The 57,671-nt window shown below is 39.8% G+C and carries 47 protein-coding genes and 1 pseudogene (2 of these 48 cut by a window edge); 15 read left to right on the top strand and 33 right to left on the bottom strand.

The features are described from left to right. The 4 genes from JWR61_RS00500 to JWR61_RS00485 form a co-directional block, all read right to left on the bottom strand. A protein-coding gene (locus tag JWR61_RS00500; protein WP_301925932.1) for a thioredoxin domain-containing protein crosses the window boundary here: on the bottom strand, window positions 1–75 show its 5' end (the start). Its footprint begins 1,995 nt before the window's first position; 75 of the gene's 2,070 nt are visible here — the first part of the coding sequence; its start codon is at window positions 73–75; its stop codon lies off the left edge, out of view. 187 nt (window positions 76–262) lie between these two features. After that, window positions 263–1,054, bottom strand: a complete 792-nt coding sequence (locus JWR61_RS00495; protein WP_290339998.1) for a uroporphyrinogen-III synthase — start codon at window positions 1,052–1,054, stop codon at window positions 263–265. A 32-nt stretch (window positions 1,055–1,086) separates the two neighbouring features. Further along, window positions 1,087–2,022, bottom strand: coding sequence for a DUF4271 domain-containing protein (locus JWR61_RS00490; protein WP_301925931.1), 936 nt, complete (start codon window positions 2,020–2,022; stop codon window positions 1,087–1,089). A 36-nt stretch (window positions 2,023–2,058) separates the two neighbouring features. Continuing rightward, window positions 2,059–3,867, bottom strand: a complete 1,809-nt coding sequence (locus JWR61_RS00485) for a BamA/TamA family outer membrane protein (RefSeq protein WP_301925930.1) — start codon at window positions 3,865–3,867, stop codon at window positions 2,059–2,061. 60 nt (window positions 3,868–3,927) lie between these two features. Between JWR61_RS00485 and hemW the strand changes: the two genes are divergently transcribed. Beyond that, window positions 3,928–5,079, top strand: coding sequence for a radical SAM family heme chaperone HemW (gene hemW, locus JWR61_RS00480; protein WP_301925929.1), 1,152 nt, complete (start codon window positions 3,928–3,930; stop codon window positions 5,077–5,079). 18 nt (window positions 5,080–5,097) lie between these two features. Here hemW and JWR61_RS00475 read toward each other — a convergent pair whose 3' ends face one another. The 4 genes from JWR61_RS00475 to JWR61_RS00460 form a co-directional block, all read right to left on the bottom strand. After that, on the bottom strand, window positions 5,098–6,114 hold the full coding sequence (locus JWR61_RS00475; protein WP_301925928.1) for an NAD(P)H-dependent glycerol-3-phosphate dehydrogenase: 1,017 nt from the start codon (window positions 6,112–6,114) through the stop codon (window positions 5,098–5,100). 236 nt (window positions 6,115–6,350) lie between these two features. After that, window positions 6,351–7,061, bottom strand: coding sequence for a ribonuclease III (gene rnc, locus JWR61_RS00470; RefSeq protein ID WP_290339993.1), 711 nt, complete (start codon window positions 7,059–7,061; stop codon window positions 6,351–6,353). 264 nt (window positions 7,062–7,325) lie between these two features. Continuing rightward, window positions 7,326–8,579 (bottom strand): beta-ketoacyl-ACP synthase II, encoded by a 1,254-nt coding sequence (gene fabF, locus JWR61_RS00465; protein ID WP_301925927.1) that lies wholly within the window; start codon window positions 8,577–8,579, stop codon window positions 7,326–7,328. Window positions 8,580–8,615: 36 nt separating this feature from the next. Continuing rightward, window positions 8,616–8,852, bottom strand: a complete 237-nt coding sequence (locus JWR61_RS00460; RefSeq protein WP_290339991.1) for an acyl carrier protein — start codon at window positions 8,850–8,852, stop codon at window positions 8,616–8,618. Window positions 8,853–9,150: 298 nt separating this feature from the next. Between JWR61_RS00460 and JWR61_RS00455 the strand changes: the two genes are divergently transcribed. Next, complete coding sequence (locus tag JWR61_RS00455; protein WP_290339990.1) at window positions 9,151–9,582, top strand: GNAT family N-acetyltransferase; 432 nt, start codon at window positions 9,151–9,153, stop codon at window positions 9,580–9,582. Window position 9,583: 1 nt separating this feature from the next. On the opposite strand, the gene JWR61_RS00450 is transcribed toward JWR61_RS00455, so the two are convergent. Continuing rightward, complete coding sequence (locus JWR61_RS00450) at window positions 9,584–10,060, bottom strand: YcxB family protein (RefSeq protein WP_301925926.1); 477 nt, start codon at window positions 10,058–10,060, stop codon at window positions 9,584–9,586. 385 nt (window positions 10,061–10,445) lie between these two features. On the opposite strand from JWR61_RS00450, the gene JWR61_RS00445 reads away from it, so the two are divergent. The 3 genes from JWR61_RS00445 (at window position 10,446) to lpxD (ending at window position 13,453) form a co-directional block, all read left to right on the top strand. Next, window positions 10,446–11,318 carry a lysophospholipid acyltransferase family protein gene (locus tag JWR61_RS00445; protein ID WP_301925925.1) on the top strand — a complete coding sequence of 291 codons (873 nt, stop codon included), beginning with the start codon at window positions 10,446–10,448 and terminating at the stop codon, window positions 11,316–11,318. 38 nt (window positions 11,319–11,356) lie between these two features. Next, window positions 11,357–12,346, top strand: a complete 990-nt coding sequence (locus JWR61_RS00440; protein ID WP_301925924.1) for a fatty acid desaturase — start codon at window positions 11,357–11,359, stop codon at window positions 12,344–12,346. Between the two features lie 69 nt (window positions 12,347–12,415). Next, complete coding sequence (gene lpxD, locus JWR61_RS00435; RefSeq protein ID WP_301925923.1) at window positions 12,416–13,453, top strand: UDP-3-O-(3-hydroxymyristoyl)glucosamine N-acyltransferase; 1,038 nt, start codon at window positions 12,416–12,418, stop codon at window positions 13,451–13,453. A gap of 427 nt (window positions 13,454–13,880) precedes the next feature. Here the strand turns inward: lpxD and JWR61_RS00430 are convergent, their stop codons facing one another. Continuing rightward, on the bottom strand, window positions 13,881–17,264 hold the full coding sequence (locus tag JWR61_RS00430) for a vitamin B12-dependent ribonucleotide reductase (RefSeq protein ID WP_301925922.1): 3,384 nt from the start codon (window positions 17,262–17,264) through the stop codon (window positions 13,881–13,883). 368 nt (window positions 17,265–17,632) lie between these two features. Between JWR61_RS00430 and dtd the strand changes: the two genes are divergently transcribed. From dtd to JWR61_RS00410, 4 genes and pseudogenes are all read left to right on the top strand, one after another. Continuing rightward, complete coding sequence (dtd, locus tag JWR61_RS00425; protein ID WP_301925921.1) at window positions 17,633–18,085, top strand: D-aminoacyl-tRNA deacylase; 453 nt, start codon at window positions 17,633–17,635, stop codon at window positions 18,083–18,085. 59 nt (window positions 18,086–18,144) lie between these two features. Beyond that, window positions 18,145–18,518 (top strand): annotated as a pseudogene (locus JWR61_RS00420) (GxxExxY protein). Between the two features lie 65 nt (window positions 18,519–18,583). Continuing rightward, complete coding sequence (locus tag JWR61_RS00415) at window positions 18,584–18,910, top strand: nucleotide pyrophosphohydrolase (protein WP_301925920.1); 327 nt, start codon at window positions 18,584–18,586, stop codon at window positions 18,908–18,910. Window positions 18,911–19,158: 248 nt separating this feature from the next. Beyond that, window positions 19,159–20,619 carry a glycine--tRNA ligase gene (locus tag JWR61_RS00410; RefSeq protein ID WP_301925919.1) on the top strand — a complete coding sequence of 487 codons (1,461 nt, stop codon included), beginning with the start codon at window positions 19,159–19,161 and terminating at the stop codon, window positions 20,617–20,619. 49 nt (window positions 20,620–20,668) lie between these two features. On the opposite strand, the gene JWR61_RS00405 is transcribed toward JWR61_RS00410, so the two are convergent. The 14 genes from JWR61_RS00405 to JWR61_RS00340 form a co-directional block, all read right to left on the bottom strand. Beyond that, window positions 20,669–21,061 carry a hypothetical protein gene (locus tag JWR61_RS00405; protein WP_301925918.1) on the bottom strand — a complete coding sequence of 131 codons (393 nt, stop codon included), beginning with the start codon at window positions 21,059–21,061 and terminating at the stop codon, window positions 20,669–20,671. 10 nt (window positions 21,062–21,071) lie between these two features. After that, window positions 21,072–22,475 carry an NADH-quinone oxidoreductase subunit N gene (locus JWR61_RS00400; RefSeq protein WP_301925917.1) on the bottom strand — a complete coding sequence of 468 codons (1,404 nt, stop codon included), beginning with the start codon at window positions 22,473–22,475 and terminating at the stop codon, window positions 21,072–21,074. Between the two features lie 69 nt (window positions 22,476–22,544). After that, a complete protein-coding gene (locus JWR61_RS00395) occupies window positions 22,545–24,035 on the bottom strand; it encodes a NuoM family protein (RefSeq protein WP_301925916.1) in 1,491 nt (496 codons plus the stop codon). A gap of 86 nt (window positions 24,036–24,121) precedes the next feature. After that, the gene (gene nuoL / locus JWR61_RS00390) at window positions 24,122–26,125 is read right to left on the bottom strand and encodes an NADH-quinone oxidoreductase subunit L (RefSeq protein WP_301925915.1); all 2,004 of its coding nucleotides are present in this window, start codon (window positions 26,123–26,125) and stop codon (window positions 24,122–24,124) included. A gap of 39 nt (window positions 26,126–26,164) precedes the next feature. Then, the gene (gene nuoK, locus JWR61_RS00385; RefSeq protein WP_367881783.1) at window positions 26,165–26,476 is read right to left on the bottom strand and encodes an NADH-quinone oxidoreductase subunit NuoK; all 312 of its coding nucleotides are present in this window, start codon (window positions 26,474–26,476) and stop codon (window positions 26,165–26,167) included. Beyond that, window positions 26,476–26,994: an NADH-quinone oxidoreductase subunit J gene (locus JWR61_RS00380; RefSeq protein ID WP_301925913.1), complete on the bottom strand. Its 519-nt coding sequence runs from the start codon at window positions 26,992–26,994 to the stop codon at window positions 26,476–26,478. The genes nuoK and JWR61_RS00380 overlap by 1 nt, the downstream gene beginning before the upstream one ends. Window positions 26,995–27,239: 245 nt before the next feature. After that, window positions 27,240–27,767: a 4Fe-4S binding protein gene (locus JWR61_RS00375; RefSeq protein WP_301925912.1), complete on the bottom strand. Its 528-nt coding sequence runs from the start codon at window positions 27,765–27,767 to the stop codon at window positions 27,240–27,242. 114 nt (window positions 27,768–27,881) lie between these two features. Beyond that, window positions 27,882–28,931 carry an NADH-quinone oxidoreductase subunit NuoH gene (gene nuoH, locus JWR61_RS00370; protein ID WP_301925911.1) on the bottom strand — a complete coding sequence of 350 codons (1,050 nt, stop codon included), beginning with the start codon at window positions 28,929–28,931 and terminating at the stop codon, window positions 27,882–27,884. A gap of 211 nt (window positions 28,932–29,142) precedes the next feature. Next, the gene (locus tag JWR61_RS00365) at window positions 29,143–30,258 is read right to left on the bottom strand and encodes an NADH-quinone oxidoreductase subunit D (protein ID WP_301925910.1); all 1,116 of its coding nucleotides are present in this window, start codon (window positions 30,256–30,258) and stop codon (window positions 29,143–29,145) included. Between the two features lie 114 nt (window positions 30,259–30,372). Then, window positions 30,373–30,831 carry an NADH-quinone oxidoreductase subunit C gene (locus JWR61_RS00360; protein WP_301925909.1) on the bottom strand — a complete coding sequence of 153 codons (459 nt, stop codon included), beginning with the start codon at window positions 30,829–30,831 and terminating at the stop codon, window positions 30,373–30,375. Window positions 30,832–30,888: 57 nt separating this feature from the next. After that, a complete protein-coding gene (locus JWR61_RS00355; RefSeq protein ID WP_367881781.1) occupies window positions 30,889–31,455 on the bottom strand; it encodes an NADH-quinone oxidoreductase subunit B in 567 nt (188 codons plus the stop codon). A gap of 102 nt (window positions 31,456–31,557) precedes the next feature. Further along, window positions 31,558–31,908, bottom strand: a complete 351-nt coding sequence (locus JWR61_RS00350; RefSeq protein ID WP_290339968.1) for an NADH-quinone oxidoreductase subunit A — start codon at window positions 31,906–31,908, stop codon at window positions 31,558–31,560. Between the two features lie 140 nt (window positions 31,909–32,048). Further along, window positions 32,049–32,768, bottom strand: coding sequence for a ferredoxin--NADP reductase (locus JWR61_RS00345; protein WP_301925908.1), 720 nt, complete (start codon window positions 32,766–32,768; stop codon window positions 32,049–32,051). A gap of 123 nt (window positions 32,769–32,891) precedes the next feature. Continuing rightward, the gene (locus JWR61_RS00340) at window positions 32,892–38,195 is read right to left on the bottom strand and encodes a S8 family serine peptidase (RefSeq protein WP_301925907.1); all 5,304 of its coding nucleotides are present in this window, start codon (window positions 38,193–38,195) and stop codon (window positions 32,892–32,894) included. Between the two features lie 230 nt (window positions 38,196–38,425). Between JWR61_RS00340 and mfd the strand changes: the two genes are divergently transcribed. Beyond that, on the top strand, window positions 38,426–41,863 hold the full coding sequence (gene mfd, locus JWR61_RS00335; RefSeq protein WP_367881782.1) for a transcription-repair coupling factor: 3,438 nt from the start codon (window positions 38,426–38,428) through the stop codon (window positions 41,861–41,863). Window positions 41,864–41,962: 99 nt separating this feature from the next. On the opposite strand, the gene JWR61_RS00330 is transcribed toward mfd, so the two are convergent. Both JWR61_RS00330 and gyrB read right to left on the bottom strand, forming a co-directional pair. After that, window positions 41,963–42,163 (bottom strand): hypothetical protein, encoded by a 201-nt coding sequence (locus tag JWR61_RS00330; RefSeq protein WP_290339963.1) that lies wholly within the window; start codon window positions 42,161–42,163, stop codon window positions 41,963–41,965. Between the two features lie 107 nt (window positions 42,164–42,270). Next, the gene (gyrB, locus tag JWR61_RS00325) at window positions 42,271–44,262 is read right to left on the bottom strand and encodes a DNA topoisomerase (ATP-hydrolyzing) subunit B (protein ID WP_290339962.1); all 1,992 of its coding nucleotides are present in this window, start codon (window positions 44,260–44,262) and stop codon (window positions 42,271–42,273) included. A gap of 268 nt (window positions 44,263–44,530) precedes the next feature. Between gyrB and JWR61_RS00320 the strand changes: the two genes are divergently transcribed. From JWR61_RS00320 to JWR61_RS00310, 3 genes are all read left to right on the top strand, one after another. Beyond that, a complete protein-coding gene (locus tag JWR61_RS00320) occupies window positions 44,531–45,466 on the top strand; it encodes an AraC family transcriptional regulator (RefSeq protein ID WP_290339961.1) in 936 nt (311 codons plus the stop codon). 472 nt (window positions 45,467–45,938) lie between these two features. Further along, window positions 45,939–49,352, top strand: a complete 3,414-nt coding sequence (gene ileS / locus JWR61_RS00315) for an isoleucine--tRNA ligase (RefSeq protein WP_301925905.1) — start codon at window positions 45,939–45,941, stop codon at window positions 49,350–49,352. A gap of 1 nt (window position 49,353) precedes the next feature. Then, entirely contained in the window at window positions 49,354–50,355 is a 1,002-nt protein-coding gene (locus JWR61_RS00310; protein WP_301925904.1) for a TraR/DksA C4-type zinc finger protein, read from the top strand. Between the two features lie 61 nt (window positions 50,356–50,416). Here JWR61_RS00310 and JWR61_RS00305 read toward each other — a convergent pair whose 3' ends face one another. The 5 genes from JWR61_RS00305 to mscL form a co-directional block, all read right to left on the bottom strand. After that, window positions 50,417–51,127, bottom strand: coding sequence for a pirin family protein (locus tag JWR61_RS00305; protein ID WP_301925903.1), 711 nt, complete (start codon window positions 51,125–51,127; stop codon window positions 50,417–50,419). 106 nt (window positions 51,128–51,233) lie between these two features. Then, a complete protein-coding gene (locus JWR61_RS00300; protein ID WP_290339956.1) occupies window positions 51,234–52,034 on the bottom strand; it encodes a ScpA family protein in 801 nt (266 codons plus the stop codon). Window positions 52,035–52,106: 72 nt separating this feature from the next. Continuing rightward, window positions 52,107–53,102, bottom strand: coding sequence for a DUF3078 domain-containing protein (locus JWR61_RS00295; RefSeq protein WP_301925902.1), 996 nt, complete (start codon window positions 53,100–53,102; stop codon window positions 52,107–52,109). 91 nt (window positions 53,103–53,193) lie between these two features. Beyond that, window positions 53,194–54,114: a DUF3078 domain-containing protein gene (locus tag JWR61_RS00290; RefSeq protein ID WP_301925901.1), complete on the bottom strand. Its 921-nt coding sequence runs from the start codon at window positions 54,112–54,114 to the stop codon at window positions 53,194–53,196. Between the two features lie 121 nt (window positions 54,115–54,235). After that, a complete protein-coding gene (mscL, locus tag JWR61_RS00285; protein ID WP_301925900.1) occupies window positions 54,236–54,613 on the bottom strand; it encodes a large conductance mechanosensitive channel protein MscL in 378 nt (125 codons plus the stop codon). Window positions 54,614–54,772: 159 nt separating this feature from the next. Here mscL and JWR61_RS00280 point away from each other — a divergent pair, with 159 nt between their 5' ends. Then, a complete protein-coding gene (locus JWR61_RS00280; RefSeq protein ID WP_301925899.1) occupies window positions 54,773–55,642 on the top strand; it encodes a DMT family transporter in 870 nt (289 codons plus the stop codon). Window positions 55,643–55,690: 48 nt separating this feature from the next. Here the strand turns inward: JWR61_RS00280 and JWR61_RS00275 are convergent, their stop codons facing one another. Next, the gene (locus JWR61_RS00275; protein ID WP_301925898.1) at window positions 55,691–56,203 is read right to left on the bottom strand and encodes a DUF1573 domain-containing protein; all 513 of its coding nucleotides are present in this window, start codon (window positions 56,201–56,203) and stop codon (window positions 55,691–55,693) included. 30 nt (window positions 56,204–56,233) lie between these two features. Further along, the gene (locus JWR61_RS00270) at window positions 56,234–56,722 is read right to left on the bottom strand and encodes a DUF1573 domain-containing protein (protein WP_301925897.1); all 489 of its coding nucleotides are present in this window, start codon (window positions 56,720–56,722) and stop codon (window positions 56,234–56,236) included. A gap of 120 nt (window positions 56,723–56,842) precedes the next feature. Here JWR61_RS00270 and JWR61_RS00265 point away from each other — a divergent pair, with 120 nt between their 5' ends. Then, on the top strand, window positions 56,843–57,671 hold the 5' end (the start) of the coding sequence (locus tag JWR61_RS00265; protein WP_301925896.1) for a thiamine pyrophosphate-dependent enzyme. Its footprint extends 1,568 nt past the window's final position; only the first 829 of its 2,397 coding nucleotides appear in the window; the start codon lies at window positions 56,843–56,845; the stop codon falls past the right edge of the window.

The following is a 57,671-nucleotide window of genomic DNA, read 5'->3' as shown; positions in this document are numbered from 1 at the left end:
AACGGGGTTATGGGCATGTTGCAAAAGATATGGACTTGTTTCCTTAATTAAACTGTTGGTAAAAGCATGTGACATATAACTGATAATTGAATAAAATAAAATATGGCAGACAATCAGGTTAAAAAGTTATGCCACGATGAGTAGTTCAGGCCTTCAATAGCCGGCTAACCATTTAAAGGAAACAGATAACCGAGGCGTTTGTTTTGACAAATAAAAAAGGTAACCTTGTTAAGTTACCTTTAATATCTTCTAGTGGAAAAACTTATTTCTTTTTAAGGGAGGTTAAATACAGCTCCAGCGCACTCACCATACTGGGCACCTGAGGTTGTGGCGCTTTAATATCGAGTGTTAAACCAGCTTCTTCTGCTGCTTTAAAAGTGTTGGCGCCAAAGGCACCAATCCTGGTTCCATTTTGCTTAAAATGCGGAAAATTCTCCAATAGGCTCTTAACGCCACCGGGTGTAAAAAAACATATCACATCGTAGTTTCTGGAAATAATTTCTTTTACATCATTGCTGATAATTTTATACATTACCGGGGTGGCATATTCGCAATTATTATTTTTTAGCCAATTGGTAATCTCATTATCAAACGATTGGGAACACGGATAAAGAAACTTTTCATTGTCCTTATGCTTATTTATTACATCGAACAAACTCTTATTGGTACCGTCGGCACCATAAAAAACTTTGCGCTTGCGGTAAAGGATAAATTTTTGGAGATAAAGTGCTACCGATTCTGTAATGCAAAAGTATTTTGTATCCTGTGAAATATTAATCTTCATTTCATCGCAGGCCCTGAAAAAATGGTCAATTGCATTCCGGCTTGTAAAAATAACTGCTGTATAATTGGGGATTTCTATTTTTTGTTTTCTGAATTCTTTGGCGGGAATGCCATCAATAATTATAAATGGATGGAAATGTAACTCGATATTGTGCTTTTTTGCCAAATCAAAATAGGGTGACTTTTCGCCTTCCGGTTTTGGCTGGGTAATCAATACTTTTTTAACCACCTGGCTTTTTTGATCTGTTTTTGTTTCCCCGTTCTTAACCATAGAAAAATGAGAATATTAATGGTTTTACAAAGTTAGATATTTTTACTTGATAAAAACAACAAGGCCTTATAAATCAACAAAAGCGGCATTAATTCAACGCCTGCAATGTAAAGCATAAAATGGGCGGCACTTATTTTTACCTGGTTTTGCAGCAAACTATATGACCTGAAAAATCTCAACAAAAACATAAGCGCAGTTAATAAAATTGCAATCATTACTGATACTTTTATCAACACAGGAATAGAAAAGGCCATTACAATAATAAGTGGTAATAAAAGAATACCCAGTATTTTATTAATAAGAAAAATTATAAAAATATAGGTGTTGGTTATATTGGAATAGCCGGACAACCATCCGGTAAATTTTAAGGAGACATATTTCAAAAAATAGATAGCCATTACAAAAAAGCTGCTCAATAGCATCACGTCCAACGGTTTTCGCTCATTCACCCAGCCAAAATACTTTAACAAAAAATAAAAAAAGATACCCCCGGAAAAAGCAGCCGTTAAATTAAAAAGCATAGAGGGTAACCTGGCCTGCAGTAATTGATCAGTTAGCTGACTTTGCCGTAAGGAAGTATTAAAAAATACCTGGAACAGGTTATTGAAATAGCGGACATAAAAGAATCGTAAAAAAGATAAAGCAGCAACCAAAATCAGCAGTGCGTAAAATACACTGTCGTCAGGTTGCTGTTTCCGGATATAAATTTTCTTTGCTACAGGGGTGCTGCTGATATCCAGAAATTTGTTCTCCTTCAGGATTTCTCGCAGTAGGATACGATAAGGTGGTTGCAGTTTTTTTAACGAGTCCAATTTAATGGCAACACTGTCTTTCGCTTTAATCCCGGCGCTATCCCGCATTGTAGTTGAAGCCGTATCGAATATTTTTGTATTGATACTATCGGGATGCTGTGCAGCAGTTAAAACAGGCAGAGCGATCAGCAGAAATAAATATAAAACCTGTTTCAATCAAAAAATTTATGCAGTAAAATTAAATTGAATTTTCTAAAAGTAATTGATATACCCAAAATGTATTTTGGATGACTGGCTTAAGTTAAAATTAACATCGTTGCGTTTGCCAACCGCAAAACTCATATTTAGCAAACCGAGTTTCGTTTCAAATAAAATTCCTATGCCAGTACTGATGAAATTACTTGTGACATCTACAGTCTGGTATTTATTTTTTACCCAGCCCGCATCCACAAATCCAAACAAATAAGAGTTTAGACCTACAAGGTACCGGTATTCAACAGTTGAAACCAGGTAGCGGGTAGCATAAATACTTTCTTCATCAAATCCACGTAACAATTTGTACCCGCCAATTTGAAACAATTCGTTCCGGAAAACATTTGGACTGTTGAAAACGCCTGTATTAAGTACAACTTTTAAAGTGCTACGTTTACCGGTTGTAAAATAATGCGCCGCCATCGCTTTTATCCTTAACTGGTACCCCTTCAATTTAAGCGAATCATACAGGGAAGCGTAATTGAAGGCGGGGTCTGTCAGGCTTATGATATCATTGTTCCTGCTGATGGTTTTTATACCTATGGTAGAATACAACTGTAACTCATTGCCTGATTTTGGATTGAAGCGGTAATTCGTATTATTAAAATTGTAATCAATTCCAATATTAACGGCACTAACATCAATATTTGCAGGAAGCTGCTTGGTTGCCTTAATCTGATTGGTGTCTATGCCGGCTGCCAGCAAAAAGGAATTTTGTTTTTGAATAAACAATTTACCGGATTGATTGGCTGATAAGAGATATTGCACTCCCAGCTGTGCATTTAATTGTACAAAGCTTGAGTCTTTTTTAAACATTTCAAACAGGAAATCAATACCAAAAGGAGAATTAAAAATATAGGGTTGTTGAAAACCTAAATTTAAACGCGGTGATTTTAATTGCAACTGCTGCCAGTTAAGCAAAATGGTCTCTCCTTTTCCGAGCGAATTTTTTAAATTTAAATTTACGTCTCCTGTCAACTGCAGTTTACCGGTAGCATTACTGGCGGGCAAAAATCCTATCAAAAAATTAACCTGGCTGCTGCGCTTGGGCTGAAGGTATACATTCAATATAGAGCCGGTACCCAACATCATCAATTCAGAAGGTTGCTGCTCCTGCACGTAAGGTAATTCCAGCATACGTTTACTTACCAGTTCCAGTTTCTCTTTATTGTAAACACTTCCTTTAGGAATGCCCAGGTAATGCTGCAAAAAGTTATTGGAAATTTTTGCTTTGCCGTTGATGCGGATGCTATCGATGTGATACAATGGTCCAGGGGTAGCGCTTAATATGGCCGTGACATTATTTTCTTTAAGCTGGATGCTATCTAAAAATACAGCCGCGAAAGGATAACCATTCTTTTCATAATAATTCAGCAGCCGTTCTTTTATAAAGGTTAGTTGTGTGAAGTTGATGGGCCTGTTGGTAAAATTTTTACTCATGTAACCACTTTCATCCAACGCCCTTTTTTCAATACCGACAGTTTTTAACTGAACCCAGTTTTGCTGAGTTCCCAGGTATAATGCTATTTCCGCAAAGCTGCTGTCGTACTTTACTGTATCAATAGACGAAGCCGCATATCCTTTGGAATTTAACAATGCAGTCAGCTTATTAATATAGTCTTCACAGGCTAACTGATTGGTGAAGCTGGTTTGCAGTTTTAATGCCTGCGGCTGAAAGAGAGTATCTTTGCTGAGATATTGTATACGAAGCTGGTATTGGGCAGAAACCTGTGCAACAAAAAAACAACTAACTATCACCACCACGAATAGCCGGAGATTGAAAATTGTTTTACTTGTTTTCCTTTGCATGCTTCTATAAACTATTATCAAGATTAAATATTATATCGCAAAACTAAATTATTAAGCAGCTTGGCAGGTATTTATGTTCATATTCCATTTTGTAAACAGGCTTGCAACTACTGCAATTTTCATTTTTCTACTTCGCTGAAATTAAAAGATGAGATGATTGCAGCGTTGATAAAAGAGATTTCACTTACCACAACATGTACAGAAGACAGTGACCTAATTGTGACTGATAAAAAAGAACCTATTGAAACGCTGTATTTTGGCGGAGGAACGCCAAGTATCATTGATATAAAAGATCTCGAATTACTATTGGCAGCGCTACATGAAAAATTTATTTTTAGTGAGAAAATTGAAATTACCCTGGAAGCCAACCCCGATGACATTACACCCGCAAAATTAGAGTTGTGGAAAAAAATTGGAATCAACAGGCTTAGCGTAGGCATCCAGTCGTTTATAGAAGAAGAATTGGTTTGGATGAACAGGGCTCACACGGCGACTGAATCCCTTCAATGTATCGAGGATATAAAAAATGCCGGATTTACTAATTTTTCAGTTGACCTGATTTACGGCTCCCCCTTATTAACGAATGATAAGTGGAAAAAAAATACTGACACCATCTTTGAAAAAAACATACCGCATATCTCATGCTATGCGCTCACGGTAGAACCAAAGACGGCGCTGAATAAAATGATTAATCAACATAAAAAAGAGCCCATTGATGCAGGCAAACAGGCAGAGCAATTTATATTACTGATGGACTGGATGGAACTGGCCGGGTATGATCATTATGAAATAAGCAACTTTGCCAAACCGGGGATGAAAAGTAAACATAACAGCAGTTACTGGCAGGGAAAAAGATACTACGGTTTTGGACCTTCGGCTCATGCCTTTGACGGTAAAAGCCGGCAATGGAATATTGCCAACAACGCCTTGTATATTCAGTCTTTAAAAAATAATGTTATTCCTTTCGAGAAAGAAAATTTAACACCAATACAGCAATTAAATGAATACATCATGACTTCGCTTAGAACTATGGAAGGGCTGAGTCTTGGTGTTGTTGAAGAAAGGTTTGGAAATAAAATAACCCGTCAGCTGCAATCTGCAAGTGAAAAATGGAGACTGGGCGGCAAGGTTTTTGCCGATGATAAAAGAATCATATTAACAAAAGAAGGGAAATTATTTGCTGATGGTATTGCCGCCGATTTATTTTTTTAAATCAAAAAACGGTTACTACTAAACAAGATAAGGCTCAATCTTACCGAAGGCTTCTTTCACATCCACGCCTTCCCACAAAACCTCATATACCATATCCGCAATCGGCATATCTGCCTTTACAGTTTGATTAATAATATGCATTGATTTACTGGCATTGTATCCTTCTGCTACCATACTCATTTCTATCTGTGCGGATTTTACAGAATACCCTTTGCCAATCATATTTCCAAAGGTCCTGTTACGGCTGAAAAGCGAATAGCATGTTACCAGCAAATCGCCCAAATAAACTGAGGATGCATAATTGTGATTGCGGTTATGAATATGGCCTACTTCTACATTTTTTATACCGGCCATTTTTAAAAAGCCCGCCATCTCGTCCGCGGAATTGGCAATCAAAACGCTTAGAAAATTATCTCCATAATCCAGCCCGTGTGCCATGCCGGCTCCTACCGCATAAATGTTTTTTAAAACAGCTGCATATTGAACTCCAAAAATATCATTGTTCTCAATAGTGTTTAAATAATCGGTTTTAAAATATTGGGCGATATGATGCGTAGTCATTTCATCTATGCCAGAAAAAGTAAGATAAGATAATTTTTCAGCGGCCACTTCTTCAGCATGACAGGGGCCGAGAACTGTAAAGTAATCCTGTAGCGCAACACCGAATTTATTTTTTAAATAATCATTCAACAATAACGTTTGCGATGGTAAAATCCCTTTTACCGCACTGACAATTTTTTTCCCTTCAAAAGCATTCTTATCAAGCGGTTCCAATGTGGCTTCAACATAAGCAGATGGTATGGCTATCACAATACAATCAGATTGTGCAATAACTTCTGCCGCATCCGTTGTCAACTTCAACTGGTGCACATCGAAATAAGCAGCAGTCAAATAGTGGGCACTGTGTTTCCGAAGCATCAAATGATCAATAGCCTTCCGGTTTCTGTTGAACCAATAAATTGTCTGGCCATTGTCTGTTAAAACTTTTGCCAGTGCTGTTCCCCAGCTTCCACTACCTAATATTCCAAAATTCATATTTCTTTATTCTAACGGTGACAGCATTTCAGTGAGTGTACTGACATACTCAAATTGGGATGACCGATGTTTACTTCTACTTCTTCATGCGCACAGTAAGGTTCATTTTACCCAAAATTTTATCATCTGCATCAAATGCAATTACCTAAAATCAATGCAATAAAGTTAGCACCTTCGTACTTAAATTTGAGCTATAAATTTTGTGTGAAATTCTTGTATGCAGATTTGCAAATGGCTTACAATCCGAGTTTGTCAACAGCGAGCTGTGCGGCAATTTGGCTGGCATCTTTTTTATTAAACCCCTTGCCCTGTGCAACCAGTTCTCCGTCTACTGTAGCTCCAATCGTAAACAAGCGGCGGCCGTTTTCAAATTTTTCTTCCAGTGTAGCAAACTCGAGCGCTTTGCCATTTTTGTTTGCCCAACCGTATAATTTGTTTTTGATGTTAATTTCAATACCTTCCAAATCATCTATAAACATATGGGTGGAGATAATGTATTTTTCAACCCATGACTGAGTTTTATCGTAGCCTTTGTCAAGATAAACTGCCCCTATTAGTGCCTCGAGTGTATTGCCGAAAATCTGGGATATTTTTAGTGAGCTGTCAAACTTATTATAGATGGTAATTTTTTTAAGGCCCATTTTTATACCGATGTCATTCAGCTGCTGCCTGTTCACCATCTTGCTTCTCATCTCGGTTAAAAAACCTTCTCCCTTATACGGATACTTCATAAAAAGATAATGGGCAACAATTGAACTTAATACCGCATCTCCTAAAAATTCAAGCCGTTCATTATTCTCATCGGCTCCTTCTCTTACCGAGCGGTGACTTAAAGCTGTTCTGTATAAACTAAGATTACCGGGTGTAAAGCCAAGCACGTTGTTGAGTTGCTTTTTAAACTCTTTCTTTTTAATATTTACGGTAAAAAAATCTTTAAATAAATTCAACTTGGATAGAATAAGTGAATTCGAAATTAATATTATTTACTGCAATCAAAAAATATAATAACTAACAAACAAGCAGTCCGAAATTACAACTGTAATACTATTTTTTTGTTGAGGATAAATCAATTTTCGTACAAGAAATCAAATGTGATTTGAGAGAAATATTTTTTGTCGCTTGTAACTAAGAGTACGAGCTGTTAGATTGCCTGTACAAAGTCTTGTGCTGACTAAAATAATCGAATGCTGATTGCAAATAACATGGGATAGTTAAGCAACGTATTTTTTTACAATAACAGAAGCGTTGTGACCGCCAAAACCAAACGTGTTGCTCAGTGCAGCGTTTACAGTTCGGTGTTGTGCTTTATTAAAGGTAAAATTCAGTTTAGGATCCAGTTCCGGGTCGTCTGTAAAGTGATTAATGGTGGGCGGAACGATGTCTCTTGTAACAGCAAGTATACATGCCAATGCCTCCAAAGCACCTGCTGCGCCAAGGCAATGTCCGGTCATGCTTTTTGTAGAGCTGATATTTAAATCGTAAGCATGTTCCCCGAATACATTTAAGATCGCTTTGGTTTCTGCAATATCACCGAGTGGTGTAGAGGTACCATGCACATTAATGTAATCTATATCTTCTGCCTTCATACCGGCATCTTTTAATGCCGCACGCATTACGTTTTGCGCACCCAGTCCTTCCGGATGGGGAGCGGTAATATGATAGGCATCGGCACTGGCTCCACCGCCGCCTATTTCACAATAAATTTTTGCACCCCTTGCCAAAGCATGTTCCAGGCTTTCAATGATTAGTATTCCGGCACCTTCACCCATCACAAAGCCGTCACGGTCTTTATCGAATGGCCTGCAGGCTGTTTTATAATCATCGTTTCTTTCGCTCAGGGCTTTCATGGCGTTAAAACCACCAACGCCTGCAGCGCTTACAACCGCCTCACTTCCTCCTGTAATTATCATGTCTGCCTTATTAAGACGAATGGTATCATACGCATCAATAATGGCATTGGTGGCAGATGCACATGCACTTACCACCGCATAATTGGGACCTCTGAAACCATGACGGATAGAGATATGGCCTGCGGCAATATCCAATATCATTTTTGGAATAAAGAAGGGATTGAAACGTGGGGTACCATCGCCGGATGCAAAGTTGATTACTTCTTCCTGGAAGGTAATTAAGCCACCGATGCCACTGCCAATGATTACACCTACCCTGTCAACATCAACATTCTCTTTGCTGATGCCGGCATCCTTGACAGCCTCGTCGCTGGCGATTAATGCAAACTGGGAAAAGCGATCTATTTTGCGGGCTTCCTTTCGGTCGAGGTAATTGGTGGGATCGAAATCTTTAACCTCGCAGGCAAACCTGGTTTTGAATTTAGCTGCATCGAATTGTTTGATTAAATCACAACCATTTACTCCATCAGATAAACCTTGCCAATATTCAGCAACGGATTTACCGAGGGGAGTGATGGCGCCCAATCCGGTTACAACTACTCTCTTAAAGTCCATAAAATTTGCCTGCGATAATTAAAAAAGAGATGAAGATTACTTGGCGTGTTCTTCCAGGTAAGTTACAGCCTGACCAACAGTGGTGATGGTTTCAGCTTGTTCATCAGGAATTGAAATGTTGAATTCTTTTTCAAATTCCATGATCAATTCAACGGTGTCCAAACTATCGGCACCTAAATCATTTGTGAAAGAAGCTTCCGGAGTAACCTCAGCTTCATCAACACCTAATTTGTCAACAATTATTTTCTTTACTCTTGTTGCAATGTCTGACATGGTAGTAATTATTTAGTTAATCAGGTGCAAAAATATACTTTTTGCAATAAATACAAAGAAATATAAATAAAGCCAAACTAGCCCCTTTTATGCCACCTGAACAGTTTTGTAATAGGCAAAATTGCTGTTGATAGTTGAAACCAACAAATATATTTTCGGTCTCTTCTTTTTCATGATTAAGCGGATTGATTTATTGCTTCTGCCAAATGTTGAGTGACCCTCCGGTAAATAAAAAAGTTTGTATATTGTACTCCCTGCTACCCGATATGAAACGTCAGAAACCAAAAAAACGATTGTTATGGCCTTAAAACAAATTGATCACGGTAGCAAAGCATACCAGCAAATGGTGAAGCTGCGGTTGGAAGTATTACGCAAACCGCTTGGGTTATCATTCACTAAAGAGGAACTTGACGCCGAAAAAAACGACATACTAATTGCAGCATTTGATGAAGAAGAAATATTGGGTTGCTGTATTTTAACCCGGTTAGATGAACGGCGTATAAGACTAAGACAAATGGCAGTGCAAAAAAACTTGCAGGGAAAGGGTATTGGTGAATCGATGATGAGTTTTGCTGAAAATATCGCCCGCGATAAAGGTTACAAAATATTAACTATGCACGCGCGTGACACAGCAATCGGTTTTTACGAAAAATTTGGCTACACTGTTAAAGGGGAACAATTTGAAGAAGTAAAAACCAAACATCATGTAATGGAAAAAATACTGATGTAAATTAATGGCGGATTTTTGTTGACAATATTCTTCTTGCTTCGTGTAAATCTTCAGCTTTAAAAGCATCTTTCGGAATTATAAAAAAAGAGCGGGTATCAAAATACAAATGAAAGAAATGCGGGCTTTCCATACTGGTCGTAAAGGCGGTCCATGGCCACTTGCGGCTTCCTCTTTCATTTTCAATAGTAAAGTTCTCAGCTCCCAGCGTAGCCTTAAACTTATCCTTAAAAGTATCAGACTTTTTGTAAATGATTAGTGGCAGTAGAAACCAAAACGAGATCATCAATGCAAACCATAAAAAAGAGCTTAATAAAAACGATACTGCTGATACCTCTTTCATGAAGAACAAAGCCGCCGCTACAATGGCAAATACATTCACGAGGATCATCATGATTTTTATTTCCTTACGGGTAATAAAATGATACCGCAAAGCCTGAATAACTTTACCCTTATTATATGTAAAAAATGTTGAAGTCATGTAGTAAAGATATTGTATAAATCATAACAGATTTTTAGCCGCAAACTGTTTTTACAACAATTAAAAAATATAAACGTCATCTTTATAACCAATGAATACCTATTTTAAAAACCCACAGTTAAGCATCACGCCCAGGCAGCGGGCATGATACCATTGTGGAAAAATTTAGTTGAAAATCAGGTTACGGGATACCAAATCTATCAAACGCAGATAGCATGTTACCGGGCTTATACCTTCAGGGAAAACAGGCTTGCAAAGATTACGGCAATTGACGATATGGTAGTTGTTTTTACCCTGCGTTTAATGAAGCTGTTACCTGAAAGATTTTGTTAACAGCAGGAATTAATCACCGGATAATTTTAATTTCGCTCAAATTATTTACTCCTTGTCTGCACTCATCTATTACTTAACACTGCCTTTTATTTATCTTTTATCCGTGCTGCCATTCCGGCTGCTCTATGTTATTTCCGATGGCTTGTACCTTTTTTTATATTATGTAGTTGGCTACCGTAAAGCAGTAGTGCGTACAAACCTTACCAATTCATTTCCACAAAAAACACCAGCCGAAATATTGGTGCTGGAAAAAAAATTCTTTCGCTATTTCTGCGATCTGGTGCTGGAAACTTTTAAAACCCTTTCCATAAGTCCGGAAAAAATGTTGAAGCATTGTAGCCTGGATCCTGCAGCAGCACTCTTGTTTAATGGCCTGGCTGAGGAAAATAAAAGCATCATTATAGTAATGGGGCATAATGGTAACTGGGAGTGGGCGGGTAACACATTTAGTCTTTGTTGTAAACATCAGTTGTACGTAATTTACCACCCGCTGGCGAACAAATACTTTAATGGTCTTATTTGCAGGATGCGGGAAAGGTTTGGCACAAGACTGATACCTATGAAAGAAACCTTCAGGGATATTGTAAAAAACCGAAGCCAGCTTACTGCCACTGCTTTTATTGCAGATCAGTCGCCCAACCCAACCACCGCACACTGGATGAATTTTTTACAGCAGGATACTCCCGTATTTATGGGTACCGAAAAGATAGCGAAAAAGGTAAAATACCCGATCGTTTTCGTTTCTGTGAAAAGATTAACAAGAGGTTATTATACCTTAACGGCGGAGCTATTACAATCGCCGCCATATGCTGATGCTGAAGGTAATATCACAGAATTGCATACAAAAAAACTGGAAGCAGACATCCGCTCGCAGCCCGAAACATGGCTATGGGCGCATAAAAGATGGAAGCACAAACGTATTTGAAATTGAAATAAGTTATCTTTACTTTCTAAATGTCCACAATGCTCCTGGGGAAAAACCTGATATTAGCGACTAAGCCATTTGCGAAAGAAATAAGATCCAGAAGCTGGTTCCATACTATTTCCACGCTTTCTTTATTAATACTCTCACTGGCGGGCACTTTAGTTGCCCCGGTAATAATTTTTAAATTACTATGCAGTGTATTAGCCGGTTTATTGCTGATACGGATGTTTATCATCTATCACGATCACCAACATCACACCATCCTTACGCATTCTAAAATAGCTGATGCTATCATGACTGTTTTTGGTATGTATATGCTGTCGCCCACAAGTATCTGGAAAAGATCGCATGATCATCATCATAATCACAATTCAAAATTGTTCAGCGCAAGCATTGGCTCGTATCCCATTGTTACACGAAAAAAATACCTTGAGATGTCTGCGGCTCAAAAATTTATTTACCTGGCAGTCCGCCACCCCATTACCATTGCGCTGGGCTATTTTTCCATGTTTATTATTGGGATGTGTTTGCGTTCATTCATCAGCAACCCACGAAAACACTACGATAGCCTGATTGCATTAGTACTACATTTTACTGTAGCTGTTTGCTTATTTGTATTTATTGGCTGGCAGGCCTGGTTTTTTATGTTTTTTCTTCCTTTTATTATTGCCTTTGGTATGGGCGCCTATTTATTTTATGCGCAACATAATTTTCCGGGAGTAGAGTTTTACGAAAATAAAAACTGGGTATACGAAAAAGCAGCTCTGGAATCATCCAGCTTTATGAAGATGAGCCCGGTGATGGAATGGTTTACGGGCAATATAGGTTATCACCATATACACCACCTGAATTCAAAAATACCTTTTTACCGTTTACCCGAAGTGATGAAACATTTTGAAGAATTACAAAATTGCAAAATAACCAGGCTCACACCAAAAGACATGAATGCGTGTTTCAAATTAAAGGTCTGGGACCAGGAAAGCAACCAGATGATTGGTGTAAAAGGTCTCCAGAAAATGCACGCTTAACAATGCCTTTTTATTGCTGAATTGTTTATAAGCTGCTACCTTTAATCAATACCTAAAATAATTATTGCCATGCAATTTACTGCCACACAAATAGCCGGTCTGTTAAACGGACAAATTGAAGGAAACGCTGATGTTAGCGTAAGCAAATTATCAAAAATAGAAGATGGTATTCCTGGTTCCATTTCATTTCTCAGCAATCCGTTGTACACGCAATATTTGTATGGCACACAAGCTTCCATCGTTATCATTAATAAAGATTTTGTTTTAACGGCTCCGGTAACGGCCACTTTAATAAGAGTAGAAAAAGCAGAAGATGCCTTTTCCAAATTACTGGAGATGTACAATGAAGTAAAGCTGAATAAAAAAGGCATTTCCAAATTATCTTTTATTTCAGAGAGTGCTACCGTTGGTTCGGATATATACGCAGGTGAATTTGCCTTTGTAGGCGAAAATGCCATCATCGGTAACAATGTAAAAATTTACCCGCAGGTATACATCGGCGACAACGCCGTAATTGGTGATAACACCACGCTGTTTGCCGGCGTGAAAATTTATTCTGAAACTCAGATTGGTAAAAACTGTATTATCCATTCGGGCACCGTCATCGGTAGCGATGGCTTCAGGTTCAATCCAGAAAGTGATAATAAAAAAGTACCGCAAATAGGCAACGTTGTAATTGAAGATGATGTAGAAATTGGTGCCAACTGCGCTATCGACAGAGCCACTTTGGGTTCTACCATTTTACGTAAAGGAGTAAAATTTGATAACCTCATTCACATTGCCCACAATGTGGAGATTGGAGAGAATACTTACTTTGCTGCGCACGGTGTAGTAGCCGGCTCAACTAAAATTGGAAAGAATTGTATGTTCAGCGGGCAGGTTGGTATTGTTGGGCATCTGACTGTTGCAGACAATACCATTATCACTGCACAATCCGGCATTTCAAAAAGCATCACCAAAAAAGGTGAAGTCTTTATGGGTTCTCCGGCATTTGATGCCAACAAATACCGCAAATCATATATCCACTTCCGTAACCTGGATGCATTGGTACAACGGGTTGATAAACTTGAGAAGACACAAAAGGAAACTGAGATAAAGCAAGGATAATATTGGCCCTTTGCTTTTACTTCATAGCTTTTAAAAAGTATCGCTTATTTTCTAAATTGTTCCCGATCAATTTGCCGCTTTTACAGGCCGGGTGTTATCTGTCAATATACACAGCTGAATAAAACAAACCGGCAAGGTAAAACCTATGGATATCAAATTGAAAAGAAGGTGATCGGTAAAAGAATATTGAAGCTCTTATTAAAAAGCAATTTGCCTCATATATCAAGACATATTATTTAGTCTACAAAGCTGACAATAATAACCAGGAAGTCAAAGCTCAATAAAAACAACTTTACAAAAGCCGATAGCTCCTATCGGCGCTGCGACGCCAATACAGTACGATAAAGCGGCATATCCCGGACAGTAAAATACAAACGCCACTCAATTGAGTGGCGCTGTAATATCTACTTCCCCAAAAAGTAACTTATTAACTGCATCCCATACTGTTACCGCAGTTTAGACATTTGTAACAGGTACCGCTGCGGATGGTGATGTGGCCGCAGGTGTTGCAGGAGGGCGCATCGCTCTGCATACTCTTCATATAATTTTGTGTACCGTCATTGCCTGCAGCATACTGCGCTTTAACAGCAGCGGAATTAATGTTGCCTGCGGGCGAAGAAGAGGCGGCGGCGCCCATTACCCTTACCTCACTCAGTTCTGGCTTTCTTTCGCCAATGGTTGGCGTTGTTTCATCCCAGCTGCTATTGCCCAGGTTTTCGACTTCCGGTTTATCCAGCACATGCACCAGGTCTGTGCGGCCAAGGTATTCAAACGCCAGCGAGCGGAAGATGAAATCCATGATGGAGGTAGTGCTCTTGATGTTCGGGTGATCTACCATACCGGCAGGTTCAAAACGCGTAAATACAAATTTTTCTACAAACTCATCCAGCGGCACACCATATTGCAAACCGATAGAAATAGCAATAGCAAAACAGTTGAGCATACTACGTACTGTAGCGCCTTCTTTTGCCATATCGATAAATATTTCTCCTACGGTTCCGTCACCATATTCGCCTGTGCGCAGGAACAATGCCTGCCCGTTTATTTTTGCCTTTTGCGTAAAGCCCCTGCGCTTGGCCGGTAGTTTTTTACGCTCAACAATTTTTGCCAGCTTACTCTTCAACACTGTATCCGGACTGTTCTGCATGCGTTTGCTTACTTCATCCAGCAACTCGTCAACAGTTAGTTTACTCATGTCAACAATCTGGCTGTGATGGCTTGCGGTTGATTCAATATTGTTTTCCTCTCCAGTTAATGGTGTTTCAGTTTCGCCGGAAGTTTTTTTCTTTTTATCCGATTTGTTGCTGAGTGGTTGTGATAATTTAGAACCATCCCTGTAGAGCGCATTGGCTTTTAAACCAAGCTCCCAGCTCATGCGATAGCAGTCTGCAATTTCTTCTACCGTTGCTTCGTTGGGCAGGTTAATGGTTTTGCTGATAGCCCCGCTCAGAAAAGGTTGTGCCGCGGCCATCATCCGGATGTGGCCATGCGCATGTATAAAACGTTCGCCTTTTTGTCCGCATTTATTAGCACAATCAAACACCGCCAGGTGCTCTTCTTTTAAATAAGGTGCACCTTCAACAGTCATGGTGCCGCATACAAAAATATTGGCGGCTTCAATTTGTTCGTCCGTATATCCCAATGCCTCCAGCAGGCTCCATTCAAAATCAAAATACTGGTCAGCCGTAAAGCCCAACCGTTGTAAGGTGGCTTCTCCAAAAGTGTATACGTTAAACACAAAGCCAATTTCAAAAGCGCTGCCTAAAGACGCTTCTACTTTTGACAACTCTTCTTTTGTCAAACCTTTTGCCAGTAATGTTTGAGTATTGATGAAAGGCGCTCCTTCCAGGGTAGCGTGCCCTTTTGCATAATTTACTATTTCTTCCAGTTGCTTCTCAGTATACTTTAAATTACGCAGAGCAGCCGGTACGCTTTGATTGATGATCTTAAAATAACCGCCACCGCTTAATTTTTTAAATTTCACCAAAGCAAAATCTGGCTCTACGCCAGTGGTATCGCAATCCATCACCAAACCAATAGTTCCTGTTGGTGCAATTACGGTTGTTTGGGCATTGCGGTAACCATTTTTTTCTCCCAGCTGTACTGCTTCATCCCAGGCTTTAATGGCGGCAGTTAATAAATAATCAGGACAATATTTTGCGTTAATACCCTGTGGTTTTATTTCAATGCCTTCGTAGGCTTCCTGTGCGTCATACGCTGCGGCACGGTGGTTACGCATTACACGCAACATGTGTTTTCTATTTTCCTCATACCGGGCAAAGGCGCCTAAAAAGCCCGCCATCTCTGCGGATGTTGTATATGCAACGCCGGTCATGATCGCTGTGATAGCGCCTGCAATGCCCCTGGCTTCTTCACTGTCATAAGGAATACCGCTCACCATCAGCATACTGCCGAGGTTGGCATAGCCCAATCCCAATGTTCTGTAATCGTAACTTAGTTGCGCCACTTCCTTTGATGGAAACTGCGCCATTAAAACAGATATTTCCAGTACCACTGTCCACAACCTGCAAGTGTATTCAAAACCGGCCACATCAAAACTATTATCGCTTTCTTCAAAAAAACGACGCAAGTTTACGGAGGCTAAATTGCAAGCTGTGTTATCCAAAAACATATATTCACTGCATGGATTACTTGCTCTTATCGGGCCGCCTTCAGGGCAGGTGTGCCATTCGTTAATGGTTGTATCGTATTGTGTTCCAGGGTCAGCACATTTCCAGGCAGCATGGGTAATCTGACTCCACAAATCTGCCGCTTTTACTCTCTTCATTGTCCTGCCATCACTTCTTCCTTTCAATTCCCATTCCCCATTTTTATCCAGTGTTTTAAAAAAGGAATTGGGTATGCGAACAGAGTTATTACTGTTTTGCCCACTTACTGTTTTGTATGCCTCGCCTTCATAATCGCTTGGATATCCAGCGGCGATTAATGCAGCCACTTTATCTTCCTCTCCTACTTTCCAGTTTACAAAATTTTCAATTTCTGGATGGTCTAAATCCAAACAAACCATCTTGGCCGCACGACGGGTGGTGCCTCCGCTTTTGATGGCGCCTGCAGCACGGTCTCCAATTTTTAAAAAACTCATCAACCCGCTGGATGTGCCGCCACCACTCAATTTTTCACCTTCACCGCGAATGCTGCTGTAATTGGTTCCAACTCCGCTGCCGTATTTAAATATCCTTGCTTCTCTTACCCACAAATCCATGATGCCGCCTTCATTCACCAGGTCATCATCCACGCTTAAAATAAAGCAGGCATGTGGTTGCGGACGTTCGTAAGCAGAGGTTGATTTTTTCAATTTATCATCAACAGGGTCTACATAATAATGGCCCTGTGGTTTACCGGTAATGCCGTACACTTCATGCAGGCCGGTATTAAACCATTGCGGGCTGTTGGGCACGCAGGCCTGGTTCAATATGGAATAAACGAGTTCATCATAAAATATTTGTGCCGCATCATCTGTAGCAAAATAATTGTAGCGTTCGCCCCAAACACGCCAGCAATGCGCCATGCGGTGTGCCACCTGTTTAACAGTAGTTTCCCGGCCTACACTTCCATCTGCCTGTGGCACACCTGCTTTTCTGAAATATTTTTGTGCCAGGATATCTGTAGCAATCTGGCTCCACTGTTTTGGTACTTCCACATTATCCATCTGAAAGACAATTTCGCCTGAAGGATTTTTAATTACCGAAGTGCGGTAATCGTATTCAAACATATCGTATGGTGAAACTCCTTCTTTTGTAAACTGGCGACTGAAAGTGAGGCCGGGATTGCTTATATACTGTGCAGGCATGATAAAGAAACTTGTTGATGGGTTATTGAAATGTTAACGACGGATAACGAAAATATTTGTTGTAGCTGAACAAACAAAAGGGTAAATATCAACACCTGTGCACAAATAGGGTGGATAAATTTTTCTATTACAAGCGCACAGGATATTACAGGTCGTCGATATGATTTTCATCATATCGCTCCGGATATTTTTTTTACAATTCTGTTTAAAATACTATATCAGCTGCATCATATCAACTTGTATTTTATGATCTGGCAATTTTACATTAAGTAACAGAACCAATAAGTTTTCTTAACTGTTTTTTACAGTCAAAAACTTTTGCATAACTAACGCTGCCACAAAAATAAAACTGTCGTTATCTTTATTGCATGAGAGCATTAATACAAAGAGTAACTACAGCGGGAGTAACAATTGATGAAGAGCTGAAATCCAGTATTGGCAATGGTTTGCTGGTATTGCTGGGTATTGAAGATGCCGACACAGCAGATGACATCGTTTGGCTAAGCAATAAAATTGTAAACCTGCGCATTTTTGATGATGCAGATAAAGTGCCCAATTTATCGTTGAAAGAAACTGGTGGCGACATTTTGTTGGTGAGCCAGTTTACCTTACACGCCAATACCAAGAAAGGAAACCGTCCTTCGTATATCCGTGCCAGTAAGTCTGTTGTTGCAATACCTGTGTACGAAAAGATGATTCAACAATTGCAAAATGACCTGGAGAAGAAAATATTTACCGGCGTATTTGGTGCAGATATGAAAGTAGCACTTGTGAATGATGGACCGGTTACCATTTGGATTGATTCGAAGCAGAAGGAATAAACACCAATTCTATAAGCACGAATTTTGAGCACGAATTACACGAATTGAAATATAATTTTATGTCAGAGATTATTTTAAAAGAAGAATCTTACCAGCTAATTGGAACTTGTATGGAAGTGCATCCGGAACTTGGAATGGGTTTTAAAGAGATTGTTTATAAAGATGCGTTGGAATATGAATTTAAAACAAAAAACATTCCCTATTTCCGTGAAAAGCAATTTAAATCAGCTACAAAGAAATTATACTCCCACATCAATATAACGCTGATTTTGTAGTGTATGGTTCGATAATACTTGAAGTAAAAGCTTGTTCCTTAATAGTAAATGGATTTGTAAAACAAACAATCAATTATCTAAAAGCTTCGGGCTTACAATTAGGCATTATAGTCAATTTTGGTGAGCTCATTTGTATCAAAAAGAAAGTGGTATTTTAAAATGGCACTTTAATTCGTGTAATTAGTGCTTTGAAATTCGTGTTACTAAAAATAAAATTCGTGTTATGGAAATTAAAGAGGCGCAAACTAAAGTGGACCAATGGATAAAAACTGTTGGTGTTCGTTATTTTACTGAATTAACCAATCTGGGTATTTTAATGGAAGAAGTTGGTGAATTATCAAGATTAATGGTTCGGAAATATGGCGAACAGTCTTTTAAAGAATCTGATAAAGGGAAAGATTTGGGTGATGAAATGGCGGATGTATTGTGGGTGTTGATTTGCCTGGCCAATCAAACCGGTGTTGACCTAACTGATGCTTTAGAGAAAAATTTTGAAAAGAAAAATTTGAGGGATGGAGAACGACATAAGGAAAATGAAAAGCTGAAATAATTATCCGGTCGGCACCGAAGATCAGACCGGATAACTGTTACGGCAAAACGCGGTCTGACCTTCGGTACCGACCACTGCTATCTGGTTATCACATCCTCCTGGTGAAAGACTGCGGCAATTTATTGAAGACAATGATGCTATGTATAAAGCCCTGCTTCAAGTAAAAGAACTGGTGAAAAAACAATCCGTATCCAAATAATATTTTCAACGCATTTTTTGAGGGGTTTATTTTTTACTTTTGCAGGATTATGGCAAACGAATCGAACAATTTTGCGGAGCTGATTGCTCACTGTAAAGAATATGGATATATTTTTCAATCTTCAGAAATTTATGATGGTCTTGCGGCGGTGTACGACTATGGACAAAACGGTGCCCAGTTAAAAAAGAATATCCGCGATTACTGGTGGAAGAGTATGACGCAACTGCACGATAATATCGTAGGCATTGACGCCGCTATTTTTATGCATCCCACAACATGGAAGGCAAGCGGTCACGTGGACAATTTCAGCGACCCGATGATTGACAATAAAGACAGCAATAAAAGATACCGGGTTGATCATTTAATTGAAGCCCATGCAGAAGCGCTGGCACTGGAAGGAAAAAAGGAAGAAGAATTTGCGCTGTTGAAGAACATGGATGCATTAATAGCGGCCAGCGATTATGCCGGCCTTAAGCAACTGATTGTTGATAATAACATAAAATGCGCTATCAGCAAAACTTGTAACTGGACAGACGTTCGTGAATTCAACCTCATGTTCAGTACCCAAATAGGCAGTGTGGCAGAAGAAAGTGACACCATCTATTTGCGCCCCGAAACAGCACAAGGCATTTTTGTGAATTTTTTAAACGTGCAAAAAACCGGCCGCATGAAAATACCTTTTGGTATTGCGCAAACCGGTAAGGCGTTTAGAAATGAAATAGTAGCAAGGCAGTTTATTTTCCGCATGCGGGAATTTGAGCAAATGGAAATGCAGTTCTTCGTTCGCCCCGGCACGCAGATGGAATGGTATAATTTCTGGAAAGAAGAAAGAAAAAAATGGCATGAAAGCCTTGGTATACCAGCAGAAAAATTACGCTACCACGATCATATAAAACTGGCGCACTATGCAGATGCCGCCCTGGATATTGAATTTGAGTTTCCTTTTGGCTGGAAAGAACTGGAAGGTATCCATTCAAGGACCGATTTTGATTTAACGCAGCATCAAACGTTCAGCAAAAAGAAAATCCAGTACTTCGATAATGAGTTAAAAGAAGACGGAAAGCCTTATGGCAACTACATTCCATACGTAGTAGAAACTTCCGTTGGATTAGATCGCCTCTTCCTGACCGTGATGAGCCTGGCTTATGCAAATGAAAAATGGACGAAGGAAGACGGTACAGAAGACAGTCGGGTTGTGTTGCGCATTCCGGCTAAAATCGCCCCTACCAAACTGGCGATTTTGCCGTTGTTAAAAAAAGATGGTCTGCCTGAAATTGCCAAACAATTGATGGATGATTGTAAAGGCAGCTTTATGTGTTTTTATGAAGAGAAAGATGCCATCGGTAAACGATACCGCCGCATGGATGCAATTGGTACGCCATTCTGTGTAACAATTGATCATCAAACCAAGGATGATAATACTGTTACGATCCGTTACAGGAATACCATGGCGCAGGAAAGAATTGCATTGGCAGATGTGAAGCACCTGATATTGGGCAAAATAAACTAATTGAAAAGATAAATAAACGAGGGACTGCAAGCAGTTCCTTTTCTTTTAATTAAACACCTCTTTCATAGTACGGCACTTCATCATGGCTTACCGTTTCCTTCTGTTGCCAGTAAGCCTGCGTTACTACATGCCCGTCTGGTGTATGTAACAACCTGCCGAATATAGCATTGACAGGATTAAAAGTATAATCAGTTACACCCACTGTAAATGTCTCCGGTGCAGGAGGTGGTGGCAGCGGTGCAGGTTCGGCTCCTTCTGCGACTTTTACAACGGGTGCCGGCGCAGCTTTTGGTGGTGGTGATGGAACTGCCACTACAGTAAAATGATTGTATTCCAGTAATTTTTTTAAAAACTGAACTCTTTCAGGTGAAACGTTTTTTTCCACGATGCCGCATTTTACACCGTCCAGTTCCTCAAACTCATGATTTTTATTAATCGCCATAATTTGTTTATTACATTGTTAGTGATGTAATGTAATCGTATACCCAGCTTAATAATCCAGTAAGTATAATACCTGCCCCGCAAATAAGCATACCCAGTTTGACAGAAGGCAGTAAAATAATTTTTTCAATTGGCTGATCATTTTTATCCATAAACACTGCCCTGATGATCCGTAAATAATAATACAATGAAACAATCAGGTTTAACGCGGCCACGGTTATAAAGAAATAATTGCCTTTGGATGCGCCGGCTGTGATCAAAAATAATTTACCAAAAAATCCGGCCGTTGGCGGAATACCCGCCAGGGAGAATAATGCCAGTGCCAGTACCCAGCTTATGAAGGGGTTGGTTTGATACAGGCCTTTTAAATCATCAATGCGCTCTTTACCCGTTTGCTGTGAAATAGCACCTGCTACACCAAACGCAGCCAGGTTAGAGAAAATATAAATCAGGATAAAGTATACAACCGAAGCGGTTCCCTGCGATGAATTGCTGCTAAGGCCAACCAATATAAAACCTACCTGGGCAATAGATGAAAATGCAAGAAAGCGTTTGATGTTTTGTTGCCGCAATGCAAACAGGTTGCCGAAAATCATTGTAATAACCGATAACAGCATCACCATGTTGTACCAAATTTCCTGCATGGGTGCAAACACTTTATACAATGTGGTAAGCAATATAAATGCAATAGAACCTTTGGATATCACGGATAAAAAAGAGGTGACTGCAACAGGCGAACCTTCGTATACGTCGGCCGTCCATAAATGAAAGGGCACGATAGATAATTTAAATGCAAAGGCCGTGAATAAAAATACAAAGGCTAATATTTGCAATGGACTTCCATCCAGTAAAGCAGGTATTTCAGCAAAATTAATTGTACCGGTAGCGCCATAAATTAAAGAAATACCAAACAGTAAAATGCCCGAAGAAAAAGCGGATGATAAAATCATTTTCATGGCGGCTTCAGAAGATAATTTTTTCTCCAGGTCGAAGTTGGCCATGGCTGCAACCGGAATGGTAGAGAGCTCCAGTGCTAAAAAAAACATGAGTAAACTTCCGCTGGAAATCATAAAGAACATGCCTAAAACCGCCGATAACATCAGCATAAAAAATTCAGGCATGTGTTCGCTTTTCTTAAGCCAGTCTGCAAACAATAAAGAAATAAGATAGATGCCGATACTCAAGATACTTTTCTGGAAAGCCATTAATAGATTCGTCGTAAACAGGCCGCCAAATAATGTCCCCTCCTGGTTGAAAATAAAACTGGCTACCACATTTACCAGCAATAAAACCTGCACCAGGGGCAACATTCGTTCGTTTGTCATATCTGTTCCCACCTTAATAAATAACAGCAGGAAAATGATGCAGCAAAGCACCAGTTCAGATTTCATCAATATCAAAAATTCGTTTAACATACAGTTTAAATGTGTGCTCCCATTTTCAGTTAAAATAATAAGAGCATTAATTAAGATGACTCAGTCGTTCTACATACCGGCAGTAACAGCAGCGAGTTTTTTCATTATTATTTCTGTTGCCGGACTAACCAGGTCGTTGAGCCAAAACGGCGCAATACCAATTGCAACAATGCCTGCGATTAAAATGATTGCAGCGGCTTTTTCATTCCAGGTTGCATCCGTTAAATTTTCATAACCCGCTTTTAGAGGCCCCATAGCTGTTTGCCCAACGGCCCTTAAAATATAAACCGCCGTTACAACAATACTCATACAGGCGGCAATGGTAGCAATACGGTGAAATGCATCTGTATTTTGCCAGGAACCCATAAAAATGGTCATCTCTGCAACAAATCCACTTAGCCCCGGCAAACCCAGCGAACACAATCCAACTATGAATAAGACAGTCGTAATAAAAGGCATTACTTTCAACAAGCCGCCCATTTCATTTACCTGTCTTGTATGTGTGCGTTCGTAAATCATGCCTATAACAGCAAAGAAGAGGGCTGTCATTAAACCATGCGATACCATTTGCATTACCGCACCAGTCATAGCTGTTTTAGTTAACATACCGATACCGAGTAAAACAAAACCGCAGTGACTTACTGAAGAATAAGCGTTGATATATTTCAAGTCTTTCTGCATCATCGTAGCGAAGGCTCCATACAAAATAGCGATGGCAGACAACACAATAATTATGTTGGCATATTCCTTCGCACCGTCAGGCATAATGTAGGTAGCTACCCGCAAACAGCCGTAGCCACCGAGTTTCATGGATATACCCGCCAGGAACATAGACCCTGCGGTGGGCGCCGATGAGTGACCATCCGGTACCCAGGTATGGAATGGAAACAATGCTGTAAACACACCAAAGCCAACAAATAACAACGGGAAACAAATGTGCTGAACTGACGCTGGAATATTCAATTGAGACAAAGTCATCAGGTCGAATGTTTTTGTGGGGCTGCCGAAATACGTGCCCAGCAAACCCACCAACACCAATGCTGAACCGCCCATTAACATCAGCGCCAGTTTATTGGCTGCATATTCTTTTTTACCGCTGCCCCAGATACCGATGAGTAAATATTTTGGTATCACCGCTATTTCAAGAAAGAAGAAAAGTATGAAGAGATCGAGCGACATAAAAAATCCATATGCACCAAGGCTCAACAAGATGAGTAAAAAGTAAAATTCCTTTGTCATCTTTTCCACGTTCCACGAAACCAGCACACCGGCAATTACAACAAAGGATGTAAGCAAAATCATTGCAACGGAAATGCCATCTACTCCCAAATGAAAACTAATATGCCATGCCGGAAACCAATTGTACTGCAACTCAAATAACATCTGGGCTTCATTGCCTGCAGCCCTTTCGCTGCGAAAGGCAAACAACAATGCAAACGCCAAAACAAATTGTGCAGCAGCACCTGCCAATGCCGCCCATTTAACCTGTGTTGCATTGCGCATCAGCAGTATTACAACTGCGGTGAGCAAAGGCAATAATATTAGTACTGGTAAATTCATGTATTCGTTTTCGAATTATCTTATTAAGTCTGGCCCTTTATCTTATTTAAGAAGCTTTATTCAGTTTCAAAGCAATATAAAATTTATCATTTCCAGATATAAATAAACAGCACTGCCAAACCTATTACACCTGCTAAAAAGTAAATGGCGTATTGCTGTACTTTACCCGACTGAAATCCTTTTATTTTATCAGAAATAGTTAGCGTCGTATTGCCCGTCATATTTACCAACCCATTCACCACATTTTTATCAAACCAGGCCGCAGGTCTGCCCACTAAATTGAACAGTACTTTTTTTGTTATAAAGAGGTATACTTCATCAATATAAAATTTATGATAAGCAGCTTTATATAATCCCCCCCATGAGCTGGCAATGGCAGCAGGTTTATTATTTTCGCTTTTATATAACCACATGGCTGTAAAAATGCCTGTTAAGCCAACTGCTACCGGGGCTATTGAAAACTGCCAGTGAAATTCAATTTCCAATGGTTTGCCATCAGCAGTTATAAAATTCCCAAAAGGTATAAAGCCCGCCGTTGCAGCGCCAACTGCAAGCAGTACCAGTGGCAGCATCATCACAAAGCCACCTTCCCCATGGTGTTCACCATGCACAATCGCTCCCTTGTTCCAGAAAATATTGAAGTATAACCGGAACATGTAAAATGCAGTAAGACCTGATGTAAACAACGCGACGTAATAAACCATTTTGTTATGTTGCCAGGCTGCCAGCAGTATCTCTTCCTTACTGAAAAACCCTGCGAACGGAGGAACCCCTGAAATTGCCAGGCATGCAACCAAAAAAGCAATATGCGTAATGGGTAAATATTTTCTAAGTCCGCCCATATCCTTCATATCGTTGCTGTGAATAAAATGTATAACGGAACCAGCACCCAGAAATAATAAAGCTTTAAATATGGCGTGCGTAAAAAGATGAAACATGGAAGCTGTATAACCTGCACCAAGATTTGTGTAATCCAGACTGCCTTCTACCAAATTACTTCCTGATACACCCAATGCAAACATCATAAAACCTATCTGCGACATCGTAGAATAGGCAAGTACCCTTTTGATATCTGTTTGTGTGCAGGCGATTATTGCGGCAAACAGTGCGGAGAAAATGCCCACTAAAGTAACCAGGTGCATGGCACCGGCAGACATACTGAAAACAGGAAACATTCTTGCTACCAAATAAACACCTGCAACTACCATGGTGGCAGCATGTATCAATGCAGATACCGGCGTAGGACCTTCCATAGCATCGGGCAACCAGATATGTAATGGAAACATGGCACTCTTGCCAGCGCCGCCAATAAAAATCAATATCGCACCCCAGGTTAGCGCAGATGCACCCAAAAACATGGAAGAGTAAGCAGTATGCAACTCATGATTGCCATCTATTGTGAGTCTTTCAATCAGCGTATTAAAATCCAGCGTTTCGGCATGAAAGGATAAAATTAATATGCCAATTAAAAACCCAAGATCGGCAAACCGTGTAACGATAAAAGCTTTTTTACATGCGGCAACTGCTGAAGGTTTATTGTAATAATATCCAATCAGTAAAAATGATGAAACGCCTACCAGCTCCCAGAAAATATACATCTGGAAAAGATTGGAAGCCATTATCAAACCAAGCATAGAAAAAGTAAACAAGCCAAGAAATGCATAATAAGTTGCAAACCTTTCTTCACCTTTCATGTAACCTAAGCTATAGATGTGCACCATCAGTGAAATAAACGTAACCACTACCAGCATCATCACTGAAATTGGATCCAGCAAGATGCCTAAATCTATTGAAAGGCCAGGTGAAAACTGGAGCCAGGTATATTGAACTGCAATAAATTTTTGGTAAACACCATTCACTTTTCCATAATCGAAAAAATATCCATATGCAGTGTAGAGAGATAGGGCTGCAGACACAAGCAATAAGGTTGTAGCGATAATGCCCGATGCGCTTTTGATATGTTTTCTGCCAAAAATTCCGAGCAATAAAAAACCAGCAAATGGCAGTAACGGAATCAGTAACAGGGCCAGTGCTGAACCTTTTCCTGCAGGCAGTATCTGCAGCAATGGCATTTGTAAAAAATCATTCATAATATAGTAGTCGTTCGTTGGTTTTAAAATAACGAATCTTTAAAATTTCATTTCTTCAGCATTCTCTACATCAATGGAGTGATGGCTTCTGTATAAATTGATAATGATGGCTATCGCCACCGCCGCCTCTGCCGCAGCAATGGCAATTACAAAAATGGCAAAGAATAAACCGTCCATTTTGTTGGGCCATACATATTTATTGAAAGCAATAAAGTTCAGGTTTACACTGTTCAGCACCAGTTCAATGCTCATCAGCATAGTAACCAGGTTTCTTCTTGTAAAAAATCCAAACACACCAATAAAAAACAAGGCTGCGCTAATAACTAAAATATGGTTTAATCCGGGTTCCATCATGATGTTGCAGGTTTAGAACGTAAAGCAATTACAATACAACCAATCAATGCCGCCAGCAGTAACATACTCACAACTTCAAAAGGCAAGGCAAATCCATCCTCTGCAACGCCCAGCATACGATCGCCTATGTTAGCTACTATTGGCAGAACCGGCTGCCCGGTAGTAGGTTTAAATGAATGCTGAAATAATTGCAGCATGGTTAGTGCAAAGCCGCAAAACACGGCCAGTGCTGAAAAAATTTGTCTTCCTATTTTTTGTTTGGGTAATAACTCCCCGGCTTGCTGTGTCAAAAAAATGGAGAAGATGATCAGCACCGTTATGCCACCCACATATACCACTATCTGAACGGCTGCAATAAAATCATACTGCATCCAGAAATATAAACCTGCGATACCTATTAAAGAAAAAAGTAAAAAAATGGCTGCTCTGAAAATCTGCCGTGTGGTAACCGCCAGCACACCACTCACTAAAGTAAGTGCCGCCAGCATGTAAAATATAATTGTTGATCCGCTCATTTAAGGATTATTATGTCAAGTTTTTAATACCAGGTTTTTATACCTGGTAATATTATGGATGCCATTTTTTTGCCGGCATTGCTTCTCAATTTTGCATTGTTGTGTCACTCACTCGTACAACATACCATTTCTGATCCGTTCCCACATTATTATTCAAAACTCCTGTTATTCCGCTACGACTAACCCTGCGCAAATTCCAGGAACGTTGAATTTTTATAATGCCCGGAGGTAGCCAGTAAGGGCTATCACTCAACACCTTCCCTTATTTTCGATCCCGGCTTATTTAAAATCTTTGTCAGGTCTGCCCGGTTATATACACTGTGTTCAAATGTTTGCGCCATTTTTATTGCATCTGTTGGGCAGGCTACAATACATAAATTACACATGGTACATAGCTCAAGATGATATACAAATTTGTCAATGGCCTTTTTCTTTTTGCCTTCGGGACTTACATCAAATTTGGTAATGATTTTAATAGTAGCGTTCGGACAAGCCAGTTCACAAGCGGTGCAACCAGTACAGGCGTGCTCATTATTTTCATCATGCGTCATTACTACTTCCCCCTTGAACCTTTCAGGAAAAACAAGCGTAGCTCTGTTATCAGGATATTGCTCTGTAATGATTTCTTTATGATGCGTAAAATAATACATGGTTCGCCTAAGCCCTACCAGCAACGACTTTACGCCGTTGAAGACATCTTTGATATATTGAACAAGCCCTCCGCCAGAAGAAGGCGACGAAGAATTATTTTTACTATTTGAATTCTTATCCATTATTTAACATGTCTTTTTTTAAAAAATTAGCAGGGACGTTCAGCCCTTCCACTTTTAAAACTGCTGCATTTCTATTCTCCCCGTCGCGGCGGAGAGGTATAAGGGCCGGGGCTGCTAAAAATACCACCCCAAAATAGCCATTACGGTTACCAGTAAAATATTAAACATACTGATCGGCAATAAATATTTCCACTCAAGATTCAGCAACTGGTCAATCCGCAATCTTGGAAAAGTCCACCTGAACCACATAATTAAAAATATCAGGAAAAATGTTTTTCCGAAGAACCATAAACTGGATGGAATATAATCCATCACATGATTAAATCCTTCCCAGTGCCCGATATGAAACGGCATCCATCCGCCAAGGAATAGCGTTGCGCCAATAGCACAAACAATAAATACATTGATATATTCTGCTAAGAAAAACAAAGCGAATTTCATCCCTGAATATTCTGTATGGAAACCAGCAGTCAATTCAGACTCGGCTTCGGCAAGATCAAAGGGCGCCCTGTTTGTTTCTGCCGTTACGGCAATGATAAAAATCACGAAGGATATAATCACCGGGATATGTCCTTTAAAAATCCACCAGCCATCAGACTGCGATAAAATAATTTCGTTCAGATTCAAACTACCCGATAATATCACTACTGTAAGAATGGAGAGCCCTGCTGATAGTTCATAACTTACAATCTGTGCACCGCTGCGCATAGCGCCCATCAACGAATATTTATTGTTGCTAGCCCAGCCTGCCATTAAAATGCTGATGACCATTAAGGACGAAACCGCAGAAATATATAATACACCAATGTTAAGATCCCATAGTTGAAAGTCTTTTGCAAAAGCGATTGGCGCCATCAAAAGCATTGCCACCATCATTGCGATAAAAGGCGCCAGGTTAAACAAAAATTTATCTGCACCATCTGGCGTCATACCTTCTTTAACCAGCAGCTTCAACGTGTCTGCCAGTGATTGTAACATACCCCCGGGGCCAACCCTGTTGGGTCCAAGGCGAATCTGTATCCATGCAGCTACCCTTCTTTCCATCAGTACCAAAACCAGTCCCAATGCGGCAAACAGGCCGATAACACACACACCGGCAATTACCATCTCAATTACCATGGTCCAGGTAGCATTAAAGGTAGCCCTTAACCAGCTATCAATCAATTGCGATATTTTTGAAAAGCTCAGCATAAACGCCTCCCAAAGCCTCCCCAACCCCTAAGGGGGGATTCAAGAAGCGAATTTTGATTTGATATTTTATTCATACTTAGAGATTCTTTTATTATTCTATTCGACATTGGATCCTATTCAGCAACTATAGTCGCCATTCTCCGCATTTTGTTCTGCCCCATGGGGGAGTCAGAGGCGGTCGCTTCTATCTGTCAATGTCTGGTATCACTAAATCCAGCGTTCCCATCATGGCTACCAAATCTCCTAACTTACTACCCCTGGCCATGTGATCCAGCGCAGAGAGATTGGAAAATCCCGGCGAGCGAAATTTAATACGGTAAGGCGTTGTGCCACCTTCACTCACTATGTACACACCAAACTGTCCTCTGGCTGTTTCTACTTTTTGCAAAAATTCTCCTTTCGGTAACTTCAATACAGCTTTTGTTTTGGCCTGAAAATCCCCTTCAGGAATGTTATCAATTAATTGCTCAATAATTTTTATTGACTGATTCATTTCTCTTATCCGCACCATATACCTTGCGAATGAGTCACCCCCGGTTTCCAATATTTCATCAAACTGCAACTGGTTGTATATTTCGTAGGGGTATGTTTTCCTGGTATCGCAACTAACACCGCTGCCTCTTGCCGGAGGTCCGCTTACACCAAATGAAACAGCATCTTCCGGCGACAGGTAGCCTACACCTTTCATCCTGTTTTGAAAAATAATATTACCAGTTACCAACTCATCATATTCGCTGATTTTTGATTTGTATAATTTAATAAAATCTTTTACTCTTTGTTGAAAATTGGGATGAATATCCTGCATCACACCACCAGGCACCATGTAATTCATTGTAAGCCTTGCACCACAGGTTTCTTCCATAATATCATTGATGGTTTCTCTTTCGCGAAAAGCATGAAAAAACGGTGTAAATGCTCCAAGATCCATCGCCATGGCACCCCACCACAATTCGTGGGATGCAATTCTTGTAAGTTCATCCATCAGCACGCGTATTACCTGCGCACGTGCGGGCACTTCTACCTGTAACCCATTTTCTACACAAAGTGCGCAGGCGTGGTTGTTGATGTGAGAAGATAAATAATCCATGCGGCTGGTAACGTATATGAATTGCCGGTAAGTAAGGCTTTCGCACATTTTCTCGATAGACCGATGGATATAGCCAAGGTGTGGTTCTACCTTTATAATGGTTTCACCATTGATGGTAATCACCAGGTGCAGCACGCCATGTGTAGCGGGGTGTTGTGGTCCCACGTTGATGATGATATTACCGTCTGCTGTTCTGCCAATTTCTTCAACCATACCCCTATCCCCTAAAGGGGAACTATTGTTTTTATTATTAAAAAATAGATTTTAATATTTTAATATCCTGATATTTTAAAACTTTTGCCTTCCTCCCTGTTAAGGGCATGGGGGTTACAATTTTATCATATTGACCGGGTCTTCAAAATTCTTTAACAATGGCCTTTTGTTCTCCCATCCATCCGGTAAAATCAACAACCTTAAATCAGGATGATTGATGAAATTTACACCGAACATTTCATACACTTCCCGTTCATGAAAATTAGCTGTTTGCCATATATCACTCACAGTTGCTATTGACGGATCAGCAGCATCCAGTTTTGATTTTATTACAATGTTGTGGCGAAATTGTACAGATTCGAGATGGTACACCATGGTAAGATGTGTCTTCCAGTCAATACAGGTGAGGCAGAAAAGAAAATTAAAAAACAAGGCTTTGTCATTTCTTAATTGTGCGGCAAGTGAGTGCCATGCAGCGGGCTTCACGATGATGGTAAGCCATTGGCCTCCTTCCTCAAAACTAACTGCAGGCGACAGTTGTAAAATTTTCTCTTTTAATGCTTCGTTGGTCATAATTATCTTTCGGACAATGGACGTGTCATATAATTCAAAGCAGGTTCAATTAATTCATCAGCCTGCTTTTATTTGTTCTCGTGTTAAACCACTTTTTATTTTTTCCTGTAAGCTAATCAGCGCATGCAACAATGCTTCCGGCCTCGGCGGGCAACCGGCAACATATACATCCACCGGGATAATATGGTCTGCACCCTTTACTACTGAATACGTATTGTAAAAGAAAGGCCCTCCGCTGATTGCACAAGCGCCCATCGCAATTACATACTTAGGATCCCCCATCTGATCGTATAGTCTTTTCAAAACAGGCGCCATTTTATTTACAATAGTACCGGCGATGATAATTACATCGGCTTGTCTTGGCGAGGCCCTGGCCACTTCGAAACCAAATCTTGAAAAATCATATTTTGCTGCTGCAACGGACATCATCTCTATACCGCAGCAACTGGTGGCAAAAGTAAGCGGCCACAAAGAGTTAGACCTGGCCCAGTTAATCACATCATCCAGCTTACTCAACACAATACCGCCTCCAGGCGTTTCGTGTATTTGGCCTGGAAAAGTGCCCCCCCCAACTCCCAGGGTGGAATTTGAAGAAGATCCTGAATTATTTGAAGTTTCACTCATTTACCAAGTGTTCATTTTTCGTTATCAAAATTTGAAATGCGGTTCAAATTATTATACTGTGCATTTCATTCCTCCACCTTGGGAGAGTCTGCGGGGGTTGCCCTACATCCATTTCAGCGCACCCTTTTTATGGGCATATAAAAAACCCATAAACAAAATAAAAAAGAAGACAATGATTTCTACAAGTGCCATCCAGCCTACCTTTTTTGCTACTACAGCCCATGGAAACAAGAATACCAGTTCTACATCAAATATCAAAAAGATCAGGGCAAATAAATAGTATCCTACATTCAATTGTGTCCATGTTTTTCCCTGTGTTGGAATACCGCATTCGTATGGCTGGCCCTTTTGTTTATTAGTGGTAGCCTTTGTTACAATTTTAGCAATTAAAATGGCAATAGAGGAAAATGTTAACGCTGCAAGAATCAAAACAATCATCGAAGATGCTCCCATAAAAACAATTATTTTACCAACATTTTAGAACTACAAGGTAGGAAAAAATACCAATACAGGTACCGCGGCAATCATAGGCACAAATGATATCTGTCATGCTCAAAGGCAACCGTTTTCACAATAAAGTTATGGGTAAAATACTATCCATAAATTTCGTAATGAATTTCTTTTTTGTCGTAACCCATATCCGCAATTCTTTTTCTTGCATCATCAATCATACCTTTCCAGCCGCATAAATAAAATTCGGCAGGCCTTCGGTCTGCACACAGCGACTCATACACTGGATGCACGTACCCCATTTGTCCATCCCATTCCTCTCTTGACAAAGTGGGTAAGTAGGTAAACCCTTTTAATTCCTGTTCCAGTTGTTTCATCTCATCATAATACAACAGGCTGGATTTTGTTCTGCAGCCAAATATGAGGCAGATGTTTTTATGTTCTACTGCATTGCGCTTTATATACTGCAACATACTCCTGAAAGGTGCAATGCCCGTTCCGGTACAAATAAAAACAAGATCTTTATCAATGGGTTCTTTCAGGGTAAATACGCCCTGCGGGCCGCGAAATTTTAATTCAGAACCTACGGTTACTTCATTAAAAAGATAGGGAGTGCCTGTGCCATTTTTATCAAGCACAATAATCAGCTCAAAAACATTTGACCCATCTGGACTGGAAGCGATGGAATAACTTCGCCAGCGCTTGTTTGGTTTTTCATGTATGGGTAAATCAAGTGTAACAAACTGGCCCGGTTTAAAATTGAGTGTTGTCAGTTCAGGTACCTGTATAAAAAAACTTCTTGTATCGTTGGTTTGTTGTTGAATTTGTATCACCTTGCCGGTGCGCCATGGTTCTAAAGACATTGTGCGATTGTTTACAGAAAGGTACAAAGAATAGTGGTAGACCAGGATACAAAAAGTGATTATTTCCCAATTTAAAAAATGGAATCTCTTAAAAATTTACACTCATTCCGACAGTGCAACGATTTACTGTACCAGCATTTTTTGAATACTTAAGCCGTTTACCGACACCACTCTCAACATGTAAATCCCTTTTGCAATTCCTTTCAAACTAATTGTATTGAAGCTTCCCTGCAAAGCAAAACTTTTTACTAATTTACCGGCACCATCGTACAATGCAGCGCCGCTGCAATTGGCACTTGCAGAGATAAATACTGTTTGCCCTGTAACGGGATTGGGATAAACCAGCACATCATCTGCATTATTACTGAAATCAATTTTTCTGATTGCAGAATACAAATAAGTTCCATCACGTTGCAATATTTTTAGCCGGTAGTAATTGATTCCATGCAAAGGAGTTGAATCGGTAAAATTATAATTGCCAGTGTTATTTCCATTAACAAGCCTGGAAGCAATGCTGGTAAAATTTCTGCTGTCGGCACTTCTTTCTAATGCGTAATCAGCAACATTTACTTCATGTTCAGCTTTCCAGCTTAATAAGGCATTACCCGCTTGTTTCTCTGCATCGAAATAAACCAGGTTTACAAATAATGGTTGTGTATTACTGCCATTGCCGTTATTGAACCAAATTTCGCTAAAACTATTTACGTCAAACTCTGCATAGTAGCCATTTCCGTGGGGTATTATCGTTGTGTTTGCCGGCGTGATGTACTGTGTAAAACCGTTGTTATCATCCTGCAGAGTGCCATTTTCTTCTGCCAGCAATCCACTGTATTTAGTTACACCCAATTCATACGCATCCCCGGGTTTGGTGCAAACCGCACAACCGGAAGCATCTATCAATGAATCTGCTTCTGCATCCGTAAAATACAGTCGTACCCCAACGTTACCTGTTGGTGGGTTGGATGGATGAATAACATAATTTCTATCCAGGTAATACTGATCGCCTGTATTCCTTATATGGCCTGTATTGTTGGGATAAACAGTGATGTCAACCTTGCCCAGGTTTTGCCCGTTGGGATTTATTTCCGCCATGATATGCAAAGGCCCTGTTGATTGATTGCCGTCGCTAAATGGGATCCAGCTATTTCCCGCAATAGCAGGCACGCTGATAGTTGTGATGGGTACAGCTGCAGCAACAAGGCTTTTTTCATGTATACTGATATCATCAATACCTACACCTTCCATAGTAACTCCGCCATCGCTGCTCAGCACAAACCTGAAGCGTATATTCGTTCCTGTTACAGGAAGAGTTACACTGGCAACATGCCATCTAGCCCTGGATAAGCTCCAGTTGTTAAGTATATTGTCATACCAGTTGGTGCCACTTAAAGTATCACCTAATTTTTTCCACACAATACCATCCGTTGAATACTCTACCCAGGTATAATCATAATCCTGTTCTACCTGAAAAATATGACTGAACGATAATACAGGTTGCTTTAAAGCGCTTAAATCAAAGCAGGGAGAATACAAGAAAGAGGTTTCGTTGTTATTGTAATTACCCGTTAAATTGGTAACCCACGCTTTGGTACCGTTGGGTGCTTTGTTGATCAGCGTTTTTGCGGGTGTACCCCATTGCCAGCTTGTATTGGTTCCCTTTGTAAAAAAATTGCCATCACTGTTTTCAAAACTTTGCAAATAAGGGTAATTGCTGACAACAGGTGAATTGTGAAAACTATAGTTTAATATACTATCATTGGCAGAGTAACTGTCTCCCGTATAATGTATCCAGGCGTTGATATTGTAATCTATGTATGCAGACAAGTCTGCAGTTTTTGTAAATGTATAATCCAGGCTTTGGTTTGCTGCAATCACGGGAATAATTTCGGTTATCACTGCTCCACCGTTTACCTGGTAGCTGACACTTACATTATCCAGGCTGGTATTGTTAAAGTTTTTTATTGTAACATTTACTGCACTGGCAGCAGAAAGACCACATCCAGCTTTGCCAGGTGAATTGATTTTCTTTAATTCAAGATCATTAAAAACCTGGTTCAGTGTAAGATCATCAAAAGTATATCCATCATCTATATCGATTACGGGTGTTGGGTCATTGGAAGATGTATTTCCTTCCTCCCCTATTTTTATCTGGAAGGTTTCAGCGATATTTTGTGCAGGTACTGCTGTATGAAGGACTTCATTGATATTAACCTGGCCGTGTGCCCATTTACCCAAACCGGCCTGGTTAAGGACCAAATCGTAGGCAGGTAGCCACACATCATTTTCACTGCCCCTTATCCATATTTTATTGTTGGCACTGCCTGCCTGGCCATGGTTAAAATAATAAAAATCAAAGCGGAGCTGATCAGTTTTATAGTTAACGAGGTTATAATTTAAAGTGAGCGAATCAACATTATTGATTTCAGTGTAGGGGGATTGATCCAATGTTAAACTGCGAACACCTGAGCGGGCAAAGCCTGTGTTAACAAAGGTCCTGGCTCTTCCATTGGAACTTGCCGCACTAAAATCAATGTATTTATTATTTCCTATACCTTGTTCTGCTTTTATAAAATCCGCATTGGCCATCGTTTCAAATCCTTCTTTAACCGGCATGGCAGCAATTGGATCGTTGTTGATTGATTTTACCGTTTTATAGGCAGTATCATTCAGGTGATTGCTATCTGCAGGGAGTGTAATCCAGGCCTTAAAATCATACCGGTAGCCAGTAGGAATAACAGGATAAGAACCGGTAAATGCATAGGTGTAAGAACCTCCTGCAGCAATTGTTGTATTGGCACTTTCTGTAACAATGGTTCCGCCATAATTAAACGAAACATTAAAAGGTCCGGTTACCGGAACTGCTCCTAAGTTTTTAATCAGTATTGTAACCGGCGCTGTTGCATTGCCGGAGTTGGCAAAAAATTGCCTGGCTGTATTAGGCGTTAAAATGCTATCTACCTTAACGTCGTTATTAAAAGTACTTAGCGTACATGCGCCAGCGTCAGGCACCACTTTAACTGATACGGAACGCCTGCCGGAAAAGTTGCCATTTTTTGCGGCAACGCCCAGCCATGCCGCACTATTTTTATCCAGACCTTTTAACAGAAAAGAAGTAGTGGCAGTGTTACCGATCACCTTCATACTATCACCGCTTAACTGAAATATATCGTAGGTTGTTGCCCCGCCAATAGCTGTCCAGTTTAACAGCGCAGCACCTTCACAAACATTGGTTACATTAGTAACGGGCTGTCCCAAAATACCAAAACCAAAACTGCTTTGTCCGCTGAGTGCAGTCCCATTTCTGGTCACCCTTACAAGGCCATTGTTTGTAACGGCGGTTGGAACAGTCCATGCATACAGTCTGCTGTTGGCTGCAACATTATTATTAATCAGCGTCCAGCTGGCGCCATTGTTATCAGAATATTCTAGTGTAAATGTATTGCTTTCGTTACCGTACGCCAGCCAGCGTATGTTATCAATATCACCGGGAATGAGCTTTTCGCCACCGGCAGGGTATTGCACCTTTACTTCATCGGGCATTAATTCATAACTAACAACATATTCCTGCGGGCCGAATGGAACGGCATAACCGTTAACATTGATAGTGTAGTTGCCCGCAACAGGATTTTCAATTACTACCTGCTCAATGTTATTTACATGATCGGCACCTTCAGTAGCTGGATTGTTTACTGCTGCCGGAGCGGGATTTAAAATTAATGGATAATGCAATAACGCTGCTGGCGTACCAACCGTAATATCTAAATCGTTTACAAGTGAGGTCGCCGCATTTACGGCAGCTGCTGTATCTGCCCAATATAACATCACTTTTAACCTACGCGTATTGGCGGGCACTGAAATGATTTGACTGACACTTCCTCCATTGGTGATTTTATTGATACTATAACGATTTTGTTCCAATGCATCTACGGCTTTTGCAGCCTCCAGCATCCCAAAACCAAATGAATAGTCTGGCCCCGGGTTACCTAAATCTTCTGCTGTATTACAAACCAGTGTTTTCATTAAAGCAGCAGAAGGGTTGCTGCCGCTATGCAGCTGACGATATCTTTCAACCAATAACGCAAGGGCACCGGTTACAGACGGAGCCGACATGCTGGTGCCGTAATCTGCGCCATAATTGTTACCAGGTTTAGTGGAAACTACCGCCCATCCGTTGGCAGTAATTTCGGGTTTGATGCGGCCATCATTTACCGGGCCCCGGCTGCTGAAACTTGCAATACTATAATCTCTTGCATTCATCGCACCTACTGTCAATACATTTTTGGCAGACTGCCAGCCCGACTTAACAGTGCCAAAAGATGCAGGAAAAACACCACAGCTCAAAGCGCCGTCATTGCCGGCTGCCGCTATATGCAGCAGATCCTTGTAGCGTCCCATTTGCTCATCAATATAATTACTTAACACATCATAGCTTCCCTCTCCCGGGCAATTATCCTCCACGGAATGATAGGAATTATTGGTTAGTACCATATTGTTATCTGCAACATATACAGGCGCACTTGTAATAATATCACTAAAAAATTGATCGATGATAGTGGCTTTAGATGCCATACCCCTGTACCTGGCGTTCATTAAACCAGCCCCGGCTGCTGTACCGCTCACATGCGTTCCATGATCCCCAGGTATCCATGGCGTTCGGGAAATCAGTCTTCCTGAAAAATCAATATGAGTAGCAATATCTGCATTATCTCCAATACCTATTGTAACACCTCTTCCGTTCAGATTTTTTCCATTTAATTCGTTCAGGCTCTCTACTCCGTGCACAGCCCGGCTATTGGAATTGAGCGGCTTATCACTTATTGTCTGTAAAGTAATACTGCTTACAAAAGGCATTGCCGCAATTGCATTAATCAGTTGCTTATTGGCTTGTATAAAAATAGTATTTACAGAAATAATTTTTGAAGGAGCCAGTAAAGCTCCCGCTTTTAGCAATTCAACTGTTATTGTTGCCCTATCTACACCCGGAAAATAGGTTACTGCAAAAAGCGGATTCGCTTTCTTATTACCAGATGGGATGTAATTATACAATTGGCGGCTTATTTTAAAAACAGCCGGTACTGCATTGATGGATACTATGCCCCATTGAGATGCCTTGCCAACATCAAACTTATTTTTCATTATCGCCAGGTAAGCATTGCCAGGTAAGTATTCCTGCAATTGAATACCTGCTTTTACCAGGTCTTCCCTCACCTCCAGGGCAGGCAAATTATCAAACTGAACAAGTACAAAATAATTGTCGCCAACAAGGGCGCCGCGGATGTTTTCCTTTTTAAACTGTTGTTTTTTTATGTTACTGCCGGTAACAAAATTACCATTGGCAAAGCGAACGACCTTTTCCTGCTGCGCATACAGCGACAATGAAAAAAAGGAACTTAACAAACAAAATAGTACAAGGCAACATTTTTTCATCAGGAACATTTCTATTTTTTTACCTCGGCTGGTCTGCAATTTTAATTAACAAGCTGGCTTTTTTTGCAATTGTTTTTATGATGTAAGCAACGTTGCGTTTATCAGCTCAACATCTTAATATAAATATATGTTGAGCTGGTAATGTATTTTGTTAACGGTTTTGCTAAAGATGTATTGCAGCAACCTAATTTTTGGCGTATAATTTTTTCAAACCATATCTTTGCAGCCGGATGAACCTGGAAGTGTTGTTGAAAGAATATGCAGATGATGGCCGCTGTTTTAAAATAGTGGATGGAATCTCATTGTCCAAACCAACGCACACACACCTTTCGGGCTTACATGGCAGTGCTAATGAATTTGTGATTGCCGCTGTTTTCAACCACCCCGCAGCAGCTCAGTTAAATCATCTTGTGCTTTTAAGAGATGCGGAGGAAGCTGCTTATTTTCACAATACATTAGAAAATCTTACCAGCGCTTTAGACATTTTTTATTTCCCATCTTCATTTAAAAATAAAAAAAATTACAGGCTGCTCAACAGCAGCCACGTAATGCTGCGCACCGAAGCGCTTACAAAAATAGCTACAGCGGCAGCAAGTTCAGGCATTCATAAAAAAATAATCATTACACATCCGGAAGCTTTATTTGAGAAAGTAGTGTTGCAAAAAACACTGTCCGCTAATATCATTTCCATCAAGCAGGGCGAAATGATTGATGTTAATGACATACTGTTCCGGTTTGTGGAGTATGGTTTTGAGCGTACTGATTTTGTGTATGAGCCGGGCCAGTTTGCAGTACGTGGTGGCATACTTGATATTTATTCTTTCGGTAATGAAAAGCCCTACCGTGTTGAGTTATTTGGTAATGAAGTGGACAGCATACGTTTATTCGATCCAGAATCGCAATTGAGCGAACGTAAATTGTTGCAGGTAAATATTATACCCAATGTTGAAACACAATTTGAAACAGGAGACCGTGTTTCACTGCTGGAATTTTTACCGCAGAACACCGTAATATGGACGGAAGACTGGCAATTTATAAAAGAAAAAATTCAACAGCAGGAAGAAGACCTGGAATTGTTTTTATCTATTGCCAAAGATGTTTCTGCTGACAAAAAACAACTGGCTGATGATGACAGCGAGATAAATGAGCGGCTGGATGTTAACGTAAATGATTTTGTAAAAGCGGTTGTGCTTGAAGAGGAAATCAAGGAAAGGAATATCATTGAAATGGGCCGCAAATCTTATTTTACAAAATCAAACTCTAACCAACCGATCGTATTTCACATTAAAGAGCAGCCTTCATTTAACCGGCAGTTTGATCTTTTAATAAAAGATCTGAAAGCATATGAAGCAAAGAAATACAACATTTATTTATTTGCCGATAACCCAAAACAGCTTGAAAGGCTGCACGTAATTTTTACCGATTTAAAGGCCGAAATTAATGTAGTTCCTGTTCCCACATCTATTCATCACGGTTTTATTGATGATGATCTTAAGGTGGTTTGCTACACTGATCACCAGATATTTCAGCGCTACCATAAATACAAAGTAAAACAGGCGTTCAGCAAAAACAAAGCGCTCACTTTAAAAATGTTGCGGGAGTTGCAGCCCGGCGATTACGTTACCCATATTGACCACGGAGTGGGCGTATACAGTGGCTTACAAAAGATTGAAGCCAATGGCAAAATGCAGGAAGCTGTACGTATTCAATATAAAGATGGCGATTTACTGTATGTAAATATCAGCAGTTTACATAAGATAGGTAAGTACAGTGGCAAGGAAGGCAGCATACCCAAAATGAACAAACTGGGTAGCGATGTATGGAATAAATTAAAAGAAAAAACCAAGAAGCAGGTAAAAGATATTGCGACAGATTTAATTAAACTGTATGCGGAGAGAAAAAGCCAGGAAGGCTTTGCATTTAGCCCGGATAATTATATGCAAACTGAACTGGAAGCAAGTTTTATTTATGAAGATACGCCCGACCAGGGAAAGGCAACAGAAGATGTAAAAAGGGATATGGAAAAGCCCTCTCCCATGGACCGGCTCGTGTGCGGAGATGTTGGTTTTGGCAAAACGGAAATTGCTATCCGTGCAGCTTTTAAAGCGTGCTGCGATGGCAAACAGGCTGCAGTACTGGTTCCTACCACGATATTGGCCTATCAGCATTTTAAAACTTTTGGTGAACGATTGAAAGATTTTCCGGTGACGGTTGATTACATTAACCGTTTTAAATCAGCCAAAGAAAAAAAGGAAACATTACAAAGAGTGGCAGAAGGAAAAGTAGATATCATTATTGGCACCCATTCTTTATTAGGTAAAGAAGTGAAGTTTAAAGACCTGGGTGTAATGATTATTGATGAAGAACAAAAATTTGGTGTTGCTGCAAAAGAAAAATTAAAACAATTACGCACAACAGTTGATTCACTTACATTAACGGCTACACCTATCCCCAGGACATTGCAATTTAGTTTGATGGGTGCAAGAGACCTTAGCATCATAAATACCCCACCACCCAACAGACAGCCTATCCAAACGGAAGTAATGGTATTTAATGAAGATGCCATCAGGGATATTATTTATTATGAAACCGAAAGAGGCGGCCAGGTTTTCTTCATACACAACAGGGTAAAGGGTTTAGCCGAGATGAAGAGTTTGATACAAGGTCTTTGTCCGGATGTCAGTATTGCTTTTGCACATGGCCAGATGGATGGCGATGATCTGGAAGATACCATCCTGGATTTTATGGATAAAAAATATGACGTATTGGTATGTACTAACATTGTAGAAAGTGGTGTAGATATTCCGAACGTAAATACCATCATTGTAAACAATGCTCACCAGTTTGGATTAAGCGATTTACACCAGTTACGGGGAAGGGTTGGCCGGAGCAATAAAAAAGCGTTCTGTTATTTGGTAGCTCCGCCAATGAGCACTTTACCGGAAGACAGTCGTAAACGGCTAAGTACTTTAGAACAATATAGTGACCTGGGCAGTGGATTTCAAATTGCCATGAGAGACCTGGATATACGTGGTGCCGGCAATATGCTGGGTGGTGAACAAAGTGGTTTCATTGCTGAAATTGGTTTTGAAATGTACCAGAAAATTTTAGATGAAGCAATCCGTGAATTGAAAAGAACTTCGTTTAAAGAATTGTATAAAGAAGAAATTCAGCAGCAGGATGACTTTGTAACAGACTGTACCATTGATACGGATCTGGAAATTCTAATTCCTGACAGTTACGTGGAAAGTATAACTGAAAGACTGAGTTTGTACAGCCGCCTGGACAATTGCGAAACAGAAGAAGATTTGCAGCAATTTCACCAGGAAATGTTAGATCGTTTTGGGCCAATACCAGCTCCGGTAGAAGATTTATTTACAACGGTAAGATGCCGTAAACTGGCTGTAGCGCTTGGTTTTGAGAAGATGTTATTAAAAAATGAAACACTAAAATGTTTCTTTGTAAGCAATCCTGATTCGCCCTATTTTCAAAGTGAAACATTTCTTGGATTATTGCAATTTTTACAAAAAGGTACTAATAAAGCCAAACTGAAACAGGTTGGTAAAAATGGAATTTTGGTGGTTGAAGAGGTTACAACTATGAATGAGTTATTCCGGTTTCTTCATAGAATGCATCAAAACATTCTCCCGGCTCCTTTAATGGCATGATGATGCAAAGCAATGTTAGCTTATCAATTTACCAAATTGCTATGGTCACAAAAAAGGCCATCTAACAGACAGCCTTTTAATTCTTTGGTACCAACTCAATTACCAGCTTTTTTTAGCTACGCCATTTTTCACAGCTTCCAACGCTGTTGCTTCGCTTAACATGGTAGTCATTTTGTTTCCCTTGCCGTCATGACCTTGTGCCATGTAGCCGCCACGGGCTGTTTTGGTTATTACTGCATCCTGCAATGGAACGTTTTTCTCTTTCGTTTTCATGCAATAGGCTGTTAACATTTTTGACATTTTGTAGAATTTATGGTTAGTAAATATGGGGAAGTTGTAAACTTCAGGATACAAGCTACATAAATTATTGGGTTTACCAAAATTTGCTGCTTATTACCACTGTTGGCTTACACATCAATTTTTGCATACTTGGCGTGGCTTTCAATGAATTCCCTCCGTGGAGGCACTTCGTCTCCCATCAGCATGCTAAACACCCGATCAGCTTCTGCAGCACTTTCTATGGTTACCTGCTTTAAAGTCCTGGTAACCGGGTTCATGGTTGTTTCCCAAAGTTGTTCAGCGTTCATCTCTCCTAAACCCTTGTAACGCTGGGTGGTAACACTCTCATCTTTACCCTGTCCAAACAGGGTAATCAATGCTTTTCTTTCTTCATCCGTCCATGCATAATCCTGCTCTTTCCCCTTTTTGACAAGGTATAACGGTGGCTGGGCGATAAATACATAGCCCTGCTCAACCAGTGCTTTCATATAACGGAAAATGAACGTCAGTATCAGGGTGGCGATGTGACTGCCATCCACGTCGGCATCCGTCATGATGATTAATTTATGATACCGGAGTTTGGATGTATCTAATGCTTTGGGGTCTTCAGGCGTACCGATCTTAACTCCCAATGCAGTAAACATATTTCTGATTTCCTCATTGTCATAAATCTTGTGTTCCATCGCCTTTTCTACATTCAATATCTTTCCACGCAATGGCAAAATAGCCTGGTAACTCCTGTCCCGTCCCTGCTTGGCAGTCCCACCGGCGGAATCTCCTTCGACCAGGTATAGTTCGCAGCGGTGGGGATCTTTATCACTACAGTCAGCCAGTTTACCTGGCAAGCCTCCACCGGTAAGCACACTTTTACGCTGTACCATTTCACGGGCCTTTTTTGCAGCGGCTCTTGCCTGGGCAGCCAGTATTACTTTTTGTATAATAGTTTTGGCATCCTTCGGATTTTCTTCCAGATAGGCAATTAGTACGCGGCTTAAAGTACTGTCAACTACACCCATTACTTCGCTGTTGCCCAGCTTGGTTTTAGTCTGACCTTCAAATTGTGGCTCCGGTACCTTTACAGAAATAATAGCGCTCAACCCCTCGCGGAAATCATCACCCTCAATTTCTACTTTGGCCTTTTCAAACATGCCCTCCTTTTCGCCATAACTTTTGAACACCCTAGTAATTGACCGGCGAAACCCGGCAACATGGGTACCTCCCTCAATAGTATTGATATTGTTTACATAGCTAAAAAGATGCTCCTGGTAGCCTGTATTGTACATCATAGCTACCTCTACCATCACATTACTGTTGACATCATGCCCGTCACAATAAATAACAGTCGGTAATAAAGCGTTTCTGTTGGCATTTTTATCCAGCATTTCCACAAATTCAACTATACCGCCCTCGCTGTAGAAAGTTTTTGTATAGGTGCTCCCATCATCTTCTTTTTCCCTGAAGTCGTTCAGCGTAATGTTGATCTTTCTGTTTAAAAACGCCAGCTCTCTTAAACGGCCTTCCAGTATTTCCCGTTTGTATACGCTTTCTGTAAAAATGCTCATGTCGGGCCAAAAATGCACCCGGGTACCAGTCGTAGTAGCTGTACCAATTTCCCTAACGGGATATTGAGGTACGCCCTTGGAGTATTCCTGTTCAAACTTTTTACCTTCCCGTTTTACGGTCACATGCAGTTTAATACTTAAAGCATTCACACAACTAACACCTACACCATGTAACCCGCCTGAAACCTTGTAAGAACCCTTGTCAAATTTACCCCCCGCGTGCAAAACTGTCATCACTACTTCCAGCGCACTTTTGTTTTCTTTGGTGTGCATCCCAGTAGGTATACCCCGGCCATCATCCTCTACCGTAATAGAATTATCTTCGTTAATATTAACGGTAATATTTTTGCAATAGCCAGCCAGCGCTTCGTCAATGGAGTTATCAACTACTTCATATACCAGGTGATGCAAACCTTTTACACCGATATCGCCAATATACATGGCAGGTCTTTTGCGGACAGCTTCAAGGCCTTCTAATACTTGTATACTGTCTGCCTCATATCCGCCGTTAACAGATGGTGATTTCACTGGCAGTACTTCTTCTGTTTCTGTAGTCATAATTGAGTGCAAATTCTAATTTTAGTGGTCAAAATCCACATTCCTGCAAATATAAGGAAAATCAGGCTCTCAGGTCACTGAAACAGGTCTTTTACACCAGTCATTTATACAAAGATTTCCACACAAAATAGATTCCTTTACCCCTGATTTGGGCGCCAATACGTTTTGTCAATATCCCGCTATTTAATGACACAATATTTACAATATATCGTTCGCTAAGCCCCGTCAGATTCAGCTATATAATGTATATTTGCATCGAAATTTATCAATGAATCAACAGCCTGACATATTGAGTATAGCGCACAATCAGCCATTTATGTTGAATGAACTGGCAATGTTGCAGGATATCAACCGGTCTGTGCCTGGTTCCGTTCATTATTCTATAAAACGGTACCGCAGAGACGCTCACTGGAACATGGAAGATACCGGTATGCTTGTGTACAATTATGAAAAAAATAGCCCGCAGGCAAATTACCTTGAATTAAAATTTTGTGTTACAGGCAATGTGTATTGCCGTGAAAAACAGGCAGAATGTGATTTCTGTAAAATGAATGCTTCCAAAACTTGTGTAGAAAAAGTAAATAGCATTGATGTACTAAGCTTCAGCTTTAAGCCGTCCTATTTAACCCAGTTTGTCGGGGGTAAGAAGCAAAGAACCATTTCGGACGAAGTGCTTTCATTTACTCATACTGCATCTTTTAGTAAACTATTGCCTTTATGCGGCAAAACCCGTATGGCAATTGAAGGTTTACTGAATCACAATTATACAGATACTTTGGAAAATATTTTCATTAACGCCCAAACGCAGATTTTGCTTTTATACAGTTTGGACTGTATGTTAGATGAAAAAGAAGAAGTATTTACCTGTAAATTTTTGGCAAACGAAGCAGACAGGGAAAAAATAACCAAAGCAAGAGAGGTGTTACTGCAGCATATTGGCGAACCCTTAACTATTAAGGAATTAAGCCGGAAAGTGGCTATTAACGAGTGTTACCTTAAAAAAGGATTTAAAGAAATGTTTGGAACTACCATCTTTGACTTTTATCAAAGTCAGCGAATGGAGCATGCAAAATATTTACTTTACGAGAAAGGCCTGAGTGTAACAGAAGTTTCCATGCTGCTGGGCTATTCTTCCATTTCGCACTTCAGTACAGCTTTTAAAAAACATACCGGAATCAAACCCTGCGAATTGCTTCTTCATTGATTTGTTCTTGTTCTAATTAAAATTTGCGAAAAAATAAGGCGTTCTAATAATGTTAGAACGCCTTTTACATTGTACTCAAATCATCTAGACTTTTCAATAATCAAATTTGAGCTACGTTGGTTTTAGATCGATATTGATTAACAATAACGTAAATAAGATAGAATTAAACTATTGGATATAAAGCGAGAACAATTAATGAATCAAGTGAAAAATAACGGGAGTAGGATTACTCCCGTCTTTACCCTAATAAAACCCTAAACCAGCAAAAATTTAGCCCTCGATGGCAATTTTTTTAATATTTTCAGCTAAAAGCTACATTTAAAAAGGAACCAATACTATGCCAAATGAAAATAATGTGCAAAACTTCGAAACGAAGCTACAATATTCAACAATTGACATTTATTCAGTTGCTTCTAACAAGGCTATTTTACTACCTTTGCACACATTTTAATGTTTACATAGCAGGAATATTATGGCAACCAGGTATAAAGAGTATCAGCATTTGAATTTGCCCAGTATAGGCGAGGAGGTATTGGTGCAATGGAACGAAAAGAATGCTTTTGAAAAAAGTGTTGCCCTAAGGGAAGGGCATCCGCCTTTCGTATTTTATGAAGGACCTCCAAGTGCCAATGGTTTACCAGGTATTCACCACGTTATATCCAGAACATTGAAAGACCTTGTTTGCCGCTATAAGACTATGCAGGGTTTTCAGGTAAAGCGTAAGGGAGGCTGGGATACCCATGGCTTGCCGGTTGAATTGGGCGTTGAAAAATTATTGGGCATAACAAAAGAAGATATTGGCAAAAAAATAAGTGTTGAGGAATACAATGCCACCTGCCGCCGTGAAGTACTGAAATTTAAAGACAAGTGGGACGATATTACCAAAAAAATGGGTTACTGGGTAGATTTAAATAATCCATATGTAACATTTGAAAATAACTATGTGGAAACACTGTGGTGGTGTTTAAAAGAATTGTACAAAAAAGGCTATTTGTATGAAAGTGTGAGCATTCAGCCATATTCTCCCGCCGCTGGCACGGGTCTGTCCAGCCATGAATTAAATCAGCCGGGTACTTACAAGGATGTGAAGGATACGAGTGTGGTTGCTATGTTTAAGGCAGTTAAAAATAAAAAATTACAGATTGAGGAAGTGGATGGCGAGGTTTTCTTTATGGCATGGACGACAACTCCGTGGACGCTTCCTTCAAATTTAGGTTTAACCGTTGGGCCGGATATTGAATATGTTTTGGTGAAGACTTTTAACCCTTACACCCATCTGCCTGTAAATGTAATTTTGGCTAAAGCATTGGTTGGCAAATATTTTAAGGCAGAAGCGGAAAATGCTGATTTCGATGCTTATAAAGAAGGCGATAAAATACTCCCCTGGAAGATTTTGACTTCGTTTAAAGGCAAGCAACTTGAAGGGGCAGATTATGAACAATTGCTGCCATCTGAGGCAAATACAATTGAAAAAATACAGGAAGGCACAACGGCGGCAATTCCCTTTAAAATTATTTTGGGCGATTTTGTTACAACCGAAGATGGAACAGGCATTGTCCACACTGCCCCGGCATTTGGTGCAGATGATTATAAAGTAGGTAAAAAAAATAATCTTGGAATTTTAACCCTTGTAGATAAGCAGGGTAAATTTATTGACGGTGTAGGCGAATTCAGCGGTCGCTATGTAAAAAATTACAAGGATGAAAAGGATTATGTTGATGTTAATGTTGATATCAGCGTAAAACTAAAAAAAGAAAACCGGGCTTTTAAAGTTGAAAAATTTGAGCATAACTATCCGCATTGCTGGCGCACCGACAAACCAATTATCTATTACCCGCTGGATGCCTGGTTTATTAAAACTACTGCTGTAAAAGACAGGATGGTTGAGTTGAACAAAACCATCAACTGGAAACCATCAGTAACAGGTACGGGTCGCTTTGGCAACTGGCTGGAAAATATGGTTGACTGGAACCTAAGTCGCAGCCGGTACTGGGGAACACCTTTGCCGGTTTGGCGTACAGCTGAGGGGGATGAAGAACAATGTATTGGCTCCATTGCAGAACTGAATAGTGAAATAAAAAAGGCTGGTGAAGTATTAGGCGGCGAAACAAATAAGCATTACCTGCATGAAAACTTGCTCGATTTACATAAGCCTTATGTAGATGACATAATATTGGTAAGCGATAGTGGCAAGCCAATGAAAAGGGTGGCCGACCTGGTGGATGTTTGGTTCGATAGTGGAGCTATGCCATACGCCCAGTGGGGTTTACCTGATACCAGTTCAAACGAATTTGGTCCGCTAAGTACAGCAAATTTTTGGCAATATCACGCAGCCTCAAAAACCAACCCGATAAGCGGCGCTTTTCCGGCAGATTTTATATGTGAAGGTGTTGACCAAACCAGGGGTTGGTTTTATACTTTACATGCACTGGGCGCCTTGCTATTTGATAGCGTTGCGTATAAAACGGTAGTGAGTAATGGTTTGGTTTTGGATAAAAATGGCAACAAAATGAGCAAACGGCTTGGCAATGTTGTTGATCCTTTTGACACGATTAACAGTTTTGGGGCTGATGCTACACGTTGGTATCTTATTACCAATGCTTCTCCTTGGGATAGTCTTAAATTTGACGTAGGAGGTATTAAAGAAGTACAACGGAAATTTTTTGGCACGTTGTATAATACTTACCAGTTTTTTGCATTGTATGCTAATGTGGATGGGTTTGCCTTTAAAGAGGCATATATCCCCCTAAAAGACAGGCCGGAAATTGATCAATGGATATTATCTTGCCTTAATTCTTTAATAAAAAATGTACAACTCAGTCTGGATGATTATGAGCCAACTCAGGCGGGTCGGGCAATTGAAGAATTTGTTGATACGCTTTTAAGTAACTGGTACGTAAGGCTTTGCCGCAGGCGGTTCTGGAAAGGAGATTATGCCCATGATAAAATATGTGCCTACCAAACCTTATATGAATGTTTGGAAACGGTGTGCAAATTAATGGCTCCCATAGCTCCTTTTTTTGCAGATTGGTTATATAATAATTTGAATTCTGTTGGCCAGCGATTTGACGAAGAATCAGTTCATCATACTGATTTTCCGCTTGTGAACGAAGATATAATAGATATTGATCTTGAAAAAAGAATGCAGTTGGCCCAGGATGCCTGCTCCCTCATTTTGTCTCTGCGCAAAAAGGTAAATATTAAAGTACGGCAACCGCTGCAAAAAGCTTTTATACCTGCTATTGACTCCGAAATGGCTGCAAGAATAAAAATGGCAGAAGAAATCATAAAAGCCGAAACCAATATTAAAGAGGTAGATATTTTAGGTGCTGAAAATGACTTTATTAAGAAAAAAGCAAAGGCCAACTTTAAAACGCTCGGCAAAAAACTGGGAACCAGGATGAAGTGGGCTGCCGGAGTGATTGCATCATTCAATAACTCGGAAATAAATAAAGTTCAGGAAGGACCATATTTATTGAATCCTGCATATCTTTCAGATAATCAGGAGCCCGTTTATATAACATCAGATGATTTAGAAATATCTACAGATGAAATTCCTGGCTATGAAGTGGCGAATAAAGGAAGTTTAACCGTAGCTTTAGACGTTACCATTACCGATGAGTTAAAAAAGGAAGGCAATGCAAGAGAATTTGTAAACAAGATTCAGAATATCAGGAAAGAAAGCAATTTTGAGTTGACTGACAGGATAAATGTGACAGTATTGCAAAATGAAATATTACAATCTTCGTTAAATCAATATAAAGATTATATTTGCGCCGAAATTTTGGCAGATTCGCTTGCTTTTTCCCCGGTTCTAAACAACGGCACTGAAATTGAAGTGAATGACGCCATCTTAATAGTAAACGTAGTTAAACAAGTAGAGTAGTATGGCAACAAAAAAGAAAGCAGCAGCAAAGCCTGTTGTAAAATCTGCCCGAACTTCTGGTAATAAAACAGCCAAACCAGTAAAAAAAGCTGTACCTGTTAAAAAAGCCATACCTGTTAAAAAAGTGGCGTCAAAAAAAGCGCCCGTTAAAGTTGTCGCTAAAAAATTAGTCAAAGCTGCGTCTAAACCTAAAAACACCATAGTTAAGGCTGCGCCTAAAAAAGCTGCGTCCGTTAAAAAAAATGTGCGTCCGCATAAAGTGGTTCAGGCTAAAAAACAAATTAAGCCAGCTGCAAAGCAAGTTAAGTTACCTGTTAAATCAGCAAAACCGGTTGTGAAACAAGTTATTAAAAAACCAGCTGCCGTTAAAAAAGCTGCTGCAAAAGCTGTTAAACCAGCATTAAAACCTATGGCAAAAAAAGAAGAAATTACAAAACCAGTAGCCAAACCAACTGGCGAAAAAGCCGCTGCAACTTCAAAGCCAGCTGCAGATGTTAAAGCAAAAGATATTAAAGTGCCTGCCCCCAAGCCTGTAGTAATTCCTAAAATTGCTACCAAAACAGTTCGAAAATACCAGCCGGATTTCACAAAATCTGTATTGGATAAAACTGAAAGAGATCCGGGTGCGCCTTCACAACGTTACAGCGATCCTGAATTACTTGAATTTAAAGAATTGATTCAGCGTAAACTGGAAGCGGCAAAAAAAGAATTGGCTTACCTGCATGGTTTAATTACCAGGAAAGATGAAATGGGCGGAGATGAAGGTGACAACCGCTACATGACGATGGAAGATGGAAGTCTGAGTATGGAAAGAGAACAACTGAGCCAGATGGCAAGCCGCCAGATCACTTTTATTGATCATCTGGAAAAGGCCATTATGCGCATTGAGAACAAGACCTATGGAATTTGTCGTGTAACAGGCAAATTAATTGATAAGGCCCGCTTGCGAGCGGTACCTCACGCTACATTAAGTATAGAAGCTAAAATGGGTTCTGTAAAATAATTTGATTGATATCAAAAAGGAGAGTTGTGAAGACAATTCTCCTTTTTTTATTCAGGCATCCTTAATTCATTGGGATTTCGATTGCCAACAATTCTGCATCTTCATTTGCAGTGACGGAAAAGCTGTCTGTTCCGTCGATACCAAGTGCATCCCTTCTGCCTAATGTAGTTTCCCCTACGGTTACAGTACCGCTAATACTTACCAGGAAAACGCCGTTGCCGGAAAATTTATTGGTGTATGCAAGTGTGCTTCCTGCCTTTAGCGAGGTTAATGCAAAGCGGGCATCCTGGTTGATCCAGAGCGCATTATCTTTTTCATCAGCACTAACAATATATTGCCATTTATTGATTCGTTCATTTAAATCAAAAGTCCGCTGATCATATCGTGGCTGTATGTTATTTACCTTTGGAAAAATCCATACCTGAAACAGCGTAACCGGATCCGTTGCTGACGCATTTGCTTCCGAATGTTGTACACCTGTACCGGCACTCATAATCTGGACATCCCCAGCCTTAATAATACCAGCCCCGCCTGTGCTGTCTTTGTGTTTCAGTGCACCTGTAAAAGGTATGGTAACAATTTCCATATTGTCATGCGGATGGGTTGGAAAGGCCCCACCCCCTGCAATATAATCGTCATTCAAAACTCTTAATACCCCAAAGTGTAAGTTTTTTGGATTGTGATACTGGCCGAAACTAAAATAATAATTAGGCTTTAACCAACCATAATCTCCTGTGCCCCTGTCGGCTGCTTTATACAATACTGTTGTCATAAACTACTATTTTTTTAATAAAAATCAATGTTTAAACTTCAAATTGGTACCGCTTTAAATTACCTGACAAAACAGCAAAAAATACCCCCTTTAAAAGGGGGCTTAATTAGTTAAAACTGGTCATCTCGTTATAATCTAAGGGAATGCTGTTATCTTCCTCCCGGTTTTCATTGTACTCTACCAGGAAATTATTTCGTCCTTCCCCGGTTACAATAATTAAATATTTCTGTTGTGACAACTCCAGTAAACTTAAAAAAAGGAACAGTGCATGTATACGATCCTGGCATACTTCAAATATTTTTTCGAATGAAGCATTTTTAGCAGCACGGCAGGTAGTTAACATGTAATCACGACTTTCTTCCATCGTATAATTGTATTGCACAACTGTATGCACCGGCCTGTTATTTTTTTCGTGTAGTCGCTGCACCACTTTTTCGAAGGCTTTCATCAGTTTAAATAAAGTAACAGCCTGTATCTCTGTGCCTTCACCAGCTTCTTCTCCTATTTGCGATAATTCTCTTTGCAGGTTGCCGCGCTTCAGCATCAGCATGCGTGTTTCCTCCAACTCCGCCATTTTTGCCGATGCTTCTTTAAATCTTTTATATTCCAGTATTTTATTGATCAGTTCCTGCCGGGGGTCAATTTCATTGCCCTGTTCATCAATTTCCTTTCTTGGAATAAGCATTTTTGCCTTTATGCGCATCAGGGTGCTGATAAATAAAATAAATTCACTACTCAGTTCAATGTTCAGCTTTTCTGTTTGATGGATAAAATCCAGGAAATCATTGGTTATTTTTGTAATCGGAATATTGTAAATATCCAGTTCATCTCTTTCAATAAAGAAGAGAAGCAAATCAAACGGTCCCTCAAACTGGTCCAGTTTTATCTGGTATGTATTATTGGCCAAAGTAAAAAGTTAGGTTACAAAAAATCCTCCGGCTAAACCGGAGGGCAAATGTATAAATAAGTTAAGAGAGATTTATAAATTAAGCGCAAAACCCACACCCAAGGTGGATAACATCTGCAAACCTATTGTCTGCGACGGCACTGAAGATTTTTTTACATCATCATCATATAAAAGATCTAAAGAATAACTTACCTGGATAAATCGATTTACCTTTACCTTAAATTGATTTGTCCAAAATAGATCAACATTTTGCGGATTTCTAAGGTAATTACTGTATAAATCCAGCTTGCCGGAATAGGCAACATTTTTCACAATATCTTTCCTGATCACTGCTGTAACAAAAGTACCAAACTCTCCCCTATGCTGTTTCAAAGGATTTACACCATAGAGTGTGGCCAGTGGCGTTTCCATGTGACTGTTAAATATACCGCCCTGGGAAAGATAACTGTAAGGACCGTTGGTAACAATTGTCCATCTTGTTGCGAGAGGAGAACCAAATACAGAAAACCAGGAAAGTGGAGTCCAGCTGATGCCAGGTGCTATCACAATATAAGCAGGGGCAAAAAAGCCTGAATTCCTTCTTTTGTTTGCAGTTTCAAAATAATTGTATTCATACCCGCTGGTTAATTGCGTCCTTAACTGGCCCAAAATTGAAATATTTACTTTGTTCCAGTTTGCAGGCGCATATCCATATTTTGAAACCAGGTCAATGCGGTCATTGAATTTTCGCGAACCAAGAGAAGTAGTTTTTATCAGGCCATAGTTAAAATCCAGCGAGTTATCCCAGTTTTTTCTGCCCCATTTTTTGGAAGCAAAAGCATTGACAGTTGCTGCTGTTGAAAGAGAAAATCGATCGCCTCCTGCTGAAATCCAATTGCTGTTGCTTACCTGGGTAAGACTGATACTGCATGCTAAGCCTTTAATCCACCCGTTTTTATCTGCTTTTTTTATAGTGTCATTTTTTACAGCGTTTTCTGCAATTACTTTCATCTCCTTAAGAGATGTATCCTGTGCAATGGCAATATCCAAAACGCACAAAAAGACTGCAGTTACAAATAGGTATTTCATTGAAAATATTTTGAACTAAATAAACGGCTGGCATTTTTTAGCACCAGCCATTACTAAAAAATCCAAATTGTATAAGAAAATCTTACAGCTATTAAAATTTATAGTTGAAGCCGATACCAATTCCATGTTGCGTTTGCATTCTGGCAACTTCCAGATCATTATAACGTAAATTAAAACTAACTGTTGCGGCGATATACTTATTTACTGTAAAAGCAAACAGGTTGTTCCAGTTTACAATTAAATTGCCCGGATTTTTCAGGTAATTTGAGTAAACATCAGCAAAACCGGTATATAAAATTCCTTTAGACAAATCGTAAGAAAAACTGGCCCTGGCATAGGCACCTAATCCAAAAGCAACTTTTTTACCTGCATCTACACCGTACAGTGACAACGGCTTGGAACTGGCAGTTAATTTGGTGGTTAAATTGGACATTGCCGGAGAAATAAGCAAGTTGAAATGATTACTTGGCTTGTATAAAAACCCTGGGCCAAGTTTGATATAACCGGGAGTCATGAACCGCTCAAACTGACTTTCCAAACTAAAGAAGGCTGCATAACTCCATTCTTTACTAAACTCTTTTCCGTAAATAGAACTAAAGTTTAAATAGTCGTCGCTCTTTGTAAAAGGCACTGACTTGGAACTGTTTGTTGCAGGAACATAGACTGAAGAACTAGTGCCTGCATATCTTCCATTTAAAGAATTTAACCAGTTTGTCTTTCCTTTTTTTCTGTTGAAATCGTATGATATAATACCCTTAACACCAAAAAAAGAAGTGTTACCACCACCTTTAACAGCTGTCCAATAATTATTTTGTCCTAATTCTGTCAGGCTGATATTGATTGTTCCGGCTTTAACCCAACCATCTTTTAGAGTGGTATCTGCTTTATTTTTCGCTACTGTTGAAATTGCTCCATCTACATTGGTTGAAGTCTTTACATTTGTTTCTGACTGTGCCTGTGAAATAATAACACTGATTAATAACAGGGAACACAGATAAATAGCTTTTTTCATTCTATTTGGTTTTAATTGAAATAAATAATTTACCGCTAAGACAACTTTTTGATAATATAAGTTGCCTGATATAAAAAATACACCTTCGCAGGTGTATCTTTATATAACATAAAAAATTGCATTATTTTTTAAGCTCGTCTCTTATCTGCATTAATAACTTGTCAGTTGAAGAAGGTTCTGAAGGTGGTAGTGGGGCAGCTTCTTCTTTCTTCGTTACCGCGTTGGCAGCTTTTATAATAGAAAACAGCACAAGGGCTATAACAATAAATTTAATTACAGAAGATAGAAATTTGCCATATTTTACAGCCCCCCAGCTAAGATGTTCGATGTCGGCTGCTCCCGCCGCTTTCAATGCCGGTGTTAATAATAATGGTGTGATGATATCATCTACGAGAGAAGACACAATAGCACCAAACGCACCACCAATAATAACAGCAACTGCAAGATCTACGACGTTGCCTTTCATAGCAAAATCTTTAAATTCTTTGATAAATCCCATAATAATGATTTTTAAATGGTTAATTGATAGAAAATAAGACGATACGAAAATATATTTTTATAATTATGTTTCCAACAAAATATTAAGAAAAACAATTAGGTAACATAATCTGGATACAATTAAAGATTTGATTTATTTACTGCTACTTTGCAGGCTCAAATGAATAAAACTGTTATTAACTGGCTGCTGCTTATTTCACTTTCATTGATTTGGGGCAGTAGCTTCATCTTAATGAAAATAGGTCTAACACAATTGTCATCTTACCAGGTAGCCGCTGTGAGGATTGCGGCATCCGGACTGATATTATTACCGATCGCTCTAAAATGTATTAAAGGTATTCCCGCAAAAAAATTACTACTTATTTTTTTGTCAGGAAGTATCGGAAGCCTTATACCTGCTTTTCTATTCTGTATGGCCGAGGAAAAAGTAGATAGCAGCCTGGCAGGCACGCTCAACGCATTGACACCCGTGTTTATAATTATCAATGGTGTTATTTTTTTTCATACCAATACGTCAGTAAACAAAGTAACAGGTATTGCAATTGCTTTAAGTGGCAGCGTATTGTTACTTCTAAGTAAAGGGCATTTACAAGCCGGTCAAAATTCCATGTCGGTAGTGCTAATTGTGTTAGCCACCTTTCTGTATGGTTTTAACGTAAATATGGTTTCCAAAAAACTATTGCACATTCCTTCCCTTCACATTACGGCTGTAGCTCTTTCATTGAATGCTATTCCTGCACTGCTGATACTTGTATATACGGGATATTTCAAGTTGCCATTACAGCACACTTCAATGCTGATATCAACGTCAGCGGCAGTTGTGTTAGGTGTTGGCGGTACAGCTATCGCCACGATTATATTTTATATGCTGGTAAAAAGAGCGGGGGTAATTTTCGCAAGTATGGTTACTTATGTGATTCCATTTGTTGCTATTGCATGGGGAATTATTTATGGAGAATATTTTGGCATTCTGCAGGTAATCTGCATGGTGATCATTCTGGCTGGCGTTTATGTTACTAATAAAAAATAAAAAAGCCTCCGTTGTGGCGGAGACTTCTTAAATCAAATTTTTATTTTGTTATTTCTTACTGCTTTTTGTTTTTACTTTTTTAACCCCTTTCGCTGGAACAGGTGCTGCGACAGCTGTTGTTGCTGGTTTTGCTTCAACTGCCGGAGCCGCTGCTTTTGCTTTATCAAACTCCTCTGCTGTAATAACCTCACCTGTAAAAGTGATGCTTTTCATTTCATCAATACCAGCAAATTTTACAGTTAAATGTTTTTCAAAATGACCTGCATTGGCTGCATTGTAAGTTGCATTGATAACACCAGTTTTACCCGGAGCTATTGGCTCTTTTGTATAATCAGAAATAGTACATCCGCAAGTTGGATTTGCTTGCTCAATAATTAAAGGTGTGCTGCTGATGTTGGTAACTGTAAAAGTACCTTTAGCAGGAACACTTTGTTTTATTTTCCCAAAGTCAATTGTCTCATTCGTAAATTTGGCAACATCAGCTACTTTTTTTGCCTGTGGTTGTGCAAATACTGTTGACGTTATCGCAAGTACAGCTGCGGATAATAAAAATGTTTTCATGATATTTTTTTTGAATTGTTTTTAAATTTATTATAAATCTTTTAAACTTCCTAGCTCTTTATTTTCAGGTGCAGAAGTAGCTGGTGTTTTCCAAACCTCTCCAGTAATAGTTATTTGTTTAGATTCATTCCCGTTATAAGTGATTGTAATAATTTTTGTAAAAGGTCCTTCACTTGCTGCATTGTAACCAACTGTGATAGCTGTTTTTTCTTTAGGGGCCTGTATTTTATTTCTGTCCCAGTCAGGTGTAGTACAACCACAACTTGCCTGAACATTACTGATTTTTAATGAATCCTTTCCATTGTTTATCACTTCAAAAACATGTGTAACGGGTCTGCCTTGCGGAATTTTACCAAAATCAAATGCTGTTTCTTTTAATCCTAAAACTTCTGCCGGTACGGTAGTTGTACCGCTTAAAGAAGAAGGCTGTTTGGGAGTATTTTTAGCTAAATCTGTTGACTGTGCAGGCACGTAAAGTGCAGCAAAACAAACAACAGCCAGTGTAAATACTTTTTTCATTTGATGTGTAAGTTTTCAAATATTGATCCAAAGATACAAAAACGATTAAAACCATTACAAATTGTCAGGGGGTTATGTTTTTTTTAACAATCATCACAACTATTATTTTACATTTGTTGAATGGATACAGTAAATACCAATGATACTGCATTGCAGGAAAAATTAAGTTTTGATCATTTCCGGAATGAAGTGCTGAAAGATTACCGTATTAGCTGCGAAAGCAGGGAAACCAGCCTGATGGGAAGAAAAGAAGTGCTTACAGGCAAGGCAAAATTTGGCATTTTTGGAGACGGCAAAGAAGTAGCACAGGTAGCAATGGCCAAGTTTTTTAAACCGGGCGATTTCAGGGCAGGGTATTATCGTGACCAGACATTTATGTTTGCCGCCGGCATGGCTACTGTTGAACAATATTTCGCTCAATTATTTGCAGATCCCGATATCAACAATGACCCTTTTAGTGCAGGTCGCCAGATGAACGCACACTTTGCAACAAAAAATGCAGATGAAAATGGCGAATGGCTTGATCTTGCCTACATAAAAAATACCAGCAGTGATATGGCCCCTACTGCGGGCCAAATGCCACGTGCACTGGGTTTGGCGCTGGCGTCTAAACTATTCAGAAATGTAGATACGTTTAAACAACATCGTAATTTAAGTGACAACGGCAACGAAGTGTGCTTTTGTACCATAGGAGATGCATCCACAAGCGAAGGTCATTTTTGGGAAGTAGTAAATGCAGCCGGCGTTCTGCAGGTACCACTGGCCATTTTTATTTGGGATGACGGATACGGCATTTCTGTTCCAAAACACCTTCAAACGACCAAGGGCTCTATTTCCACTGCGCTAAGAGGAATGCAAAAAACAGAAGGCACAAACGGCCTTGATATTTATAAATTAAAGGGCTGGGACTATGCTGGCATGTGCGAAGTATTTGAACCGGCGATTCAGA

It is taken from the genome of Ferruginibacter sp., from assembly GCF_028288465.1.
Taxonomy (GTDB): Bacteria; Bacteroidota; Bacteroidia; order Chitinophagales; family Chitinophagaceae; genus Ferruginibacter.
This window is presented reverse-complemented; position numbering and strand designations above follow the sequence as displayed.

Excerpts from the sequence above, each read along its gene's own strand:
- JWR61_RS00495 (WP_290339998.1), bottom strand. The coding sequence starts at position 1,054 with ATGGTTAAGAACGGGGAAACAAAAACAGATCAAAAAAGCCAGGTGGTT.
- JWR61_RS00485 (WP_301925930.1), bottom strand. The coding sequence starts at position 3,867 with ATGCAAAGGAAAACAAGTAAAACAATTTTCAATCTCCGGCTATTCGTG.
- JWR61_RS00475 (WP_301925928.1), bottom strand. The coding sequence starts at position 6,114 with ATGAATTTTGGAATATTAGGTAGTGGAAGCTGGGGAACAGCACTGGCA.
- fabF (WP_301925927.1), bottom strand. The coding sequence starts at position 8,579 with ATGGACTTTAAGAGAGTAGTTGTAACCGGATTGGGCGCCATCACTCCC.
- JWR61_RS00460 (WP_290339991.1), bottom strand. The coding sequence starts at position 8,852 with ATGTCAGACATTGCAACAAGAGTAAAGAAAATAATTGTTGACAAATTA.
- JWR61_RS00455 (WP_290339990.1), top strand. The coding sequence starts at position 9,151 with ATGGCCTTAAAACAAATTGATCACGGTAGCAAAGCATACCAGCAAATG.
- JWR61_RS00450 (WP_301925926.1), bottom strand. The coding sequence starts at position 10,060 with ATGACTTCAACATTTTTTACATATAATAAGGGTAAAGTTATTCAGGCT.
- JWR61_RS00440 (WP_301925924.1), top strand. The coding sequence starts at position 11,357 with ATGCTCCTGGGGAAAAACCTGATATTAGCGACTAAGCCATTTGCGAAA.
- lpxD (WP_301925923.1), top strand. The coding sequence starts at position 12,416 with ATGCAATTTACTGCCACACAAATAGCCGGTCTGTTAAACGGACAAATT.
- JWR61_RS00430 (WP_301925922.1), bottom strand. The coding sequence starts at position 17,264 with ATGCCTGCACAGTATATAAGCAATCCCGGCCTCACTTTCAGTCGCCAG.
- dtd (WP_301925921.1), top strand. The coding sequence starts at position 17,633 with ATGAGAGCATTAATACAAAGAGTAACTACAGCGGGAGTAACAATTGAT.
- JWR61_RS00415 (WP_301925920.1), top strand. The coding sequence starts at position 18,584 with ATGGAAATTAAAGAGGCGCAAACTAAAGTGGACCAATGGATAAAAACT.
- JWR61_RS00410 (WP_301925919.1), top strand. The coding sequence starts at position 19,159 with ATGGCAAACGAATCGAACAATTTTGCGGAGCTGATTGCTCACTGTAAA.
- JWR61_RS00405 (WP_301925918.1), bottom strand. The coding sequence starts at position 21,061 with ATGGCGATTAATAAAAATCATGAGTTTGAGGAACTGGACGGTGTAAAA.
- JWR61_RS00400 (WP_301925917.1), bottom strand. The coding sequence starts at position 22,475 with ATGTTAAACGAATTTTTGATATTGATGAAATCTGAACTGGTGCTTTGC.
- JWR61_RS00395 (WP_301925916.1), bottom strand. The coding sequence starts at position 24,035 with ATGAATTTACCAGTACTAATATTATTGCCTTTGCTCACCGCAGTTGTA.
- nuoL (WP_301925915.1), bottom strand. The coding sequence starts at position 26,125 with ATGAATGATTTTTTACAAATGCCATTGCTGCAGATACTGCCTGCAGGA.
- nuoK (WP_367881783.1), bottom strand. The coding sequence starts at position 26,476 with ATGGAACCCGGATTAAACCATATTTTAGTTATTAGCGCAGCCTTGTTT.
- JWR61_RS00380 (WP_301925913.1), bottom strand. The coding sequence starts at position 26,994 with ATGAGCGGATCAACAATTATATTTTACATGCTGGCGGCACTTACTTTA.
- JWR61_RS00375 (WP_301925912.1), bottom strand. The coding sequence starts at position 27,767 with ATGGATAAGAATTCAAATAGTAAAAATAATTCTTCGTCGCCTTCTTCT.
- JWR61_RS00365 (WP_301925910.1), bottom strand. The coding sequence starts at position 30,258 with ATGGTTGAAGAAATTGGCAGAACAGCAGACGGTAATATCATCATCAAC.
- JWR61_RS00360 (WP_301925909.1), bottom strand. The coding sequence starts at position 30,831 with ATGACCAACGAAGCATTAAAAGAGAAAATTTTACAACTGTCGCCTGCA.
- JWR61_RS00355 (WP_367881781.1), bottom strand. The coding sequence starts at position 31,455 with ATGAGTGAAACTTCAAATAATTCAGGATCTTCTTCAAATTCCACCCTG.
- JWR61_RS00350 (WP_290339968.1), bottom strand. The coding sequence starts at position 31,908 with ATGGGAGCATCTTCGATGATTGTTTTGATTCTTGCAGCGTTAACATTT.
- JWR61_RS00345 (WP_301925908.1), bottom strand. The coding sequence starts at position 32,768 with ATGTCTTTAGAACCATGGCGCACCGGCAAGGTGATACAAATTCAACAA.
- JWR61_RS00340 (WP_301925907.1), bottom strand. The coding sequence starts at position 38,195 with ATGAAAAAATGTTGCCTTGTACTATTTTGTTTGTTAAGTTCCTTTTTT.
- mfd (WP_367881782.1), top strand. The coding sequence starts at position 38,426 with ATGAACCTGGAAGTGTTGTTGAAAGAATATGCAGATGATGGCCGCTGT.
- JWR61_RS00330 (WP_290339963.1), bottom strand. The coding sequence starts at position 42,163 with ATGTCAAAAATGTTAACAGCCTATTGCATGAAAACGAAAGAGAAAAAC.
- gyrB (WP_290339962.1), bottom strand. The coding sequence starts at position 44,262 with ATGACTACAGAAACAGAAGAAGTACTGCCAGTGAAATCACCATCTGTT.
- JWR61_RS00320 (WP_290339961.1), top strand. The coding sequence starts at position 44,531 with ATGAATCAACAGCCTGACATATTGAGTATAGCGCACAATCAGCCATTT.
- ileS (WP_301925905.1), top strand. The coding sequence starts at position 45,939 with ATGGCAACCAGGTATAAAGAGTATCAGCATTTGAATTTGCCCAGTATA.
- JWR61_RS00310 (WP_301925904.1), top strand. The coding sequence starts at position 49,354 with ATGGCAACAAAAAAGAAAGCAGCAGCAAAGCCTGTTGTAAAATCTGCC.
- JWR61_RS00305 (WP_301925903.1), bottom strand. The coding sequence starts at position 51,127 with ATGACAACAGTATTGTATAAAGCAGCCGACAGGGGCACAGGAGATTAT.
- JWR61_RS00295 (WP_301925902.1), bottom strand. The coding sequence starts at position 53,102 with ATGAAATACCTATTTGTAACTGCAGTCTTTTTGTGCGTTTTGGATATT.
- JWR61_RS00290 (WP_301925901.1), bottom strand. The coding sequence starts at position 54,114 with ATGAAAAAAGCTATTTATCTGTGTTCCCTGTTATTAATCAGTGTTATT.
- mscL (WP_301925900.1), bottom strand. The coding sequence starts at position 54,613 with ATGGGATTTATCAAAGAATTTAAAGATTTTGCTATGAAAGGCAACGTC.
- JWR61_RS00280 (WP_301925899.1), top strand. The coding sequence starts at position 54,773 with ATGAATAAAACTGTTATTAACTGGCTGCTGCTTATTTCACTTTCATTG.
- JWR61_RS00275 (WP_301925898.1), bottom strand. The coding sequence starts at position 56,203 with ATGAAAACATTTTTATTATCCGCAGCTGTACTTGCGATAACGTCAACA.
- JWR61_RS00270 (WP_301925897.1), bottom strand. The coding sequence starts at position 56,722 with ATGAAAAAAGTATTTACACTGGCTGTTGTTTGTTTTGCTGCACTTTAC.